This is a genomic window from Stenotrophomonas sp. YJH_SMC_123 (assembly GCF_059368215.1).
Window position 1 is genome coordinate 504,153 of the sequence record NZ_JCAFRM010000001.1, and the last position, 55,749, is coordinate 559,901.

General features: G+C 67.3%; 55 protein-coding genes (2 of these 55 running past the window's edge). 29 read left to right on the forward strand and 26 right to left on the reverse strand.

The window, feature by feature from the left end:
* Positions 1-81: the final stretch of a sulfurtransferase gene (locus AC5P5W_RS02300; protein WP_197574664.1), read on the forward strand. Its footprint begins 822 nt before the window's first position; only the last 81 of its 903 coding nucleotides appear in the window; its start codon lies off the left edge, out of view; the stop codon is at positions 79-81.
* A 301-nt stretch (positions 82-382) separates the two neighbouring features.
* On the opposite strand, the gene AC5P5W_RS02305 is transcribed toward AC5P5W_RS02300, so the two are convergent.
* Positions 383-949 carry an N-acetylmuramoyl-L-alanine amidase gene (locus AC5P5W_RS02305; protein WP_142234470.1) on the reverse strand — a complete coding sequence of 189 codons (567 nt, stop codon included), beginning with the start codon at positions 947-949 and terminating at the stop codon, positions 383-385.
* Positions 950-1,021: 72 nt separating this feature from the next.
* Between AC5P5W_RS02305 and AC5P5W_RS02310 the strand changes: the two genes are divergently transcribed.
* A complete protein-coding gene (locus AC5P5W_RS02310) occupies positions 1,022-1,549 on the forward strand; it encodes an alpha/beta hydrolase (protein ID WP_032961606.1) in 528 nt (175 codons plus the stop codon).
* Positions 1,550-1,694: 145 nt separating this feature from the next.
* Positions 1,695-3,833 carry a bifunctional 23S rRNA (guanine(2069)-N(7))-methyltransferase RlmK/23S rRNA (guanine(2445)-N(2))-methyltransferase RlmL gene (rlmKL, locus tag AC5P5W_RS02315; protein WP_495220803.1) on the forward strand — a complete coding sequence of 713 codons (2,139 nt, stop codon included), beginning with the start codon at positions 1,695-1,697 and terminating at the stop codon, positions 3,831-3,833.
* A 120-nt stretch (positions 3,834-3,953) separates the two neighbouring features.
* Here the strand turns inward: rlmKL and AC5P5W_RS02320 are convergent, their stop codons facing one another.
* From AC5P5W_RS02320 to aptA, 6 genes are all read right to left on the reverse strand, one after another.
* Positions 3,954-4,283 (reverse strand): DUF3325 domain-containing protein, encoded by a 330-nt coding sequence (locus AC5P5W_RS02320; RefSeq protein ID WP_046429772.1) that lies wholly within the window; start codon positions 4,281-4,283, stop codon positions 3,954-3,956.
* The gene (locus tag AC5P5W_RS02325; protein ID WP_142234473.1) at positions 4,280-5,917 is read right to left on the reverse strand and encodes a PepSY-associated TM helix domain-containing protein; all 1,638 of its coding nucleotides are present in this window, start codon (positions 5,915-5,917) and stop codon (positions 4,280-4,282) included. Before AC5P5W_RS02325 ends, AC5P5W_RS02320 begins: the two co-directional genes overlap by 4 nt.
* Complete coding sequence (locus tag AC5P5W_RS02330; RefSeq protein ID WP_142234474.1) at positions 5,914-6,228, reverse strand: DUF3649 domain-containing protein; 315 nt, start codon at positions 6,226-6,228, stop codon at positions 5,914-5,916. Before AC5P5W_RS02330 ends, AC5P5W_RS02325 begins: the two co-directional genes overlap by 4 nt.
* 245 nt (positions 6,229-6,473) lie before the next feature.
* Positions 6,474-7,760, reverse strand: a complete 1,287-nt coding sequence (locus tag AC5P5W_RS02335; RefSeq protein ID WP_197574666.1) for a DUF445 domain-containing protein — start codon at positions 7,758-7,760, stop codon at positions 6,474-6,476.
* A 124-nt stretch (positions 7,761-7,884) separates the two neighbouring features.
* Complete coding sequence (locus tag AC5P5W_RS02340) at positions 7,885-8,763, reverse strand: ParB N-terminal domain-containing protein (protein ID WP_014646555.1); 879 nt, start codon at positions 8,761-8,763, stop codon at positions 7,885-7,887.
* Positions 8,764-8,825: 62 nt separating this feature from the next.
* Complete coding sequence (gene aptA, locus AC5P5W_RS02345; RefSeq protein ID WP_197574667.1) at positions 8,826-10,178, reverse strand: omega-aminotransferase AptA; 1,353 nt, start codon at positions 10,176-10,178, stop codon at positions 8,826-8,828.
* 103 nt (positions 10,179-10,281) lie between these two features.
* Between aptA and AC5P5W_RS02350 the strand changes: the two genes are divergently transcribed.
* Positions 10,282-11,778 (forward strand): aldehyde dehydrogenase, encoded by a 1,497-nt coding sequence (locus AC5P5W_RS02350; RefSeq protein ID WP_032961594.1) that lies wholly within the window; start codon positions 10,282-10,284, stop codon positions 11,776-11,778.
* 200 nt (positions 11,779-11,978) lie between these two features.
* Positions 11,979-13,280 carry an MFS transporter gene (locus AC5P5W_RS02355; RefSeq protein WP_032961593.1) on the forward strand — a complete coding sequence of 434 codons (1,302 nt, stop codon included), beginning with the start codon at positions 11,979-11,981 and terminating at the stop codon, positions 13,278-13,280.
* Here AC5P5W_RS02355 and AC5P5W_RS02360 read toward each other — a convergent pair.
* The 3 genes from AC5P5W_RS02360 to AC5P5W_RS02370 form a co-directional block, all read right to left on the reverse strand.
* Positions 13,261-13,722, reverse strand: a complete 462-nt coding sequence (locus tag AC5P5W_RS02360; RefSeq protein ID WP_004151683.1) for a bacteriohemerythrin — start codon at positions 13,720-13,722, stop codon at positions 13,261-13,263. The genes AC5P5W_RS02355 and AC5P5W_RS02360 overlap by 20 nt on opposite strands.
* Before the next feature lie 85 nt (positions 13,723-13,807).
* Positions 13,808-15,151 carry a diguanylate cyclase gene (locus tag AC5P5W_RS02365; RefSeq protein ID WP_069117316.1) on the reverse strand — a complete coding sequence of 448 codons (1,344 nt, stop codon included), beginning with the start codon at positions 15,149-15,151 and terminating at the stop codon, positions 13,808-13,810.
* Positions 15,152-15,247: 96 nt separating this feature from the next.
* Entirely contained in the window at positions 15,248-16,810 is a 1,563-nt protein-coding gene (locus tag AC5P5W_RS02370) for an MASE1 domain-containing protein (RefSeq protein WP_197574668.1), read from the reverse strand.
* Between the two features lie 459 nt (positions 16,811-17,269).
* On the opposite strand from AC5P5W_RS02370, the gene AC5P5W_RS02375 reads away from it, so the two are divergent.
* Positions 17,270-17,758, forward strand: coding sequence for a hypothetical protein (locus tag AC5P5W_RS02375; protein ID WP_049405537.1), 489 nt, complete (start codon positions 17,270-17,272; stop codon positions 17,756-17,758).
* A gap of 158 nt (positions 17,759-17,916) precedes the next feature.
* Here AC5P5W_RS02375 and AC5P5W_RS02380 read toward each other — a convergent pair whose 3' ends face one another.
* Together AC5P5W_RS02380 and AC5P5W_RS02385 are read right to left on the reverse strand one after the other, a co-directional pair.
* Positions 17,917-19,509, reverse strand: a complete 1,593-nt coding sequence (locus AC5P5W_RS02380) for an MASE1 domain-containing protein (protein WP_197574669.1) — start codon at positions 19,507-19,509, stop codon at positions 17,917-17,919.
* A gap of 225 nt (positions 19,510-19,734) precedes the next feature.
* Positions 19,735-21,012: an NAD(P)/FAD-dependent oxidoreductase gene (locus tag AC5P5W_RS02385; protein ID WP_164232471.1), complete on the reverse strand. Its 1,278-nt coding sequence runs from the start codon at positions 21,010-21,012 to the stop codon at positions 19,735-19,737.
* A 161-nt stretch (positions 21,013-21,173) separates the two neighbouring features.
* On the opposite strand from AC5P5W_RS02385, the gene AC5P5W_RS02390 reads away from it, so the two are divergent.
* From AC5P5W_RS02390 to AC5P5W_RS02420, 7 genes are all read left to right on the forward strand, one after another.
* Entirely contained in the window at positions 21,174-21,935 is a 762-nt protein-coding gene (locus AC5P5W_RS02390; protein WP_197574670.1) for a gamma-glutamyl-gamma-aminobutyrate hydrolase family protein, read from the forward strand.
* Positions 21,932-23,329: a glutamine synthetase family protein gene (locus AC5P5W_RS02395; protein WP_032960938.1), complete on the forward strand. Its 1,398-nt coding sequence runs from the start codon at positions 21,932-21,934 to the stop codon at positions 23,327-23,329. Before AC5P5W_RS02390 ends, AC5P5W_RS02395 begins: the two co-directional genes overlap by 4 nt.
* A gap of 92 nt (positions 23,330-23,421) precedes the next feature.
* Entirely contained in the window at positions 23,422-24,531 is a 1,110-nt protein-coding gene (locus AC5P5W_RS02400; RefSeq protein ID WP_014646565.1) for a polyamine ABC transporter substrate-binding protein, read from the forward strand.
* A 189-nt stretch (positions 24,532-24,720) separates the two neighbouring features.
* Positions 24,721-25,857 carry an ABC transporter ATP-binding protein gene (locus AC5P5W_RS02405; protein WP_032960935.1) on the forward strand — a complete coding sequence of 379 codons (1,137 nt, stop codon included), beginning with the start codon at positions 24,721-24,723 and terminating at the stop codon, positions 25,855-25,857.
* Positions 25,854-26,786 (forward strand): ABC transporter permease subunit, encoded by a 933-nt coding sequence (locus AC5P5W_RS02410; RefSeq protein ID WP_014646567.1) that lies wholly within the window; start codon positions 25,854-25,856, stop codon positions 26,784-26,786. Before AC5P5W_RS02405 ends, AC5P5W_RS02410 begins: the two co-directional genes overlap by 4 nt.
* Positions 26,783-27,625: an ABC transporter permease subunit gene (locus AC5P5W_RS02415; protein WP_005415928.1), complete on the forward strand. Its 843-nt coding sequence runs from the start codon at positions 26,783-26,785 to the stop codon at positions 27,623-27,625. Before AC5P5W_RS02410 ends, AC5P5W_RS02415 begins: the two co-directional genes overlap by 4 nt.
* A gap of 83 nt (positions 27,626-27,708) precedes the next feature.
* Positions 27,709-29,073: an NAD-dependent succinate-semialdehyde dehydrogenase gene (locus AC5P5W_RS02420; RefSeq protein WP_414611645.1), complete on the forward strand. Its 1,365-nt coding sequence runs from the start codon at positions 27,709-27,711 to the stop codon at positions 29,071-29,073.
* Positions 29,074-29,239: 166 nt separating this feature from the next.
* Here the strand turns inward: AC5P5W_RS02420 and AC5P5W_RS02425 are convergent, their stop codons facing one another.
* From AC5P5W_RS02425 to AC5P5W_RS02455, 7 genes are all read right to left on the reverse strand, one after another.
* On the reverse strand, positions 29,240-30,262 hold the full coding sequence (locus AC5P5W_RS02425) for a magnesium and cobalt transport protein CorA (protein WP_014646569.1): 1,023 nt from the start codon (positions 30,260-30,262) through the stop codon (positions 29,240-29,242).
* Positions 30,263-30,268: 6 nt separating this feature from the next.
* Positions 30,269-31,528: a lipoprotein N-acyltransferase Lnb domain-containing protein gene (locus tag AC5P5W_RS02430; RefSeq protein ID WP_197575463.1), complete on the reverse strand. Its 1,260-nt coding sequence runs from the start codon at positions 31,526-31,528 to the stop codon at positions 30,269-30,271.
* A complete protein-coding gene (locus tag AC5P5W_RS02435) occupies positions 31,525-32,406 on the reverse strand; it encodes a CorC family transporter (RefSeq protein ID WP_014036584.1) in 882 nt (293 codons plus the stop codon). The genes AC5P5W_RS02430 and AC5P5W_RS02435 overlap by 4 nt, the downstream gene beginning before the upstream one ends.
* Positions 32,407-32,470: 64 nt before the next feature.
* Positions 32,471-33,037, reverse strand: a complete 567-nt coding sequence (locus AC5P5W_RS02440) for a hypothetical protein (protein WP_069117598.1) — start codon at positions 33,035-33,037, stop codon at positions 32,471-32,473.
* Between the two features lie 77 nt (positions 33,038-33,114).
* Positions 33,115-33,690 (reverse strand): hypothetical protein, encoded by a 576-nt coding sequence (locus AC5P5W_RS02445; RefSeq protein WP_014646572.1) that lies wholly within the window; start codon positions 33,688-33,690, stop codon positions 33,115-33,117.
* Between the two features lie 77 nt (positions 33,691-33,767).
* Positions 33,768-34,253, reverse strand: a complete 486-nt coding sequence (ybeY, locus tag AC5P5W_RS02450) for an rRNA maturation RNase YbeY (RefSeq protein WP_014036587.1) — start codon at positions 34,251-34,253, stop codon at positions 33,768-33,770.
* Positions 34,250-35,236 carry a PhoH family protein gene (locus tag AC5P5W_RS02455; protein ID WP_032960924.1) on the reverse strand — a complete coding sequence of 329 codons (987 nt, stop codon included), beginning with the start codon at positions 35,234-35,236 and terminating at the stop codon, positions 34,250-34,252. The genes ybeY and AC5P5W_RS02455 overlap by 4 nt, the downstream gene beginning before the upstream one ends.
* Before the next feature lie 525 nt (positions 35,237-35,761).
* Between AC5P5W_RS02455 and AC5P5W_RS02460 the strand changes: the two genes are divergently transcribed.
* The 3 genes from AC5P5W_RS02460 to AC5P5W_RS02470 are packed head-to-tail and all read left to right on the forward strand — an operon-like array spanning position 35,762 to position 38,771.
* The gene (locus AC5P5W_RS02460) at positions 35,762-36,718 is read left to right on the forward strand and encodes an HlyD family efflux transporter periplasmic adaptor subunit (protein WP_197575461.1); all 957 of its coding nucleotides are present in this window, start codon (positions 35,762-35,764) and stop codon (positions 36,716-36,718) included.
* Between the two features lie 20 nt (positions 36,719-36,738).
* Positions 36,739-37,662, forward strand: coding sequence for an ABC transporter ATP-binding protein (locus AC5P5W_RS02465; protein WP_197575459.1), 924 nt, complete (start codon positions 36,739-36,741; stop codon positions 37,660-37,662).
* Positions 37,659-38,771 (forward strand): ABC transporter permease, encoded by a 1,113-nt coding sequence (locus AC5P5W_RS02470; protein ID WP_495220807.1) that lies wholly within the window; start codon positions 37,659-37,661, stop codon positions 38,769-38,771. The genes AC5P5W_RS02465 and AC5P5W_RS02470 overlap by 4 nt, the downstream gene beginning before the upstream one ends.
* A gap of 88 nt (positions 38,772-38,859) precedes the next feature.
* Here AC5P5W_RS02470 and miaB read toward each other — a convergent pair whose 3' ends face one another.
* Complete coding sequence (gene miaB / locus AC5P5W_RS02475; RefSeq protein WP_142234484.1) at positions 38,860-40,278, reverse strand: tRNA (N6-isopentenyl adenosine(37)-C2)-methylthiotransferase MiaB; 1,419 nt, start codon at positions 40,276-40,278, stop codon at positions 38,860-38,862.
* Positions 40,279-40,465: 187 nt separating this feature from the next.
* Positions 40,466-41,083 carry a glutathione S-transferase N-terminal domain-containing protein gene (locus AC5P5W_RS02480; protein ID WP_197575365.1) on the reverse strand — a complete coding sequence of 206 codons (618 nt, stop codon included), beginning with the start codon at positions 41,081-41,083 and terminating at the stop codon, positions 40,466-40,468.
* A gap of 80 nt (positions 41,084-41,163) precedes the next feature.
* On the opposite strand from AC5P5W_RS02480, the gene AC5P5W_RS02485 reads away from it, so the two are divergent.
* The 7 genes from AC5P5W_RS02485 (at position 41,164) to AC5P5W_RS02515 (ending at position 47,212) form a co-directional block, all read left to right on the forward strand.
* Complete coding sequence (locus AC5P5W_RS02485) at positions 41,164-42,132, forward strand: helix-turn-helix transcriptional regulator (RefSeq protein ID WP_014646579.1); 969 nt, start codon at positions 41,164-41,166, stop codon at positions 42,130-42,132.
* Positions 42,133-42,178: 46 nt separating this feature from the next.
* On the forward strand, positions 42,179-43,084 hold the full coding sequence (locus tag AC5P5W_RS02490) for a lytic transglycosylase domain-containing protein (RefSeq protein ID WP_046429799.1): 906 nt from the start codon (positions 42,179-42,181) through the stop codon (positions 43,082-43,084).
* Positions 43,085-43,283: 199 nt separating this feature from the next.
* A complete protein-coding gene (petA, locus tag AC5P5W_RS02495; protein ID WP_004151998.1) occupies positions 43,284-43,904 on the forward strand; it encodes a ubiquinol-cytochrome c reductase iron-sulfur subunit in 621 nt (206 codons plus the stop codon).
* Positions 43,904-45,163: a cytochrome b gene (locus AC5P5W_RS02500; protein WP_495220809.1), complete on the forward strand. Its 1,260-nt coding sequence runs from the start codon at positions 43,904-43,906 to the stop codon at positions 45,161-45,163. The genes petA and AC5P5W_RS02500 overlap by 1 nt, the downstream gene beginning before the upstream one ends.
* Positions 45,156-45,905 carry a cytochrome c1 gene (locus AC5P5W_RS02505; protein ID WP_032960911.1) on the forward strand — a complete coding sequence of 250 codons (750 nt, stop codon included), beginning with the start codon at positions 45,156-45,158 and terminating at the stop codon, positions 45,903-45,905. The genes AC5P5W_RS02500 and AC5P5W_RS02505 overlap by 8 nt, the downstream gene beginning before the upstream one ends.
* Before the next feature lie 134 nt (positions 45,906-46,039).
* Complete coding sequence (locus tag AC5P5W_RS02510) at positions 46,040-46,675, forward strand: glutathione S-transferase N-terminal domain-containing protein (RefSeq protein ID WP_005408842.1); 636 nt, start codon at positions 46,040-46,042, stop codon at positions 46,673-46,675.
* An 84-nt stretch (positions 46,676-46,759) separates the two neighbouring features.
* A complete protein-coding gene (locus AC5P5W_RS02515; protein WP_014646584.1) occupies positions 46,760-47,212 on the forward strand; it encodes a ClpXP protease specificity-enhancing factor in 453 nt (150 codons plus the stop codon).
* Between the two features lie 104 nt (positions 47,213-47,316).
* On the opposite strand, the gene AC5P5W_RS02520 is transcribed toward AC5P5W_RS02515, so the two are convergent.
* The 4 genes from AC5P5W_RS02520 to AC5P5W_RS02535 all read right to left on the reverse strand — a co-directional run bounded on the left by AC5P5W_RS02520 (position 47,317) and on the right by AC5P5W_RS02535 (position 50,022).
* Positions 47,317-47,667 (reverse strand): DUF3301 domain-containing protein, encoded by a 351-nt coding sequence (locus AC5P5W_RS02520; protein WP_005415950.1) that lies wholly within the window; start codon positions 47,665-47,667, stop codon positions 47,317-47,319.
* A 67-nt stretch (positions 47,668-47,734) separates the two neighbouring features.
* Positions 47,735-48,724, reverse strand: coding sequence for a DUF2272 domain-containing protein (locus AC5P5W_RS02525; protein ID WP_142234485.1), 990 nt, complete (start codon positions 48,722-48,724; stop codon positions 47,735-47,737).
* Between the two features lie 180 nt (positions 48,725-48,904).
* On the reverse strand, positions 48,905-49,756 hold the full coding sequence (gene nadC, locus AC5P5W_RS02530; protein WP_014646586.1) for a carboxylating nicotinate-nucleotide diphosphorylase: 852 nt from the start codon (positions 49,754-49,756) through the stop codon (positions 48,905-48,907).
* Positions 49,753-50,022: a Trm112 family protein gene (locus AC5P5W_RS02535; protein WP_014036599.1), complete on the reverse strand. Its 270-nt coding sequence runs from the start codon at positions 50,020-50,022 to the stop codon at positions 49,753-49,755. Before AC5P5W_RS02535 ends, nadC begins: the two co-directional genes overlap by 4 nt.
* 58 nt (positions 50,023-50,080) lie before the next feature.
* Between AC5P5W_RS02535 and purE the strand changes: the two genes are divergently transcribed.
* The 3 genes from purE to AC5P5W_RS02550 all read left to right on the forward strand — a co-directional run bounded on the left by purE (position 50,081) and on the right by AC5P5W_RS02550 (position 52,196).
* Positions 50,081-50,584, forward strand: a complete 504-nt coding sequence (purE, locus tag AC5P5W_RS02540; protein WP_005412808.1) for a 5-(carboxyamino)imidazole ribonucleotide mutase — start codon at positions 50,081-50,083, stop codon at positions 50,582-50,584.
* A complete protein-coding gene (locus AC5P5W_RS02545) occupies positions 50,581-51,729 on the forward strand; it encodes a 5-(carboxyamino)imidazole ribonucleotide synthase (RefSeq protein ID WP_032960908.1) in 1,149 nt (382 codons plus the stop codon). The genes purE and AC5P5W_RS02545 overlap by 4 nt, the downstream gene beginning before the upstream one ends.
* 125 nt (positions 51,730-51,854) lie before the next feature.
* A complete protein-coding gene (locus AC5P5W_RS02550; RefSeq protein WP_004152082.1) occupies positions 51,855-52,196 on the forward strand; it encodes a carboxymuconolactone decarboxylase family protein in 342 nt (113 codons plus the stop codon).
* A 75-nt stretch (positions 52,197-52,271) separates the two neighbouring features.
* On the opposite strand, the gene AC5P5W_RS02555 is transcribed toward AC5P5W_RS02550, so the two are convergent.
* The gene (locus tag AC5P5W_RS02555) at positions 52,272-52,850 is read right to left on the reverse strand and encodes a superoxide dismutase (RefSeq protein ID WP_014646588.1); all 579 of its coding nucleotides are present in this window, start codon (positions 52,848-52,850) and stop codon (positions 52,272-52,274) included.
* A 120-nt stretch (positions 52,851-52,970) separates the two neighbouring features.
* On the opposite strand from AC5P5W_RS02555, the gene grxD reads away from it, so the two are divergent.
* The 3 genes from grxD to AC5P5W_RS02570 all read left to right on the forward strand — a co-directional run.
* A complete protein-coding gene (gene grxD, locus AC5P5W_RS02560; RefSeq protein WP_005415957.1) occupies positions 52,971-53,291 on the forward strand; it encodes a Grx4 family monothiol glutaredoxin in 321 nt (106 codons plus the stop codon).
* Entirely contained in the window at positions 53,288-54,064 is a 777-nt protein-coding gene (locus tag AC5P5W_RS02565) for an SDR family NAD(P)-dependent oxidoreductase (RefSeq protein ID WP_197574137.1), read from the forward strand. Before grxD ends, AC5P5W_RS02565 begins: the two co-directional genes overlap by 4 nt.
* Positions 54,065-54,297: 233 nt before the next feature.
* On the forward strand, positions 54,298-55,749 hold the beginning of the coding sequence (locus tag AC5P5W_RS02570) for a TonB-dependent receptor (protein ID WP_230548474.1). Its footprint extends 1,767 nt past the window's final position; only the first 1,452 of its 3,219 coding nucleotides appear in the window; it begins with the start codon at positions 54,298-54,300; its stop codon lies off the right edge, out of view.

Below are 55,749 nucleotides of genomic sequence, written 5' to 3' on the forward strand. Positions count from 1 at the left end.
CTGTCCGGCGCGCGCATCTACGCCGACTCCTGGAGCGGGTGGGTCAGCGACAGCAGCCGCCCGGTGGCGACCGGCGCCTGAGCCGCGCGGGGTCGGATCCGTTTTCCAACGGAGAACGGTTCTGACCCCATCAACCGAAAATCGGGTCAGAGCCCGTTGCGTAGCAACGGGATCCAACCCCGTGTCGATTCGAAGGATCGCGGAGAACTGTCGAAGGCGGGGTGGGGCCGGTTGCGGGGGCGTGAGCCGCATGGATGCGGCGACCGAGCTTACATGGACGTACTTGCAGCGGCCCCCGCAACCGGAGCCCCCCGCCATCCCTCGGAATGCCAGAACTTGACGTTGACGTTGCCTCTGCGGGTGCAGGGCGCAGCCCTGCCGCTTACCCAACCGGCTGCAACGGCACCTTCGCCAGCACCCGCGCCCACGGGAACAGCGGCCCCGGATCGCGCTTGCGCGCCACCGTCAACGTCGAATCGTCGCTGGCCGGCACCCGTTCCAGGTCCAGCTGGTCATGCCCGGCAATCCGTCGCAGCGACGGGTAGTGCGCCACCAGCGCCAGCAGCAGCTGTTCCAGCGCCTGCAGCTGTGCCTCGGTGTAGGCCTCGTCCATCGCCTGGTGGCGGCTGTCGAACCAGTCCGGATAGCGCCCGGTATTGACCAGCTCGATGCCCAGCGTATGCGCGTTCATGCCGCGCACGTGGTGGGCCACGCGTTCCGGTGCAACGTACTGCACCACGCTGCCATCGCGGTCGATGTAGAAGTGCCCGCTGTTGCCGGCGCCGCTGTCGTACAGCACGCGCTCGCCGTACTCGCGGGCCGTCGCCAGATCGGGCAGTTCGGTGCAGTGGATCACCACCATCTCCAGCGTGGCCGGGTCGCGCAGCGGCAGACGGTCTTCGTAGGGCAGGGGCTGCAGCTGCAGGCCGGGCAGGAGCGGGTTGGGCATCCGGCGATGCTAGCATTGCGGCATGAACCTGCCTTCTCTTTCCTCGTTGGCCCGCTCGCACGGAGCACGTGCATGAGCCGCGGCCACTGCATCCTGTCGCATGGCTTCGAGAGCGGCCCGGAAGCGACCAAGGTCACCGCGCTGGCCGACGTGGCGCAGCGCCTGGGCTGGACCCATGAGCGCCCGGACTACACCGACCTGGACGCGATGAGCGAGGTCAGCCGGGTAGGCGACGTGCCGACCCGCCTGCGCCGCCTGGTCGAGCGCGCCGCCATCGCGGCCCGGCAGGGGCCGGTGGTGCTGGCCGGCTCCAGCCTGGGCGCCTACATTTCCGCCATCGCCTCGTTGCAGGTACCGGTGGCCGGCCTGTTCCTGATGGTGCCGCCGACCACGATGGGCCCGATGCCGGCGCTGGACGCCGCCGCCGTGCCGACCACCGTGGTCCAGGCCTGGCATGACGACGTGGTGCCAGCAGCGGGAGTGATCGCGTGGGCGCAGGCGCGCTCGGCGCAGCTGCTGCTGGTCGACGACGGCCACCGCCTCGAGCGCCACGTGGAGGCTTCCGCGCAGGCCTTCGAACGCTTGCTGCGGCAACTGTGAAGCCCGGGCGCACGGCGCGCCCGCCCGCATTGACTACAATGGCAGCCCCGCCGCCCCCGGCGCGGGCCTGCCGGCCGTGCCTACGGCCCTCCTTTCCGAACGGCCCGGCCCCTGTGCCGCGCCCGACCACCTGCGAACCGATCCCGTGAAATTCTTCGTCTCCTGCGCCAAGGGCCTGGAATACCTGCTTGCCGATGAACTGTCGGCCCTGGGCCTTGGCAAGGCCACTGCCACCATTGCCGGCGTCAACGCCGAGGGCGAACTGGCGCAGGCGCTGCGGATCGTGATGTGGTCGCGCCTGGCCAGCCGCGTGCTGTGGCCCATCGACGAGTTCGAGTGCCCGGATGAGCAGGCCCTGTATGACGGCGTGCGTGCGCTGCCGTGGCACGAGCACATCACGCCGGAGATGACCCTGGCGGTGGACGCGCACGTGTCCGGCGACAAGATCACCCACGCCCGCTTCGCCGCGCAGCGGATCAAGGACGCCATCGTCGACCGCATGCGCGATGAAGGCCTGGAACGCCCCTCGGTCAACACCGATCTGCCCGACGTGCGCGTCAACCTGTCGCTGCGCAAGGGCCGTGCCTCGTTGTCGATCGATCTCGGCGGCGGCCCGCTGCATCGCCGTGGCTGGCGTGGTGCTGCCCACGAGGCACCGCTGAAGGAAAACCTGGCCGCCGCGCTGCTGCTGCGCGCGCAATGGCCGCGCCTGCACGCTGCCGGTGGTGGCCTGCTGGATCCGATGTGCGGCAGCGGTACCCTGCTGATCGAAGGTGCGCTGATGGCCGCCGACGTCGCTCCCGGCCTGATGCGTCATGGCAGCCTGCCGCCGAGCCGCTGGCTGGGCTTCGACAAGTCCGTCTGGAAGACCATCCAGAGCGAAGCGCGTGACCGTGAGGCCGCTGGCCTGGCCGCGCTGAAGCCGGTCATCCACGGCAGCGACATCGATCCGACCGCGATCCAGGCGGCACGCGAGAACGCCGAGGTCGCGGGCGTCGCCCACGCGATCCGCTTCACCCGCGCCGATGTGGCCGACCTGGCCGCGCCCGAAGAGGAGATCGGCGCGGTGGTCTGCAACCCGCCGTACGACGAACGCCTGGCCGCCGATCCGGCGCTGTACCGCGCGCTGGGCAACGCCCTGCAGAAGGCGGTGCCGCAGTGGCGCGCCAGCCTGCTGTGCGGCAACGACGAACTGGCCTTCGCCACCGGCCTGCGCGCCGGCAAGAAGTACCAGATGTTCAATGGTGCCTTGGAATGTGCGCTGATCGTCTGCGACCCGATCGCCGTGCCGGGCCGTGATCCGGCACAGCCGCGCGAGCTGAGCGAAGGCGCGCAGATGGTGGCCAACCGCCTGCGCAAGAACCTGAAGAAGTTCAAGAGCTGGCGTGCCCGCGAAGACATCACCTGCTTCCGCGCCTATGACGCCGACCTGCCGGAGTACGCGGCCGCCATCGACGTCTACGAGGAAGACGGCGGCAAGCGCCGTACCTTCCTGCACGTGCAGGAATACGCCGCACCGGCTGCCATTCCCGAGAACGACGTGCGCCGCCGCCGCAACGAGCTGCTGGCCGCTGCGCGCGAAGTGTTCGGCGTGCCGCCCGAGCAGGTCTCGATGAAGTCGCGCGAGCGCGGCAAGGGCGGCAGCAAGTACGGCCGCTTCGAGCAGCGTGACGAGTTCATCGTGGTGCGCGAGAACAATGCACTGCTGCAGGTGAATCTGTTCGACTACCTGGACACCGGCCTGTTCCTCGACCACCGCCCGCTGCGCCGGATGATGGCCGAGCAGGTACGTGGCAAGCGCTTCCTCAACCTGTTCTGCTACACCGGCGTGGCCAGCGTGCAGGCGGCGGTGGCCGGTGCCGCCAGCACCACCAGCGTCGATCTGTCGGCGACCTACCTGCAGTGGTGCTACGACAACCTGGCGTTGAACGGGCAGGGCGGCAACCAGCACCTGCTGGTGCAGGCCGACGCGATGGCGTGGCTGGAGGGCGACCGTGGCCAGTACGACGTGATCTTCTGTGACCCGCCGACCTTCTCCAACTCCGCGCGCGCCGATGACTTCGACGTGCAGCGCGAGCAGATCAAGCTGCTGCGTGCAGCCGTGGCGCGGCTGGCGCCGGGCGGCGTGCTGTACTTCTCCAACAATTTCCGCCGCTTCAAGCTGGAAGAGAACGCCATCGCCGAATTCGCCCAGTGCCGCGAGATCACCGCGCGCACCATCGGCCCGGACTTCGAGCGCAACGCGCGCATCCACCGCGCGTGGGAATTGAAGCGGTTGGGGTAACGCGACGCCCGGGGTCGGATCCCCTGCGCGAAGCGCAGGGGCTCTGACCCCATCCGGATCTACGCACCAGGGGTCAGAGCCCTTGCGCTTCGCGAAAGGGATCCGACCCCGGTGGCCCGGCTACAGCACCGCCACCACCAGCCCCAGCACCGGCAGCACGATCGCCAACGCCGCGATCCACTTCGGCCGGTACGGGTACAGCCCGAACGACAGCGCCAGACCGCCCAGTGTCATCGTGCCCAGCCACAGCACCGGGCCCATCGCCCAGCCGTGGTCGATCACGCACAGCGCGAACGCCACCGTCAGCAGGGCCCAGCCCAGCACGCGCCACTGGGTGCGCCGTGCGGGCGTGGCTGCGGCGCTGCCGTGCAGGTCGTGCTGGTGCTTTTCCATCGCCAGCGACAACGCGGTGAACGCGGAGAACGACAGGGCCAGTGCCAGCAGCATCATGCGCTGGCCTCCGCTTCGGCGGTTTCCGCAGCGTCCACCGGGGCCCTGGGTGCTGCTGCGGCGGCGGCGCGCTTCTTCTTCTCGGCCGCGCTCAGCGGTGGCGTCCAGCGCTGCATGCGCCAGCCGCACAGCGCCAGCATCGCACCGAACGCGATCATCGACAGATCGACGCCAGCCAGTACCCAGTCACCGCTGCGCAGTGTGATGCCAAGATGCGCGTGCGTGGTCAGCGCGTTGACCACCGGTACCAGCGTGAACGCAGCCGCACCCAGGTACAGCTGCCACGCCCACATCATCCGCTTCGGCCAGATGAAGGCGGCCAGCAGCGCGCCGCCCCAGGCGTAGAAGAACACGTTGGCCTCCGCACTCGCGCGCCCGGCGATGTCCAGCGGCAGCAGGCGGTTGCCCCAGAAGTAGGCCGCGAAAGCGATCGGCAGGCCGGCCACGGTGCCGATGTTCAGCGCATCGACCAGGCGCAGGCCGAAGCCGGTGCGCCCACTCTTGGCATGCTTCGGCCGTTCCTTCACCGCCCACAGCACCACGCCGCTGGCGACCATCAGGCAGCCGACCAGGCCGGACAGGAAGAACAGTGCACGCAGGCCCCAATCGGCGAAGCGCGCCAGGTGCAGGCCGTACAGCACGCCACGGGTGGCGGTGGCACCGCCGGACGGCGGCGTCTCTTCCAGCAACGTGCCGTTGACCATGTCGTAGCGAACGGCGGGAGTGTCGGTGGACAGGCGCTTGCCGTCGCGTTGGCGGATGTCGATCACCGCATTGGCCGCCCCCGGGTTGGACACGGTGAAGCCGGCCACTTCCACGCCGTGCCAGTGCGCACGTGCGCTGTCCAGCAGCTGCGCGATCGGCAGCGGCGTGGCGCGTCCTTCGGCCGGCGCGGTCACCTCCGGCATGCCGCCGAAGGCTTCGCTGAAGAACTTGTCTTCGTCCTGCGGGTAGGCGACTTTCACCCCCCACGGCAGGTACATGACCATCAGGGTGACGATGCCGGTGTAGGTGATCATCGCGTGGTAGGGCAGGGCCATCACCGCGCTGACGTTGTGGAAATCGAGCCAGGAACGCAGGCCCTTGTCCTTGCGGAACGTGAAGAAGTCCTTGAAGATTTTCTTGTGGGTGATGACGCCGGTGATGATCGCCACCAGCATGAACATCGCGCAGAAGCCGACCAGGTAGCGCGCCCACAGCACCGGGATGTAGTGCAGGTCGAAATGCAGGCGGTAGAAGAAATCACCGCCCCGCGTTTCGCGTGCCTTCAGTGCCTGGCCGGTATTCGGGTCCAGCGTGGCTTCGCCGAAGCCACCGCGACGGCCGCGACTGGGATCGGCCAGCTCCGGTGGCAACCGCCAGAACATCTGCATGGCCGGGTTGCGCGGCTGCGGCAGGGTGACGAACCAGTTCCCGGCCTGCGCCGCATTGGCCTGCAGGTAATCCACGGCGCGCTGCGCGGCGACATCGATGCTGACCTGGCTGGACGGAAGTTCCGGTCGCATCCAGCGGCTGATTTCCTCGCGATAGTAGCTGGCGGTGCCCGCCATGAAGATCAGCAGCAGCAACCAGCCGACCAGCAGGCCGGTCCAGGTGTGCAGCCAGGCCATCGATTGGCGGAACCCGTTCTTCATGCCCAGGCTCCCATCAGGCGCGCAATGGCCACCATCAGCAGGGTGGGAGCGAGAATGCCGACCCAGGCGCGCAGCGCGCTGCGGGTCGCGAACGCCCACAGCGCTGCGCAGGCGGCCACCAGGATGGCCAGCAGCATGCCGGTCAGCACGGCCTGGCCGCGCGCACCGGGCAGCGCCACCGCGCAGAACACGCTGGTGGCCGAAGCCAGCGCGTAGCCGCCGAAGGTCGCGGCCAGCGAGCGTGACAGCACGCCCCAGCGTGGATTGGAGAAGAAGGTGCGGGGGCTGGCGGTTGCGGGCGAGCGGTCCACGGCGTTCCTGCAGGTAGGGGAGGGGATGGAACGCGTCCGCGGCCCCCTTGCGCCCTGCGCATGTCGCCCAGCGTGTCCCATCGACGAAGCACTGCCCGCGCAGGCGGGCAATCCAGAGGTCGGGGATGTACACGGGCGATGGGCGCGTCTTCCGTGCCCGCTTGGCTAAGCGTACAACCGATCAGTAAATGATAGGCATTCGCATTTTATGAATCAAGCATGATGATCCGGGGGCGCACCGAGGCCTAGAACCTGAACACCACTGTCGCCGCATGCAGCAACAGGCCGATCAGCCCTCCCACCAGCGTGCCGTTGAAGCGGATGAACTGCAGGTCGCGGCCCACGCTCAGTTCCAGCTGTTCGACCAGATGCCGCTCGTCCCAGCCCTTCACGGTCTGCGCGATATGCGTGGTCACACCCTCGCGCAGGCGGCCGGTCAGGCGTTGCGCACCTTCCAGCAGGTGCTGGTTGAGGGCCTCGCGCAGGGCCGGGTCGGCCTGGAGGCTGGCGCCCAGCGAGGCGAGGCTGTGCTGCAGGTGTCCGACCAGCGCCGAGTCCTCGCGCTGCAGGTCGTCGCGCAGGCTGGCGTGGATGCGCGCCCACAGCCCTTGCACGTAGTCCTGCAGGGCGGGGTGGTCGATCATTTCCCGCTTGAGCTGTTCGATGCGCTCGGCCAGGGCCGGGTCCTCGCGCAGGCGCTGCACGTAGTTCTGCAGCCAGGTCTCGTAGTCCTGGCGCAGCGGATGCTGCGGCTCGGCCAATACCTGCTGCAGTTCTTCCAGCACCGCCCGCGCCAGGCGCTCGGCCAGGCTGTCGCCGATCTCATCGATCGGCTTCACCCAGTTCACCGTGCTCGACAGCGTCGGCCATTCGCGCTGGATGTAGCGCACGATCAGCTGCGAGGCGCGTTCCTTAACTTCTGGCTGTTCCAGCCAGCGGCCGAGCCGCTGCAGGCCCTCGTCCAGCACGCGCTGGTGGCGCCCGTCGGCGGTCAGCAGGGCCAGCAGCTCACCGGCGGTGGCGGCGGCATTCCACTGCCGCAGCTGCTGCACCACGAACGCATGCAGCTGCCGGCGCACCGCTGTCTCGTCGAAGAAGTCCAGTGCCTGCAGGGCCCAGCCGCGTGCCATGTCGGCCAGCATCCGCGAGCGCGCCGGGTCGGCCAGCCAACTGCCGAGGCGGCTGGCCGGATCGAACACCTGCAGCTTGGCCAGCAGCACCTGCGGTTCCAGGAACTGGTCACGCACGAACAGGGCGAGGCTGTCGCCGATGCGTTCCTTGCTGCGCGGGATGATCGCAGTGTGCGGAATCGGCAGGCCCATCGGGCGCCGGAACAGCGCGACGACGGCGAACCAGTCGGCCAGTGCGCCCACGGCTGCGGCCTCGCAGAACGCCGAGACCCAGGCCCAGATGCCGCGTTCGCCCTGCCAGTGGCTGACCGCGAATCCGGCCAGCATCAACAGCAGCAGGCCCAGTGCGAGGGCTTTCAGGCGTCGCAGCTGAGCGCGGCGCGGATCGTGGGCAGGCGTCATGCCAGAAGTCTAACCGCAGCCCGGTGACGCCTGTCTGTAGAGCCGAGCCCATGCTCGGCTGCCTTGCGCGTGGCAAAGAGCAGCCGAGCATGGGCTCGGCTCCACAGAAGCGCGTCGAGAGCGCTTACAGCGCTTCCAGTTGCTTGCGCAACGCAGCCAGCTGCGCGCGCAGGGTGTCGTTCTCGCGGGTCAGCGCGACGACGCGGCGGCGCAGTGCCGGGGCATCCTCGCCCAGTTGTTCCAGCGCCGACAGCACCTCGGCGTCGCGGCTGGCGATCTGCTCCTCGTCCGGTTCCTCGAAGTCCATCTCGGCCGCTTCCGGCTTCGGTGCGCGCGGCTTGCGCTTGGACTCGCGCACGCGCTTGGCGGCCTGCTTCAGCTCGTCCTTGCCACCGGCGGCGGCGGCGCGCTGCTCTTCTTCCGGCAGGTCGGCCACGGCGGCGGCGGCGCTGATCGAGATCACGCCGGCCTTGACCGCTTCCACCACCTCGGCGGCGGCCTGGGCGTGGATGCGCTCGATCATGCCGACCTGGCTGGTGCTCAGCTTGGCTTCGCGCGCCAGCTCGGCGCGGCTGATCTTCGGTGCCGGTTCCCACGGCGGACTGTCTTCACCGGTCTCATCGGCGACGTCGGCGGTGCCATCGCTCTCGCGCTGCAGCTGCGCCTGCTCGACCTGCTTGCGGGCGGCCAGGATGTCGCGCTTGCGCAGCGCCAGCACGCCGCGCTGGAAGTCGGACACGCTGCGGCGGCCCAGATGCTGTTCGATCATCCACAGGTGCACGTCTTCCATGCTCTGGAAGCGGGTGTTCTGCACGGTATTGAAGGGCAGGCCATGCTTCTGGCAGATACCGAAACGGTTATGGCCATCGACCAGTACATTCCCCCACAGCACCAGCGCATCGCGGCAGCCTTCGGCCAGGATGCTGCGCTCCAGCGCGTCATGTTCGTCCGCGGTCAGCGGGTCGATGTAGGCCTTGAGTTCTTCTTTGACGACGATATCCATGGGCACGGCAGCGAGCAGGAGCGGAACCGCCCATTGTACCCGCTCGCCACCATCGGCCCGGCTCAGGCGGTGGCCCGGATCATCTCGCCCAGGGTGCCGGTGATCTGGTCGATCTGCGCCTTGTCCACGATCAGCGGCGGCGACAGCGCGATGATGTCGCCGGTGCAGCGCACCAGCAGTCGGCCGTCGTGGAAGCAGCGCCGGTAGACCTCGTAGCCCCGGCTGCCCGGCGCATCGCGGCGAGGCGCCAGCTCAACCGCGCCGACCAGGCCGAAGTTGCGGATGTCGATCACGTTGGGCAGGCCCTGCAGCGCATGCAGTCGTTCCTGCCAGTACTCGCCCAGCTCGATGGCGCGCTCGAACAGACGCTCCTCGGCATAGACCTCCAGCGTCGCCAGCGCCGCGGCGCAGGCCAGCGGGTGCCCCGAACAGGTATAGCCATGGAAAAGCTCGATGGCCTGTGGCGGTGCCTGCATCAGGGTTGCATGCACGGCGTCGCTGGCCAGCACGCCACCCAGCGGTACCGCGCCGTTGCTGACCGCCTTGGCGAAGGTCAGCAGGTCCGGGGTGACCCCGAAGCGCTGCGCGGCGAAGGGCATCCCAACCCGGCCGAAACCGGTGATGACCTCGTCGAACACCAGCAGGATGCCGTGCTGGTCGCACAGTTCGCGCAGGCGCTGCAGGTAACCCGGTGCGGGCAGGATCACCCCGGCTGAGCCGGCAATGGGTTCAACGAATACGGCGGCAATCGTCGAGGCATCATGCAGCGCGATCAGCCGTTCCAGGTCATCGGCCAGCTCCGTGCCCTGGCGCGGCAGGCCCCTGCTGAACGCATTGCGCGGCAGGTCCAGGGTGTGGCGCAGGTAGTCGACGCCGCCCAGCTGCAGGCCGAACGGCTTGCGGTTGTTGGGCAGCCCGCCCAGCGCCATGCCGCCGAAACCCACCCCGTGGTAGGCCTTCTCGCGGCTGATGAAGCGCGTGCGCTGGCCCTCGCCGCGCTGGCGGTGGTAGGCCAGCACGATCTTCATCGCGGTATCCACCGCCTCGGAACCGGAGCTGGTGAAGAACACATGGTTGAGCGGGGCCGGCGCCAAGGCGGCCAGCCGCTGCGCCAGCGCGAAGGCCGGCGGCGAGCCCATCTGGAAGGCCGGCGAATAGTCGAGCGTGCGCGCCTGCTCGACGATGGCCTCGACGATGCGCGGCCTTGCATGGCCCGCGTTGCAGCACCAGAGGCCGGCGGTGCCATCGAGGATCTGGCGGCCGTCGACATCCTCGTAGTGCATGCCCTCGGCACGCACCAGCACACGCGGCGCGGCCTTGAACTGGCGGTTGGCGGTGAACGGCATCCAGTACGCCTCCAATGACTCCGGGCGTCGGGTGGCCAGATCGTGCAGGTCGCTCGCGGAACGCTTCATGCCAGCTCCATCGGGTCCGATGGGGGAAATGTAGCGCAGCCACGTCACGGTGGAGTCGCGGCCGCGCCGGTATAACCGGGGAAACTGTTCCGAGGAGCCCGACATGGCCGACTTTCCCGACCGCAGCCACTGGCAGGCGCTGGCCCAGCAGCTTTCGATACCCGGACAGGCCTTTATCGAGGGTCGTTACACCGACGCTGCCAGCGGCGCGCGCTTCGACTGCATCAGCCCGATTGATGGTCGCGTGCTGGGGGTGGTCGCCGACTGCGATGCACAGGACGTGGAGCGCGCAGTGGGCGCGGCGCGGCGTGCCTTCGATGCGGGCCACTGGTCACAGGCCAGCCCGGCCCATCGCAAGCGCGTGCTGCTGGCGTTGGCGGCGTTGGTGGAAAAACACGCGGACGAGCTGGCCCTGCTGGAAACCCTGGACATGGGCAAGCCGGTGCGTGATGCGCGTCGTATCGACCTGCCCGGCGCGGTGCGCTGCCTGCGCTGGACGGCCGAAGCGGTGGACAAGCTGTACGGTGAGGTCGCGCCCACCGGCCCGCATGAGCTGGGCCTGGTCACGCGCGAGCCCGCCGGCGTGGTGGCGGCGATCGTGCCGTGGAATTTCCCGTTGCTGATGGCGTGCTGGAAGATCGCGCCTGCATTGGCCATGGGCAACTCGGTGGTGCTCAAGCCTTCCGAGCGCTCGCCCCTGAGTGCGTTGCGGCTGGCGGCGCTGGCCGCCGAAGCGGGCCTGCCGGAGGGCGTGCTGAACGTGCTGCCGGGCCACGGTGCGCGCGTCGGTGAGCCGTTGGCCCTGCACATGGATGTGGACGTGCTGGCGTTCACCGGCTCCACGGCCACCGGCGCGCGGCTGCTGCAGTATTCGGGGCGGTCCAACCTCAAGCGGGTCTGGCTGGAGTGTGGTGGCAAGAGCCCGCACGTGGTGTTTGCCGATGCCCCCGATCTGGATGCCGCTGCGAAGGCGGTGGCACGGGGCATCTTCTTCAACCAGGGCGAGGTCTGTACTGCCGGGTCACGGCTGCTGGTGCAGCGCTCGATCCGCGAGGATTTCGTGCACCAGGTGGTTGCCTACGGCCAGCACATGCAGCCGCGCCACCCGCTTGACGCCGACGCACCGATGGGCGCGCTGGTGGATGCCGCGCATCTGGACAAGGTGATGGGGGATATCGTGCGTGCCGAAAGCGAGGGCGCCCGCCTGCTGCTGGGCGGTCATCGCGCCGATGTCGAGGCGGGCGGTTGTTATGTGCAGCCCACGGTGTTCGATCAGGTGAGCCCCGACCAGGCATTGGCGCGCGAGGAAGTATTCGGGCCGGTGCTGGCGGTGCTCGGCTTTGACGACGAAGCCGAAGCGGTGCGCCTGGCCAATGACAGCCGCTACGGCCTCGCCGCCGGCCTGTGGACGCGCGATCTGGGCCGCGCCCACCGCGTCGCACGCCAGCTGCGCGCCGGCAGCGTCTGGGTGAACGGCTGGGATGGCGGTGACATGACCGCCCCGTTCGGTGGCTACAAGCAGTCCGGCAATGGGCGCGACAAATCGCTGCATGCGTTCGACAAGTACAGCGAGATCAAGGCCACCTGGATCCAGCTGTAACGGCGTCGGGGCTTGCGCCCACATGTAGAGCCGAGCCGATGCTCGGCTGCATTTCGTGGAATGTGGTCGAGCAGGGGCGAGAACCTGCAGAACAATGGCGCCTGCCACCCTCGTTGGCATCGGTGTCGGCTGAAACCATCGTCCCGTGCGGCCACCGGCCCGTGGCAGAATCGGGCGATCCGCCGTTACCCGTGTTGCCGATGTCGACGATCACCGCTGCCGCACCGCCCGTGAACTCTCCCCGCCGCGTCCTGTTGGCCAGCCTGATCGGTACCACCATCGAATTCTTCGATTTCTACATCTACGCCACGGCCGCAGTGCTGGTGTTCCCGCACCTGTTCTTCCCGGACAGCAGCGAACAGGCGGCGCTGTTGCAGTCACTGGCGACCTTCGCGGTGGCGTTCATTGCACGGCCGGTCGGCTCGGCGGTGTTCGGCCATTTCGGCGACCGCATCGGCCGCAAGGCCACCCTGGTCGCCGCGTTGCTGACCATGGGCCTGTCCACGGTGCTGATCGGTCTGCTGCCGACCCACGCGCAGATTGGCCTGTGGGCGCCCGCGCTGCTGGCGCTGTGCCGCTTCGGCCAGGGCCTGGGGCTGGGCGGCGAGTGGGGTGGGGCGGTGCTGCTGGCCACCGAGAACGCGCCGCCGGGCAAGCGCGCCTGGTACGGCATGTTCCCGCAGCTGGGCGCGCCGATCGGTTTCCTGTTGTCGGCGGGCATTTTCCTGGCGCTCGGCCGCTGCCTGAGCCAGGACGACTTCCTGCAGTGGGGCTGGCGTATTCCGTTCGTGGCCAGCGCGCTGCTGGTCGGCCTGGGCCTGTGGGTGCGCCTGAACATCCATGAGACGCCCGACTTCAAGCAGGCACTGGAGCGCAAGGCGCCGGTGCGGCTGCCGATGTGGACGGTGCTGCGTGACCATCCGGTGGCGATGCTGCTGGGCACGCTGGGGGCGTTCGCCACCTTCGTGCTGTTCTACCTGATGACCGTGTTCAGCCTCGGCCATGGCACCGCCGTGCTGGGCTACAGCCGCGAGCAGTTCCTGCTGATGCAGATGGCCGGCATGCTGTTCTTCGCGCTGGGCATCCCGTTGTCGGCGCGCTATGGCGACCGCTGGGGCACGCGTCGCACGATGATCGTGGCCAGCGTGCTGATCATCGGCTTCGGCGTGCTGTTCGCTCCGCTGTTCCAGCCGCACAGTCCCTGGCTGGTCACGGCGTTCCTGTGCCTGGGCCTGTTCCTGATGGGGCTGACCTACGGCCCCTGCGGCACCTTCCTGGCCGAGATCTACCCGGTGGAAGTGCGCTACACCGGCGCCTCGCTGTCATTCAACCTGGCCGGCATTCTGGGTGCGGCGCCGGCGCCGTACCTGGCCACCTGGCTGGCGGAACGCTTCGGCCTGGTCGCGGTCGGCTACTACCTGTGCCTGACTGCGGCAGCGACCCTGTGCGCGCTGGTGGCCCTGCACCGGCGCGCGCTGCGGCTCAGCCAAAGAAGCGCTTGAGCGTGCGCCCCAGCCAACCGCCGCCCTGGTGTTCGCGGGCGAACTGGTTCAAGTGCGCCTTGACCTGTTCGGCGTAGGCCTGGTCATCGCCGCGGATGTGGTTGAACAACCAGCGCGAGAGCATGGTGCGCAGTTCATCGCTGATGTCCTCGCCGGCCTGGAAGCGCATGCGGTACTCCGATACCCGCTTGATGAAGACTTCATGCACGCGCTTGTGCGCGGCACAGAACGGATAGCCCGCTTCCTCCATCAGTTCTTCCTCGAACGCGAAGTGCGACATGGTGTAGTCCACCACTTCGTCGATCACCTCGCCCACTGCCGCACGCTGCATGCTGGCCTGGGCCACGTGCAAATGGTTGAGCATCTCGATGATGCGGCGGTGTTGTTGGTCGATCACATCGATGCCGATGTTCAGATCGTCCTGCCAGACCAGTAGTGCCATCCCCGGCTCCCCTTCATGCGTATGTCGGGGCTGACTGTAGAGCTGCCGCGCTGGCGCGGCGTTGATCTGGATCAAGGCTGCCCGGTCAGGTCAGCGCGGGCTCGCGCGGGCGCAGCGGGCTGGCCACCGTGGTGCAGCTGACCCGGTTGCGGCCGCCGGCCTTGGCCAGGTACAGCTGGCGGTCGGCTTCGGAGATCAGCCGATGCAGTGCATCGCGCTGCGGGCGCAGGCAGCACAGGCCGATGCTCACCGTCATGCGCAGGCTGGCGGTGCCGATGTCCACTTCCAGCGCGGCGATGCGCTGGCGCAGTTCCTCGAAGTACAGCAGGGCCTCGTCCTGCTCCATGTCCGGCACCAGCAGGCAGAACTCCTCGCCGCCGAAGCGGGCGGTCAGGTCGTGGCTGCGGGCATGCGCGGCCACCGCACCGGCCACCGCGCGCAGCGCGTCATCGCCGGCTTCGTGACCGTAGGTGTCGTTGATGTGCTTGAAGTGGTCGATGTCGATCATTGCCACCGCCACGCACTGGCCATGCAGCTGCAGTTGCGGCAGCTGGCGCTGGCTCTGTTCCAGGAAGCAGCGACGGTTGGGCAGGCCGGTGAGGAAGTCGCGGGTGGCCAGGTCCTGCAGCGTGCCGATCAGCTCCAGCTGATCCACGTTCTGCGAGACCCGGCAGAAGAACTCCTCGCGCGAGAACGGCTTGCGCAGGAAGTCGTTGGCGCCGTTCTTCAGGAAGCGCGGGATCAGCGAGGCATCGGCATTGCCGGAAATGCCGATCACCGCCACCTTGTCGCGCGAGCGCAGGGTGCGCAGGCGGCGGGTGAACTCCACGCCCTGCATGCCCGGCATTTCCTGGTCGACCACGGCAAGGCGGATCGCAGGATGCGCGTCGATCGCGGCCAGGCCCTCGTTGCCGTCAGCGGCCTCGTGCACCTCGTGGCCATACATGCGCAGCAGGGCGGCGGCATAGCCGCGCGCGGACGGCGAGTCGTCCACCACCAGTGCCGCAATGCGCCGGTTGCGCTCCAGGCGCTGCACCAGCCACACCAGGTAGTCGATGCTGCCCGGCGTGTTCTTCAGCACGTAGTCGATGATCTGCTGCTGCAGTACGCGCTTGCGCAGATCCTCGTCGTAGACGCTGCTGACCACCACGGTGGGCAGGCCGCGCCTGAGGAAGAACTCGACCACCGCGTCGCGGTCGCCGTCGGCTAGCACCAGCCCGGTCAGTACCAGGAACCAGCCCCCATCCTCGCTCAGCAGGCGATCGGCCTCGGCCAGGGTGGAAGCGATCACCACCGGCAGTTCCAGGCGCTGCTCGATGGCCTCGCGCAGCATGCCGGTGAACGCACGGGAGTTTTCGACCAGCAGGATCCGCTGCGGCAGCGGATCGGCCAGGTCGCCATCGACGGCGGCCTGCGGCAGGACGGGCATGATGCGGTGGCTCACGAGGGAAGGACTCGGCACGGATAGCGGCGGTTTCGGGTGCAACTTTAGCCGGAGCAGCGTGCCCTGCGCGTCGTTCACCGATCAGGCAGGCGATGCGAATGCCGCCGCTGTACCCGCAAGCGATTCGTGCAGGACGAGCCGGAGCCGGTTGCCACGGCAATGCACCGTGCCGCCGTAGGCCATTATCCGGCCGGCCAGACGCTCGATGGCCTGCTGAACGGTCCGGTTCGACAGCGTGCGACCGCGGTCAAGCAGGCCAACGACCACCACGATGCCGCGCCGGTCGCCCGCCTGGCCGCTCCGGGCGCGCACGCTGACCTGTCCCGACTCCAGTTCCAGCAGCAGCGACACCGCCTCGATCAGCGAGCGATAGATGGCGAGCTGCAGGTCGACAGTCAGCAGGCAGGGGTTGCCCTCCAGCCGGGGCGGAATCACGCGATGGGAGTTGTCCCAGCTTTCGCATGCGCCGCCAACCCGCAGCGCGATATACAGCCCAACCTGCTCCAGCCCCGTGGGGTAGACCAGACTGGCCTGTTCACGGAACAGCCGCGAGTGCACGGATGAGGCGTGCTGCAGGCTGTTGGCCACCGCATGATGCCCCTGCGCCTTCAGCCAGCTGACCATCTCGCCGAGCGAGCTGTCCATGCCTTCGCCGAGTTGCTTGAGATGGGAGGCGCGCTCGCGAAGCTCACGCTCACGGGTCTGGTGCGAACTACGTGCCAGGCGCAACGTGGTTTCCTCTGCCAGTCCACGGCACCGTGCACGCTCATGGTGATAGCTGATGCTGGACCCCAGGGCGAGCAGTGCGACACTCATCACGGCCATGTTCTGCTGGGTGGCGAAGGTGCCCAGGTCGAACGAGGACGGTAGGCCGGTGCTGGGTGTGGCGAAATGGAGTGGAAGGTTCAACAGCGGAATCGCGATGGCAGCGCCACGCCACCCATGCATGAAGGTCAGGGCGATCGCTGGGAGGGAGGACAGCAGTACCAGGTGGGTGCGTGTGGTGTGGGCGCTGATGGCCGTAAGCTGCATGCACAGGCCCAGGACCAGCATCACCAGGATGGCCGTGACCGTAGGCGCCGCAAAGCGGCGCGTCCAATTGGGGGCCGCGTGTCGTCGCGACCAGAGGAATGCCAACGGCACGAGGGTGATGATGGCGGCGAAGTGGCCAAAGATCGTGCGATCAACTGCGCTAAGCAGGTTGCTCGGCGGTGGGTTCGACCACAGAGCAAATGAAATGCCCATATTGAGAGCCGGGACGAACAACGCCGTGCAGAAGGTCAACGACAGCAACCAGAGGCCGGTGGCGGACTCCGATGGCATTCTCATGCGATGCAGGTAGACCACCAGCATCGCTACCGGCATCAGCAGCGTCGAGGCCAGGATGACCCAGGCCAGGCCGTAGGTGTCGATCATGGGAATGCGCAAGGTTGCGAAGTACGCGTACTCGCCAAGCAGCAGGTAGGGCCACAGGCGGGTCGGGACGATCAGTAGTGCCGCTGCCCGGATGCCCGCGGGCAGGAAGAACTGATCCAGCGAGAACTGACGCGAGGCAAGGCAGCCCAGGGCGTAGACGGCCGCGAGTGCGATTCCGACGGGTCGGATCCGGAAGCTCAGTTCAATTGCTTCTTTGAATCGGTCCAAGCCCGCGCCTCTCGTCTCCCGGCCAATGATGACTGACCACTTCCGCAGACACTATCGACAGTTGGAGATGGGTGCAATCGAGGTGTCTGGCCTCCCTTTGCGCTGCAATCGGCGGCTTCCCATGCTTCGAGGCCCTACATGCCCGGCAGTGCGGCGGCATAGCCACCAGAGGACGGTGAATCATCCACAATCAGTGCGCCCATGTGTCGATCGCGTTTTAGCCGTTGCACCCGCCACATTCGGCGGTTGATGCTGTCCGCTGTGTTCGCCGTCACACAATCGACGACATCCTGCTGTTGCACGCGCCTGTCCAGGTCCTTGTCGCAGATGCCGCTGACCCGCACCGTGCGCGGGTTTCGCCGCGGGTATTGGCGATTTCGGAGGCAGATTCGGCGTGGCATGGGTTTGCATCGATCCAGTGGATTATCTCCGACAGGCACTGCGGAGTCCGCCCGGTATATGCTGATGCGATTGGCGGTAGCATCCTTCTTGATCCGTATTGCATCCAACCTGGAGGTCAGTGTGAGAAGTTTCCGAATTCATGCATTTGCTGGTGCATTGATGTTGGTGCCGGTATCCGTTTTTGCTTTTGCCCCGAGTGACGACCATGGAATCAAGTTGGCCGGCCAAGGACTCGGCCAGTCGATTCCGCAGGCACAAGACCTCAGCGTGGATCCCGGCTGGTTGGTCTATGGGTTCGAGCGCGATGGCATGGATTATTTCCAGGTAAACGATCTCGCAGGGCACGTGCACATCGTGATCGGCAATGCTGCCGGCACGTTCTGGGTGCTGCCGGCAGGTGACCCGTCTGCGAAGGTATCGTTGCCGGAGCAGCGCCTGCCTGTTCCCGCCAAGGCCACCAGAACGGTTGTCTATCGGGCCCCCGCATTCACGCTGGTCAGATATGCAAGCGGAGCTGATGTGTTGTGGGCAGTAGAGGCACCCTGATACTGACAGTTGCCGGGATATCGGCAAGCTTCAGTATCAGACTGCATGGGCACCCGGTGTTCGCCGGGTGCCCATGACGCCCTGGGCCAGGGGGACGAGCGGGACGTTATGCGATTCTGCTGTGTTGGTTCGATCCGGTCGCTTGACTGTGAAATGCACTACTGCAGCGCAGAGGGTGCGGGGCAGCCGTACCGCGATGGAGTACTGGCTACTGCCTCCAGTCTGGTTTCGCGGTCGAGGAACAGAATCCTGACCCGGTTGCGATAGCAGTCAACGGTCCCGTCATAGGGGAGGGTTCGCCCGGTCAGTCGCTCGAACGCTGCCATCGTTGTCTGCTTGGAAAGGCGTCTGCGCTGTTCCAGCAGTGACACGACCATGAGGATTCCGCGCCTGGAGCCCATTCCGCCGCACCTTGCACGAATGCGAATCTGACCACCTTCATGCTTGAGAAGAATGGAGACCGCATCAATCAGTGTCCGGTAAGCGGCCAATTGCAGTTCCACGCTCAGGTTGCAGGGGTCGCCTTTCAGATCCGGGCGGAGAACGCGCTCCGTCAGCTTCCACGACTCACGGATGCCACCCGCCTGCAGGGCCACGTAAAGCCCAAGATGCTCCAGGCCCGAGGGATAGACCATGCTTGTCTGTTCGCGAAAGAGCCGCGAATGTACATTCGAGGTATGCAGAAGGCTGTTGGCCACTGCGTGATGTCCCTGGGCCTTGAGCCATTCGGCCAGCTCAACCAGCGACGTATCAATGCCGTCGCCGAGCTTGCGAAGGTGCAGGGCACGTTCACGCAGCTCCATCTCGCTGGCCAATTGCGAGCTCCTCGCCAGATGGATGGCGTCCCTTTCCCCCATCTCGCGCAGCCTGTAACGGTGGTAGAAGTGGGTGATGCGTGATCCGAGCAGCAGCAATACGATGCCGCTGATCGCCATGATCTGCTGGGTGATGAAGGCCGCTGGATCGAATGCGGTGGGATGGGTGTTGGGCGTGGTCAGGCCGATGACCATGTTGAGCACCGGCACTGCAAGGGCAGCCCCCTTCCAGCCATACAGGCAGGTAAGCGCGGCCGCGGGGAGTGCCAACAGCAGCAGGAACGTTGCCTTCAATGCAATCCAGTCTGCGGGCAGTTGAGTCGCTGCTATCCCGATCAGCAGCATCGATGAAAGTGCTGCCAGCATCGGGGTCTTTCGTCGAGCGTTCCACTCCTGCCCCACGTCCTGCCGCGCCCACAGCATGGCGATGGGGGCCACCGTCAGAATGCCGATGAAATCACCCACGCTGAAGCGCGCGGCATTGGTCAGGAAGGGTGTGGAAGGAGGTGTTGGCCAGAGCAGATGGGAAAAGCTGAGGTTGAGCAGAGTAATAACGACGCTGGAAGCGGCGGCAATCAACAAGAGGCCGATCGTCTGCGACTCCGCCATCAGTCGCCGTTGCAGCTTCACAATCAGCATCACCGCTGGCATGAGGAATGCGGAGGCAACAATGACCCATGTCAGGCCGTACTTCTCGATCATCGGCACGCGGGACTGTGCAAAGTACGCATATTCGCCCAGCAGCAGGTAGGGCCACAGGCGCGGCGGGCACAACAGCACGGCTGCCACCCGGATGCCGGCTGGCAAATAGAACTGATCCAGCGACAGCTGTCGGGTTGCCCAATAGGCAATTGCATAAAGCAAGGCAATCATCAGGCCAGCCGGACGAATGCGCACCTTCAGCAACAATCCTTCTTTCCACCAGTCCAATCGCACGTCCCCCTCTCCTACGTGTCCCCTGTCAGCATCCATTCGCCGCGGGGCCCGGTTTCCCAGGACGGTATCGGTCTGCGAACGATTATGCAATTGCATAGCTGCGCATTTAGGAAATTGTCCAGCCATCCATCACAGATGTCGCGTGAAAATCTGTGACGTGTGCAGCACGATCAGCGCTGCGGTACGTTTGTCAGAACGTTCAATGCAGGTGGAGATGCAGAATCTTCACCACAACGCATCCCGCAGCTTGTACCAGGACATCGCCGCCACCAGCAGCGGCGTGCGCAGCAGCCGGCCGCCGGGGAAGGGCGCATGCCGAAGGCGCTGGAACACGTCCAGGCGCTCGCTCTGGCCGGCAATGGCGGCCGCGATGACCTCGCCGGCCAGCCCGGCGGCGGCCACCCCATGGCCGGAGAAGCCCTGCGCGAAGTACAGGTCGCCGTCCAGCCGGCCCCAATGCGGGGCGCGGTTGCGGGTGATGTCCACATAGCCGCCCCAGACCTGGTCCAGCGCCACGTCGGCCAGCTGTGGGAACACCTGGTGCATGCGCCGCTGCATCACCCCGCGCAGGCCGGGTGGGGGCAGCGCCGAGTAGCTGGCGCGCCCGCCAAACAGCAGCCGATGGTCATGGCTGAGGCGGAAATAGTCCAATGCCCAGGCGGTGTCGGCCACGGCCATGTCGTTGCCGATCAGGGCGCGGGCGCGCTCGGCCCCCAGCGGCGCGCTGGCGCCGATATAGGTGCCGACCGGCATGATCCGCCGTTCCAGCTCGGGCAGCAGGCCCTGCAGCCAGGCATTTCCGGCCACCACCAGATGCGCGGCGCGTACGCTGCCCTGCGCGGTGTGCAGGGTGGGCTGCGGTCCGCGCTGCACGCGGGTTACCGCCGAATCCTCGTGGATCACCACGCCGGCCGCGCGCGCCGCATCGGCCAGACCGCGCGCATAGGCCAGCGGGTGCAGGTGCGCGCTGAGCGGATCGAACATCGCGGCACGATAGCGCGGGCTGTCCAGCTGCGCGCGCAGGGCGTCACGGTCCCACCACTGCATGGGGTAGTCGTAATGGCGTTGCAGGTGCTCGCAGTTGGCCCGCAGCTCGCGCTCATGGCGTTCGCGGATGGCGACGCTGGCGTGGCCTTCCACCCAATGGCAGTCAATGCCGTGGCGATTGATGCGGGCGCGCATCGCCTGCACCGCGTCGCGCGACCAGTCGAACAGGTGGCGCGCATCATCACGACCGAGCTGACGCTCCAGCTCATCCACCTCGCAGCCGTAGCCGACCAGCGCCTGGCCACCATTGCGGCCGGACGCGCCCCAGCCGATCCGCTGCGCTTCCAGCACTACCACGCGCCGGCCACGCGCGGCCAGTTCCAGGGCTGCGGTCAGGCCGGTATAGCCGGCGCCCAGCACCGCAACGTCGGCCTGCACATTACCCTGCAGCGGGGGCAGTGCGGGCGGTTCGGGCAGGCTGGCGGCGTACCAGCTGGGCGGGAACGCGGCGCTCACTGCAGGCCTCGCGGGTGCAGGGCGGGAGGGCGGAGCGGGGCAGGTCGATCGGCGTTCACCCCGGTAGTTTCGCCGATGCGTGACGGCTGTGGTGTGACGGCACCGACTTGCCGGCTTCGCCGGGCGACGGGTAACGTGTTGGCACGCCAAGGAGTTTTCCCATGCGCCGCCTGCCCTGGGTGGGCCTGCCCACCGACAGCACCGTGCTCGGCCATCACCGTTTCGCGATGGCCGGCGAGAAGTACGTTCGCGCGCTGGCCGAGGCGGCCGAGGTGACCCCGGTGGTGTTGCCCAGCCTGCAGCCACCGCTGCCGGCCGGTAACTGGCTGCAGGGGCTGGATGGCCTGCTGCTGACCGGCGCGGTCAGCAATATCGAACCGCAGCACTACGAAGGTGGCCGCAGCTGGCCAGGCAATCCACATGACCCGGCCCGCGATGCCAATGCCTTCGCGTTGCTGCACGAGGCACTGGCGCTGGACCTGCCGGTGCTGGCGATCTGCCGCGGCTTCCAGGAGTTGAACGTCGCGCTGGGCGGCAGCCTGCATCCGCAGGTGCACGCGGTGCCTGGCCTGGCCGACCATCGCGAAGAACCGCAGGCGCCGGTGGAGGTGCAGTATGGGCCGGCGCACGCGGTCACGCTGGCCGCCGATGGCTGGCTGGCGCAGTGGCACGGCAGTGGCCGCGCGCAGGTCAATTCGGTACACGGGCAGGGTGTCGCCCGCCTGGCGCAGGGGCTGCAGGTCGAGGCCGTGGCCGACGATGGGCTGGTCGAAGCGGCACGCAGCCTGCACCATCGTTTCGTGCTCGGCGTACAGTGGCACCCGGAGTGGCGTGTCATGCAGGCGCCGTTCTATCACGCTATTTTCCGTGCGTTCGGCCAGGCTTGCCGGCAGCACCAACAGAACCGACTGGATTCCCGATGAGTTCCCGAACGCGCCCGCGCAAGACGGCCACGCCCCCCGCACCGCAGGAAAGCACGCTGCTGCGCTGGCTGAAGGAGCGGCGCATCACCGAGGTGGAATGCCTGGTGCCGGACATCACCGGCAACGCGCGCGGCAAGATCATTCCCGCCGACAAGTTCTCGCACGACTACGGCACGCGCCTGCCTGAGGGCATCTTCGCCACCACCGTCACCGGCGAGTTCCCTGACGATTATTACGAGCTGACCTCGCCGTCGGACTCGGACATGATGCTGCGCCCCGATCCGGACACGGTGCGCATGGTGCCGTGGGCGGCCGACGCCACCGCGCAGGTCATCCACGATTGCTACACCAAGAGCGGTGAGCCGCACGAACTGGCGCCGCGCAACGTGCTGCGCCGCGTGCTGGCAGCCTACGCCGAGCTGGGCCTGCGCCCGGTGGTGGCGCCGGAACTGGAGTTCTTCCTGGTGCAGAAGAACACCGACCCGGACTTCCCGCTGCTGCCACCGGCCGGCCGCTCCGGGCGCCCGGAGACCGCGCGGCAGTCGTACTCGATCGATGCGGTCAACGAGTTCGACCCGATCCTCGACTTGATGTACGACTACGCCGATGCGATGAAGCTGGACGTGGACACGCTGATCCACGAGTCCGGCGCGGCGCAGCTGGAGGTCAACTTCACCCATGCCGATGCGATGGACCTGGCCGACCAGGTGTTCCTGTTCAAGCGCACCATGCGCGAAGCGGCGATGCGCCACGGGGTGTATGCCACGTTCCTGGCCAAGCCGATGGAAAACGAGCCGGGCAGTGCCATGCACATCCACCAGAGCCTGGTGCGGGTGAGCGATGGCAGCAACGTGTTCGCTGGCGAGACCGATGCCGAGGGCGAGTTCAGCCCGGTGTTCGGCCACTACCTGGGCGGCCTGCAGAAGTACGCACCGCAGGCGATGGCGTTCTTCGCGCCGAACGTAAACTCCTACCGCCGGCTGGTGTTCGGCGAAGTCTCGCCGAGCAACGTCCACTGGGGTTTCGACAACCGCACCTGCGGCCTGCGCGTGCCGCTGGATACGCCGGAGAACATGCGCGTGGAAAGCCGTTTCGCCGGGTCCGATGCCAATCCCTACCTGGCGATGGCCGCGACCCTGGCCTGCGGCCTGTTGGGCATCCGCGAGCGGCTGGCACCGGATGCGCCGGTGACCGGCAGCGCCAAGGAACTGGGCTACAACCTGCCGCGCTCGCTGGGCGAGGCGCTGGACGGGCTGGAGCGGTGCAGCGAGCTGCAGGCCCTGCTGGGTGAGCGCTTCTGCCGGGCCTACATCTCGGTCAAGCGCAAGGAATACGAGACCTTTTTCCGCGTCATCAGCTCGTGGGAGCGCGAGTTCCTGCTGCTGAACGTCTGAGCATCCGGAATAGAAAAATCCGCCGCCGGGGGGTAGGCTGGCACCCGTCGCCGGCCCCGCCGGCCCCCCCTTCCCGCATTCTGGAGCACCCGATGAAGCTGCGTATCCTCACGCTCGGCCTGGCCTCCGCCATGCTCGCCGCCTGTGGCGGTGGCAATGGCGGCGCGCAGGACAGCCAGGTCCTGAACGTCTACAACTACAGCGATTACATCGCCGAGGACACCATTCCGACCTTCGAGAAGGAGAGCGGGATCAAGGTGACCTACGATGTGTTCGACAGTGACGAGATGGTCGAGACCAAACTGCTGGCCGGCAACAGCGGCTATGACGTGGTGGTGCCGACCCTGAACTTCTTCGGTCGCCAGATCCAGGCCGGTGTGTTCCTGCCGCTGGACAAGAGCAAGATCCCGAACCTGGCCAACCTCGATCCGGCGGTGATGAAGCGCATCGCCACCCAGGACCCGGGCAACCAGTACGGCGTGCCGTACATGATCGGCACCACCGGCATCGGCTACAACGTGGACATGCTGAAGCAGCGCTTCGGCGGCAGCGCCGACATCGCCAACAGCTGGGACCTGGTGTTCAAGCCGGAGAACATCAGCAAGATGAAGGACTGCGGCGTGACCATCCTGGACACGCCAGCGGACATGATCCCGATCGCACTGCATTACCTGGGCCTGGACCCGCACAGTGGCGACCCGGCCGAGCTGCAGAAGGCCGCCGACCTGCTGAAGTCGATCCGCCCGTACGTGCAGAACTTCCACTCCTCGCAGTACGTGGGTTCGCTGGCCAACGGCGGTACCTGCCTGGTGGTCGGCTGGTCGGGTGACATCATCCAGGCCCGCGACCGCGCCGAGGAAGCCAGCAATGGCGTGCACGTGGCCTATTCGATCCCGAAGGAAGGCGCACCGCAGTGGTTCGACATGCTGGCGATCCCGAAGGACGCCAAGCATCCGGAAGCCGCGTACGCCTTCATCAACTACCTGCTGCAGCCGAAGGTTGCCGCGGCCAACACCAACTTCATCCACTACGCCAACCCGGTGCCGACCGCGACCCCGCTGGTGGACGAGGCGATCCGTACCGACCCGACCATCTACCCGCCGGCCGACGTGGCCGAGAAGATGTTCACCTACTCGATCAACACGCCGGAGACCGACAAGCTCTACACCCGGCTGTGGACCGAGGTGAAGACCGGGCGCTAAGGGCTGGCTGGCAGGTGGGTGCCGACCGTTGGTCGGCATGCTTTTCCGGCAGGGCCGACCAACGGTCGGCCCCCACCAGATCTGCAGATCCCCCCGGCCCGGTGGGTGCCACCCGTTGCCGTCATATCCCCTGCAGCCCCCGGCCGTTAGAATGGCGGCCGCTGTCCACCGCCCGCTCCCGGAGCCCCCATGCCCGTTGAAGCCCAGCCGGTAGCCGCCGTCGTCGACACGACCGGTGCGCCCGGCTATCTCTCCATTCGTGACCTGCGCAAGGAATTCGACGGTTTCGTCGCCGTCGACGACGTCAATCTGGACGTGCGCAAGGGCGAGATCTTTGCCCTGCTCGGAGGCTCCGGCAGCGGCAAATCGACCCTGCTGCGCTGCCTGGGCGGCTTCGAGACGCCCACCAAGGGCAGCATCACCGTCGATGGCCAGCGCCTGGACGCGCTGCCGCCGTACCAGCGGCCGGTCAACATGATGTTCCAGTCCTATGCGCTGTTCCCGCACATGACGGTGGAGCAGAACATTGCCTTCGGCCTGAAGCAGGATGGCCTGGGCAAGGACGCGATCAGCAAGCGCGTCGGCGAGATGCTCGACCTGGTGCAGATGGGCCACCTGGGCAAGCGCAAGCCGCACCAGCTGTCCGGTGGCCAGCAGCAGCGCGTGGCGCTGGCGCGGTCGCTGGCCAAGGGGCCGAAGCTGCTGCTGCTGGACGAGCCGATGGGCGCACTGGACAAGAAGCTGCGCTCGCAGATGCAGCTGGAACTGGTCAGCATCATCGAGTCGTCGGGCGTGACCTGCGTGATGGTCACCCACGACCAGGAAGAAGCGATGACCATGGCTACCCGCATCGCGGTGATGGATGCCGGCTGGATCCAGCAGGTCGGCAAGCCGGACGAGGTCTACGAGCAGCCGGCCAACCGCTTCGTCGCCGAGTTCATCGGCTCGGTCAACCTGTTCGACGGGGTGATCGACGAGGACCTACCCGAATACGTGACCGTGCGCTCGCCGCTGTTCCCGGCGCCGATCTACATCGCCCATGGCATCACCTGTTACGAAGGGCAGCCGGTCGCATTCGCGCTGCGCCCGGAGAAGGTGATGATCGGCAAGGACGAGCCGGATGGGCACACCAACAAAGCGCAGGGCGTGATCGAGGACATCGCCTATTTCGGCAGCCATTCGGTCTACCACGTGCGGCTGCCCAGCGGCGCCAAGGTGCTGGCCAACTTCGCCAACTCGCAGCGCTGGGCCAGCGACGGCCTGACCTGGGGTGACAGCGTATGGGTGCACTGGCGCGACAACGACGGCGTGGTGCTGACCTCATGAGCGTCGCCGGCCTGAAGCGCTGGCTGCCGGGGCTGCGTGCCACGGTGATCGGCATTCCGTACCTGTGGCTGCTGCTGTTCTTCGCAGTGCCGTTCCTGATCGTGCTGATGATCAGCTTCTCGCTCAGCCGGGTCGGCTCGCCGCCGTATACCTGGCTGCTGCAGTACGCCGACGGCGGCTTCTCGCTGAAGCTGAACCTGGAGAACTACCTGGCGCTGTTCCGCGATTCGATCTATGCGCAGGCGTTCCTGAGCTCGATCAAGATCGCGGCGATCTCCACCTTCTTCACCCTGCTGATCGGCTATCCGATGGCCTATGCCATCGCGCGCCTGTCGCCGGCCGCACGCAACGTGGCGATGATGCTGGTGGTGCTGCCGTCGTGGACCTCGTTCCTGATCCGCGTGTATGCGTGGAAGGCAATCCTGGACCGCAATGGCCTGCTCGACCAGTTCCTGCAGTTCACCGGCCTGCAGACGCTGATGACGTCGATGGGGCTGCCGAAACTGCAGCTGATCGATACGCCGACCGCCGCCTATATCGGCATCGTCTACTGCTACCTGCCGTTCATGGTGCTGCCGCTGTACGCCAACCTGGTCAAGCATGACCACCGCCTGCTGGAAGCGGCCTACGACCTCGGCGCCAAGCCGTGGCAGGCGTTCCTGCGCATCACGTTGCCGCTGTCGAAGGCCGGCATCATTGCCGGCTGCATGCTGGTGATGATCCCGGCCGTGGGTGAATTCGTGATCCCCGAAATGCTCGGTGGTTCGGAGACGCTGATGGTCGGCCGCCAGTTGTGGAACGAGTTCTTCAACAATCGCAACTGGCCGGGCGCTTCGGCGATGGCGGTGGCGATGATCCTGTTGCTGCTGGTGCCGATCCTGCTGTTCAACCGTTCCCAGCAGCGCCTGCTGGAAGGGAAGCAGGCATGAGCCCGCGTACCGCCAAGGGCCTGGGGCTGGGCGTGCTGCTGCTCGGCTTCGCCTTCCTGTACCTGCCGATCCTGTTGTTGATGTTCTACTCGTTCAACAGCTCGCGGCTGGCGATGGTCTGGGCCGGGTTCTCCACCCGCGCCTACAGCGACCTGTTCGCCGACCGCGCGCTGATGGACGCGATGTGGACCAGCCTGGTGGTGGCGTTCTGGACCGCCTGTACCGCCACCGTGCTGGGTACGCTGGCGGCGATGGTGATGACCCGCTTCAAGCGATTCCGTGGCAAGCCACTGTTCGGCGCGCTGGTGACCGCGCCGCTGGTGATGCCGGACGTGATCCTGGGCTTCTCGCTGATGGCGCTGCTGGCATCGATGGGCGCGATTCCCGGCTTCCCGGCGCGTGGCCTGGCCACCATCTGGATCGCGCACGTGACCTTCACCCTCTGCTTCGTCACCGTGGTGGTGTCCTCGCGCCTGCAGGAAATGGACCTGTCGCTGGAAGAAGCGGCGATGGACCTGGGCGCCAGCCGGTTGACCGTGTTCACCCGCATCACCCTGCCCATCATCGCACCGGCGCTGGTGGCGGGTTGGCTGCTGGCCTTCACCCTGTCGCTGGATGACGTGGTGGTGGCCAGCTTCGTGGCCACGCCGGGCTCGACCACGCTGCCGATGAAGGTGTTCGCTTCGGTGCGCATGGGCATCAGTCCGAAGATCAACGCGTTGGCCACGCTGCTGGTGTCGGCGGTGTCGATCGCTGCGGTGATCGGCTGGTACATCAACGCCCGCGCCGAGAAGCGGCGCCAGCGCGACCTGCAGCTGGCGCGGCAGGACAACGGCTGAGTACACGGCCTGTCGACAGCGCCGGCAACATCCGGCTCACGGACAGCGGCGCACAATGGGGGTCTTCCAGATGGAGATCCCCCATGACCGTCGAGATCATCGACCCGGCCACCGGCCAGGTGACCTACCGCCATGAACTGATGGGCGCTGCTGACATCGAGCAGCGCCTGCAGGCTGCCGCCGATGCCTTCCCCGGCTGGGCCGATCGCTCGCTGCAGGATCGCGGTGCCGTCCTTCGCCAGATCGCCGCGCAGCTGCGCACGCGTCGCGACGACCTGCAGCAGGCGATGACCCATGAGATGGGCAAGCTCAAGGCCGAGGCGCTGGCCGAGGTCGACAAGTGCGCTGCCGCCTGCGAGTACTACGCCGACCACGCGGCCGACTATCTCAAGCCGCAGCTGATCGATACCGAAGCCCAGCGCAGCTACGTGCGTTACGAGCCGATCGGCTGCGTGTTCGCGGTGATGCCATGGAATTTCCCGATCTGGCAGGTGTTCCGTTTCCTGGCACCGGCGTTCATGGCCGGCAACGTGGCCCTGCTCAAGCACGCCAGCAACGTGCCGCAGTGCGCCGACCTGATCCTGGCGGTGTGTCGTGACGGAGGCCTGCCTGATGGCGTGTTCGACGTGCTGCACATCGACAACGACCAGGCTGCCGAGGTGCTGCGCGACGCACGGGTGAAGGCGGTGACGCTGACCGGCAGCGAACGGGCAGGGCGCTCGATCGCCTCCAATGCCGGCAGCCAGCTGAAGAAGTCGGTGATGGAGCTGGGTGGCAGCGATGCCTTCGTGGTACTCGACGATGCCGACCTCGACAAGGCCGTGGCGGCGGCGGTGAAGTCGCGTTTCGACAACAGCGGGCAGACCTGCATTGCGGCCAAGCGCTTCATCGTGGTCGACGCGGTGGCCGATGACTTCACCCGACGCTTCGTTGAAGCCGCGGGCCAGCGCCAGTATGGCGATCCCAGTGAGCGTGGCACCACGCTGGCGCCGATGGCCCGTGCCGATCTGCGCGACGAACTGCACAAGCAGGTGCAGGCCAGCGTCGCCAAGGGCGCGCGCGTTCTGGTCGGCGGCGAGCCCATTGCCGGCACCCATGCGGGCTATCCGGCGACCGTGCTCGATCAGGTCGGCCCAGGCATGCCTGCCTACGACGAGGAGCTGTTCGGGCCGGTGGCTGCGGTGATCCGGGTCAAGGATGAGGCCGAGGCGCTGCGCGTGGCCAACGACACCCGCTTCGGCCTGGGCGGCAGCGTGTGGACGCGCGACCCGGTGCGCGGCGAAGCCTTCGCGCAGCGCATGGAATGCGGCGCCGCGTTCGTCAACGCCATCGTCAAGAGCGACGCTCGGCTGCCGTTCGGTGGCAGCAAGCAGTCCGGATTCGGCCGGGAGCTGGCCGACCACGGCATCCACGAGTTCATGAACATCAAGACCGTCTACGTGGCTTGATGCCGAAGGGTAGTGCCGGCCGCTGGCCGGCATTGCCCTGGTTGCCGGCCAGCGGCCGGCACTACCAGAAGCGGGGCATATGCCACGACCAACGGTCGCGGCCTACCGGATTGCTGGGTATCGACGCCCCCGTGCATGGTGGGTATCGACCGTTGGTCGATTCGCGCTACAACCACTTCGCGCGCTTGAACAACCGGTACAGGCCCACGCACACACCGCCCACGCCGACAATCATCAGCGGATACGACCACGGCTGGCTCAGCTCGGGCATGTGGCTGAAGTTCATGCCGTACCAGCTGGTGATCAGCGTCGGCGCCGCCAGCAGTGCGGCCCATGCACCCAGGCGCTTGACCGTCTCGCCCTGCGCCAGCGTCACCAGCGACAGGTTCACGCTCAGTGCGGTGCCCAGCATCTCGCGCAGGGTGTCGATCACATCGCTGATGCGTACCGCGTGGTCATGCACGTCGCGCACGTAGAGCTTCACTTCATCGGGAATCAGGTCACCCTGGTAGCGGCGCAGCTGCGCCAGCACATCCTGCAGCGGTGCCACCGCCATCCGCATCTTGTTCAGTTCGCGCTTGAGCTCGTAAAGCCGTACCACCGTGCTGCGCTTGTAGCTGTCGGCAAAGATGTCCTTTTCCAGCAGGTCCAGGGTGTCGCGGAAGCGGTGCACGATCGGCAGGTAGTTGTCGACCACGAAGTCGGTCACCGCGTACAGGCAGTACGACGGGCCCATCTTCAGCAGCTGCGGTTCACGCTCGACCCGTGCACGCACCGGGGCGTAGGACAGCGAGGCGCCGTGGCGCACCGTCACCAGGAAACGCGGGCCGAGGAAGGCGTGGGTTTCGCCGTACTGGATGCGTTCGTCCACCATCTGCGCGGTGGTCACCACCACGAACAGCGAATTGCCGTAGGTCTCGACCTTGGGTCGCTGGTGCGCATTGCGCGCGTCCTCGATGGCCAGGTCGTGCAGGCAGAACTCTTCCTGCAGTTTCAGCAGCACATCGTCGTTGGGGTCGTACAGGCCGACCCAGACGAAGCCGTTGCCACTGGCAATGACATCGCTGATGGCATCCAGGCTGATGTCGTGGCGTTTGCCGTCGTCATCGTAGTGGACGCAGTTGATGACGCAGGCGGGGTTGGCCGAGGCAGGGGCGGAAGCGGAGGCGGGCAATGACATGCCCGCCATCGTGCGTCAGTGCCGTGTTTCGGACAAGTGAGGACGGCGCCCCAGTACCCACGCCAGCGCGACGTGGACGGGCAGCAGCAGCACGATCCACTGCACGTTGTACTGCGCCTGCAGGCTCAGCCAGTGCAGCACCAGCGCCGCCACGGCCTGCACCGCCAGCAGCCACAGCACGACCCTGAACATGCGGCCCGGCGCGCGCCGACGCAGCAGCGCGATCGCGCCTGGCAGCAGCAGCACGGCCAGTGGCGAAAGCAGCAGCAGGTTGCGGTTGGCCCAGGCGGCGTAGTGGGTGCTGAAGCCCCACAGGAACACCAGCAGGCTGCCGGCGATGACACACAGCAGCCAGAACGGCAGGGCCAGCCCGGCAAGCAGGCGCGGCCGGCTGCGCAGCGCCAGTATGCCGGCGGCGATCACCAGGCCACACAGCAGCCACGGCCACCAGCGGCGTGCGAATTCCTTCGGCTCCGGGTCGATGCGGTGCGGCAGCAGTTCCTGTTCGGACTGCACCAGCGGCCGGCCATCGCTGTTGCGCGCCTGGCGCAGCGCATCGGCCAGGCGCATCGGCACGAAGGCTTCCTGCCAGCGCGACAGCGGCTGGTCGGCGAACGGCCCGAGGCCGACATCGAAGCCCAGCCACATCCATGGTGCCGGCGAGGCCAGGCGCACCGATTCACTGCGGTAGGTATTGCCGCGCGAGCGCCCCGACAGCTGCGACTGCAGGCCGCCACCCAGCGCCTTGTCCACCGTGTCGCGTACCATCGTGGCGCAGTTGGCGGTGTAGTAGTCGTAGTGGTAGCGCGCGTTTTCCGGCTTGGCCCGCTCGGCCAGGTCGGCGGCCAGTGCACGTGCCTGCTCCGGGCGCAGGTCCAGCCACTGCACGCTGGCGCCACGGCCGGTCTCGTCGTAGTACGACAGGTCCTGCTGCAGCGGCAGCGCCACCAGGTAGTACATCATGTCGCCGCGCACGAAGCGGCTGATGAAATCGTCCTCGGACGGATCGAAGTAGCCGAAGTTGTACGAGGTCGCTTCGCCGCTGAGCGGATCGATCACGACGATGGCGTCGTGGCCGAAGCGCTCGAAGAACACCGTGCCCGGCTGCATGGTCACCACCCCGATGCGCGGGGCGGGAGCCTCGGCGCTGGTGGCGGGTGCAGCAGGAGCGGGTGCCGCCGGCTGCGCGAAGGCGGCCAGCGGCAGGGCCGTGGCCAGCACGCACAGTGCCAGCCACAGCCTCAGGCGCAGTGCCAGGAGGGCGCCGCGCTTCAAGCGTCGTCCTGCGCGTCCGGCGGCAGCACGGTCACGTGGAAGGCCTGGACCCGGCGCGCATCGGCGCGGGCCACGCGGAACATGAAGCGGTCCAACGCCAGCTCGTCACCGACTTCCGGCAGGTGGCCCACGGCCTCGGTGACCAGGCCACCGATGGTGTCGTAGTCCTCGTCGGAGAAGGTAGCGCCGAAGCGTTCGTTGAAGTCGCCGATCGGGGTCAGCGCGTCGACCACGTACTGGCCGTCGGACTGGATGGCGATCTGCGCCGACGGATCCTCGGCCTCGTCATGCTCGTCGTCGATCTCGCCGACGATCTGTTCCAGCACGTCCTCGATGGTGACCAGGCCGGCGACACCGCCGTACTCGTCGACCACGATGGCCATGTGGTTGCGTGACAGGCGGAATTCCTTCAGCAGCACGTTGAGCTTCTTCGCCTCCGGGATCAGCACTGCCGGGCGCAGCAGCTCGCGCACGTTGGCCGGGCCGTTGTCGGCGACCACGCCGCGCAGCAGGTCCTTGGCCAGCAGGATGCCAAGGATGTCGTCCTTGTTCTCGCCGTGCACCGGGAAGCGCGAATGGCCGGATTCGACCACCTGCTTCATCAGTTCCAGGAAGGGCGCTTCGACCGGCAGCGAAACCATCTGTGAGCGCGAGATCATCACGTCGCCCACGGTCAGCTCGGCCACCGAAATGGCGCCTTCCATCATCTTCAGGGTATCGGCGGCGATCAGGCCCTCTTCCTGCGCGGTGTGCAGGACAGCGACCAGCTCGTCGCGGGTATGGGGTTCGCCGGAGAAGGCGGAGGTCAGGCGTTCAAGCCAGCCGCGCTTCTTTTCACTGGGCTCCTGTGCGGAGCTACTACTGTCGTCTTCTGACATCTCTGGAAAAAGGGCACCCGGCAAGCCGGGCGTTGGCCCAAGTCTAGCAGGATGTGGCGGCCTGTCAGTGACCGTCGCTGCCCGGTCCGGTGATCGGCGGCGGGGCCAGTTCAGGCCGGGCGGGGGCTTCTTCCTCGGGCAGGTCCAGGCTGTAGGTGCAGCCGGCCAGGGTTTTGCCGGGATGGGAGGCCACGGTGGAGACGCTGAGGATGATCGACTCGATCCGGGCCTCGCCGGTCTTCGGATCGGTCACGTCGCGGCTGACCAGCTCGCGGCCGGCCATGAACTTGCCGTCCTGGTCGTAGCCGGTCTCCAGCCCCAGCCGCCCGGCCAGCGGCCGCGGATCGGCCTGGTCGAGGATCGCCATGACGCTGGACCCGGCCACGGCGACCCGTTCGGTGCGGGCGCCGAACACGCTGATCGGCTGGGCCAGCCGGTACTCGCTCATGAACTGGTTGCCCTGCGGCAGCGGCTGCAGGCCGTGGGCGACGGCTTTCAGCGGATCAGCCAGCAGGGGCGCCAACGCGGCCTGCTCGGCCACGCCCTGGCGGCATTCAATCAGGGCCGGCAGGTCCAGGGCAGCGGCCGGGGCGGACACGGCGAGCAGCAGGGGCAGGGCAATACGCAGCACGGGCACGGGATCCGCAACGGAAGGCAGGCCGGTGATCGTACCGGTCCCGGCCAGCCATCGCGAGCGCCCCAAGGCAATCAGGGCGGATGCCTGCGCGTGGTCGCTGGGTACCAGCGCAGCCTGACCGGGTAGCCCAGTTGCACTTGCAAGTGGTCGCGCACGGCCGCCGCCGTCGCGCGGTTGGCCGGGGTATCCCGCAGCTCAACCTCCAGTTCCCCGGTCGTGACATCCAGGCTATAGCCGAACAGGTCGGGCAGCTGGGCCAGCAGCCAGTCCCGCTGTGCGTGCAGGCGGCGCTGCATCTCCGCTTCGGTCATCGCGGCGCCGGTGATGTAGCGCACGCGTTGCGGGCCATCCGCCCCTGGATGTGTCTCATCGGCCGCGGGTGCTGGGCCAGTCAGTCGAACGACGACGTTCCAACCTGCCGCGTTGTCCACCCAGATTCCGGCGAGGCGTGCCGCGTGGCGCGCTTTCAAACGTTCCATCAATGCGTGCTGCTGCGCCTCCGCGACCGCCTGACGCGCCGTCTGTTGGCTGACGTCAAAGAACGCCTGCACCTCGGCGACCTTGGCGGCAATGTCGGCGGCGCTGTCGCTGGCCGGGAACGGCGACGGTCGTTCCCGGCCGGGGTCGATGCCCGGGGCAGTGGTCACCTGCAGAAGAGCGGCGATGAGTGCGGGCAGCAGCGCGATGGGCGCGTCCTCCGTGAAGATCCCGGTGTGCGTGGGCCTCAGCGCTCGCCGGCGTAGGGGTCGGCGATGCCGAGCTCGGCCAGGATCTCGCGCTCCAGCTGTTCCATGGCGTCGGCTTCCTTGTCGTCCTCGTGGTCCCAGCCGAGCAGGTGCAGCACGCCGTGCACGGTCAGGTGTGCGTAGTGGGCGTTGAGCGCCTTGCCCTGTTCATCGGCCTCGCGGGCCACCACCGGTGCGCAGATCACCAGGTCGCCCAGCAGCGGAAACTTCACGCCCTTGGGCAGCCCTTCGGGCACTTCGGCCGGGAAGCTGAGCACGTTGGTCGCGTAATCCTTGCCGCGATAATGGCGGTTCAGTGACTGCCCTTCCTTGGCATCGACCACGCGGATGGCCAGGTCGGCCTCGCGGATGCGGCCTTTCAGCGCAGCAGCCACCCACTTGCGGAAGCTGACCGCCGCCGGCAGGCCGGTGCGCGGCAGGGCATAACTGACGGCGACGTCCAGTCGCACGGGACCACGGGTCATGGAGTTGCTCCAGGTTGGATCTGATGCAGGTCACGGCGATCGTAGGCGCTGACGATGCGCGCCACCAGCGGGTGGCGGACTACGTCGCGCGACTCGAAGAAGGTGAAGCTGACGCCCTCGACCTCGCGTAGCACGTCGATGGCATCGCGCAGGCCGGACTTCACGTGCTTGGGGAGATCGGTCTGGGTCAGGTCGCCGGTGACCACGGCGGTGGAACCGTAGCCGAGGCGGGTCAGGAACATCTTCATCTGCTCGATGGTGGTGTTCTGTGCTTCGTCCAGGATCACGAAGGCATCGTTGAGCGTGCGGCCACGCATGTAGGCCAGCGGCGCGATTTCGATGACGTTCTTTTCCAGCAGCTTGACCACCTTCTCCACGCCCATCATCTCGTAGAGGGCGTCGTACAGCGGTCGCAGGTAGGGGTCGACCTTCTGGCTCAGGTCACCGGGCAGGAAGCCCAGCTTCTCGCCGGCCTCCACCGCCGGGCGCACCAGGATCAAGCGCTGCACCCGTGATTCGTTCAGCGCTTCGACCGCGCTGGCCACGGCAAGGAAGGTCTTGCCGGTGCCGGCCGGGCCGATGCCGAAGTTGATGTCATGCGTGGCGATCTGGTGCAGGTAGCGGCCCTGGTTGGCACCGCGACCGCGCACCGTGCCGCGCTTGACCTTGATCGCCACCTCCTGCGCTTCGTAGGAGCGTTCGGCGATCTGCTCGACGTTGGCCTGCGCCAGGCGCAGGTGGATGGCGTGGTTGTCGAAGGTGGTTTCGCCGGCTTCGGCGTACAGCGCTTCAACCAGCTTCTGCGCCTCGACGATGGCTTCGTTGGGCCCGCTGATGCGGAACACGAAACCGCGGTTGGCGATCTCCACGCCGAGCTTCAGCTCGATCTGGCGCAGGTGCCCATCGAAGGGGCCGCACAGGTTGGCCAGCCGCTCGGTGTCTTCCGGCGACAGGGTGAAGTCTCGATGTTCGATGCTTTTCATTGCCTTGGGTGGGGCGGAAGCCTTCCACCGCAGTGTATTCAGGGAGGACAAGGGTAGCGCGCGCAGCGGGCGCGCGGCCAGCGCGGGGTCGATACATGCTTTTCCACACCCGGTGTGGACGGGGGCTGCGGAAACCTGTGGATAGACCTCTACAGTGCTTGTGCCACAAGCGTCATGAGGGGGTGGTGAAAAAATCGTCACGGACCCGGGGCGTGCCGGCACCCGCAGGACGGGCGGACCGGGAGGGAGGGCACGTCGCAGCGCGTGGCCGAGAACTTCCCGGGCACGCCGGCGTTCTTCGTGATCGCAGCGCAGGTTCCGCTGCCAGGCGAGCAACAGGATGCCGTGTTGCCGGTTTTCCACACCGGTTGTGGAATGATGCCGAATCAACCTGTGGATAGGTGGCGCGGAGCCTTGCAGCCAAAGGCTCGCCAACGCGTGGTGAAAAAACCGTCAGGGCTGATCGGAATCATAGAGGGTGCACGGGGCGGATGGCACCGTGGCGCCGTCGCAGGAGGGGATGGCATGGGCATCGGCAATGGGATGCGTGGAATCGGATTGGTGGGTATCGGCCTGCTGGCCGGGTGTGGGCAGGCGCCGCCTGCAGCGCTCGGCACGCTGGAGTGGGACCGGATCACGGTGCCGGCGCCGGCGGCCGAAGTGATCGCCACGGTGGAGGTGCGCGAGGGGCAGCAGGTCAAGGCCGGAGCAGTGCTGATGCAGCTCGACCCCGCCCGCGGCGACGCGCAGTTCGCCGCGGCGCAGGCCGACACGGTGCGCGCGCAGGCCCAGTTGGAAGAACTGAAGATCGGCCCGCGCCAGGAACAGATCGCGCAGGCCAAGGCGCAGCTGGCCGCGTTGCGCGCGCAGTCCGCTGAAGCCACGGCCTACTACCGTCGGGTGCAACCGCTGGCACGCCAGCGCCTGATCGCCGCCGCCGAGCTGGACCGTGCACGGGCGGCTGCCGGCAATGCCGAGGCCAGCGTGCGGGCCGCCGAGCAGGCCTGGCTGGAACTGGTGCACGGCAGTCGCGCGCAGGACATCGCCCAGGGCCAGGCGGCCGCCGACGCCGCACAGGCGCAGCAGGTGGTGCAGGGCGTCAACCTGCAGAAGCTGCAGCTGCGCGCACCGCGCGATGGCGTGGTCGATGCCTTGCCCTACCGGCAGGGTGACCAGGCACCGATCGGGGCGCCGCTGGCGGTGATGCTGGTTGGCGAGCGCCCCTATGCACGCGTCTACCTGCCGCAGCCGCTGCGCCTGCAGGTCAAGGTCGGGCAGGCTGCGCAGGTGCAGCTGGAAGACGGCAGCACCGTGCTGAAGGGGCACGTGCGCTCAATCCGCAGCGAGCCCTCGTTCACCCCGTACTACGCACTGACCGGTGATGACGTCGAGCGCCTGAGCTATCTGGCCGAGATCGAAGTGGACACGGCCACCGACATGCAGAAGCTTCCGGCCGGACTGCCGGTGCAGGTGCGCTTCTGAACACCGGCGACGACATCGCGGTGCATGCGCAGGGCTTGACCCGCCGCTTCGGCGATCTTCTGGCCGTGGACAATGTCGACCTGACTGTGCCGCGCGGGCAGGTGTACGGCTTCCTGGGGCCGAATGGATCCGGAAAGTCGACCACCATCCGCATGCTGTGCGGCCTGCTGGAACCGAGCGCTGGGCAGATCGAGGTGCTGGGGCTGCAGGTTCCCGAGCAGGCCGAAGCACTGCGCCGGCGCATCGGCTACATGACCCAGCGCTTCTCGTTGTATGAGGACCTGTCGGTGCGCGAGAACCTGGAATTCCTCGCCGCCATCCAGGATCTGCCACGCGCGCAGGCCCGGCAGCGGGTCGACGAGCTGCTGCAGCAGTACCGTCTGCTGGACCGGCAGCCGCAGCTGGCCGGAACCCTCAGCGGTGGCCAGAAGCAGCGCCTCGCCCTGGCCGGCGCCGTCGTGCACGCGCCCGAGCTGCTGTTCCTGGACGAGCCGACCAGCGCGGTCGATCCGGAATCGCGCCGTGATTTCTGGGAAGCCCTGTTTGAACTTGCCGACGCCGGTACCACCGTGCTGGTGTCGACCCACTACATGGACGAGGCCGAGCGCTGCCACCGGCTGGCAATCCTGGACCGTGGTGCACTGGTTGCCGATGGCACGCCGTCTGAGCTGTGCGCACGGCTGGACGGCCGCACGTTGCAGGTCACGTCGTCGCAGCCGCGGCAGGCCAGCCGCGCACTGTCTGAGCTGCCCGGTGTGCTGAGCGTGGCGCAGATCGGCACCCAGCTGCGCGTGCTGTGCAATGAGGGCGCAGCGGACGTCGCAGTGCTGGCCCGTGCACTTGCCAACGCTGACCCGCAGGCCCGCATCCAGACGGTGGCGCCGAACCTGGAAGATGTGTTCGTGGCCGCCACCCGTGGCCGCGGCCGGGAGCCGGCGGCATGAACCTGCGCCGGCTGTGGGCGATCATGCTCAAGGAGCTGCGGCAGCTGCGCCGCGACCGCATCACGCTGGCGATGATCGTTGGCATTCCGGTGATGCAGCTGTTGCTGTTCGGCTATGCGATCAACCTCAACCTGCGTCATCTCGATGCGGGTGTCGCCGATCAGGCCAACAGCGCCGCTTCGCGCGCGCTGGTGCAGGACATGGTGGCCACCGGCGTGATCACGCCGCGCAGCGAAGCCTACACGCCTGCCCAGCTGATGCAGGCGCTGCGCCGTGGCGAGATCAGTGTCGGCATCGTGGTGCCGGCCGACTTCGAGCGTCGCCGCTTCGATGGACGCGAGGCGGTGCAGGTGCTGGTCGATGGCAGTGACACCGTGGTGCAGAGCGCGGCGATCCAGCTGGCGCAGGTGCCGCTGGACACGCGCCCGACCAGCAACACCCGTCCCCTGCGCGAAGGCAGCATCGCCAGTGGTCCGGTCGGCGTGACCAGCTTCTACAACCCGCAGCGGCGCTCGGCGGTGAACATCGTACCGGGCCTGATCGGGGTGATCCTGACCATGACCCTGGTGATGTTCACGGCGGTAGCGGTGGTGCGCGAACGCGAGCGCGGCAACATGGAACTGCTGATCGCCACGCCGGTGTCGCGCAGCGAGCTGATGGTCGGCAAGGTGCTGCCCTATGCGGCCATCGGCCTGCTGCAGACCACGCTGGTGCTGGTGCTGGGCACCTGGCTGTTCCAGGTACCCATTCGCGGCAGCCTGCTGGACATCTATCTGGCCGCGGTGCTGCTGGTGCTGGCCAACCTGGCGCTGGGCCTGCTGATCTCCACGCGTGCGCGCTCGCAGTTCCAGGCGATGCAGATGACGCTGTTCCTGTTCCTGCCGTCGATCCTGCTGTCGGGCTTCATGTTCCCGTTCGCAGGCATGCCGCGGCCGGTGCAGTGGCTGGCCGAGGTGCTGCCGCTGACCCACTTCCTGCGCCTGGTGCGCGGCATCATGCTGCGCGGCGCCTCATTGTGGGAGCTGTGGCACGACGCGCTGGCGCTGCTGGCCTTCATCGCGGTGATGATGACCCTGGCCATCCTGCGTTTCCGCAAGCGCCTGGATTGAAGGCAGGGGGTCGGATCCCCGCAGGGGCTCCGACCCCAATTTATCGAGCCGGCGGGTCGGAGCCCCTTTGGGGCTCCGACCCGAAGATTCATTCCGCCACCACCCGCGCGCGCAGCGAATTGGTCAGCGCTTCGGTGATCACCACATCCACGAACTGGCCGATCAGGCGCGCCGGCGCCGGGAAGTTCACCGAACGCATGTTCTCGGTCTTGCCGGTCAGCTCGTTCGGGTTCTTGCGCGAGGGCCCTTCCACCAGCACGGTCTGCACGGTGCCGACCATCTTCTCGGAAATGCCGGCGGCATGCGCATTGATGCGCTCCTGCAGGCGCGACAGGCGCGCGTGCTTCTCGGCATCGCTGATCGTGTCCTCCAGGTCCGCGGCCGGCGTGCCGGGGCGCCGCGAATAGATGAAGGAGAAGCTGTGGTCGAAGCCGATGTCCTCGATCAGCTTCATGGTCTTCTCGAAGTCGGCATCGGTCTCGCCGGGGAAGCCGACGATGAAGTCCGAGCTGATCGAGATGTCCGGGCGCACCGCCCGCAGCTTGCGGATCTTCGACTTGAACTCCAGCGCGGTGTAGCCGCGTTTCATCGCCGACAGCACGCGGTCGCTGCCGGCCTGTACCGGCAGGTGCAGGAAGTTGGCCAGCTGTGGCACGTCACGGAACGCATCGATCAGCGAATCGCTGAACTCCAGCGGATGCGAGGTGGTGAAGCGGATGCGGCCGACGCCATCGATCTCGGCGATGGTGCGGATCAGCAGGCCGAGGTCGGCGAACTCGCCGTCACCGTACGGCCCGCGATAGGCGTTGACGTTCTGCCCGAGCAGGTTGATCTCGCGCACGCCCTGTGCGGCCAGCTGCGCCACCTCCACCACCACGTCCTCGAACGGGCGGCTGACTTCGGTGCCGCGGGTGTAGGGCACCACGCAGAACGAACAGTACTTGGAACAGCCTTCCATGATCGACACGAATGCCGAGGGTCCTTCGGCGCGCGGCTCGGGCAGGCGATCGAATTTCTCGATCTCGGGGAAGCTGATGTCGACCTGCGGGCGCCTCTGTTCGCGGCGTGCGCGGATCAGCTCCGGCAGCCGGTGCAGGGTCTGCGGGCCGAACACCAGGTCGACGAACGGCGCACGCTTGATGATCGCTTCGCCTTCCTGCGAGGCGACGCAGCCGCCGACGCCGATGATGACTTCACGGCCCTTGTTCTTCAGGCCCTTCCACACGCCCAGCTGGCTGAACACCTTCTCCTGCGCCTTCTCGCGGATGGAGCAGGTGTTGACCAGGATGACGTCCGCGTCGTCCGGGCTGTCGGTCAGTTCCAGGCCATCGCTGGCGGCAAGCACGTCGGCCATCTTGGCCGAGTCGTACTCGTTCATCTGGCAACCGTGGGTCTTGATGTACAGCTTGCCTTTCACCTGGTCGGGCTTGCGCGGACCAGCGGGCAGGGCAACGAGCGGGGTACCGCCCGGTGTGGTGGGCGGAAAGACGTCTGGCGTCCCGGTCATGGCGCTTAATCCATTCGGGTGGCGGGAAAGCGGGCAATTCTACCCGCATCCCACGCCAGCCGCCGCGCCCGTGCAACCGAGCCCATGCCCAGCGTGGCCATCACCGTAGAGCCGAGCCCGTGCTCGGCTGCCTTTGCAAGGCGGAGGAGCAGCCGAGCGTGGACTCGGCTCTACAAGGGGCCGCTGCTTACGCCGCCAGCTCCGCATCGATCTGCCGCGAACGGTCGAAGGCGGTCATCGCGCTCATCCGTGCGATGTAATCGGCCGTGGCCGGCGCGGGCTGCACCAGGCCGAAGGCCGTGGTCCAGGCCAGCGCATTGCCCCACAGCACGTCGGCGGCGCTCATCGTCTCGCCGAGCAGGTAGGGGCCCTGCGCCAGCTGGGCCTCGATCACCTGCAGCACGGTCTCGGCGTCGTTGTACGGCGACATCAGGCGCGGCGGCGGCTCGCGGTGCATCGCCTTGTCGGTCATCGCCGGCTCGAAACAGGCGCCATAGAAGGCCATCCAGCGCAGGTAGGGCCCGCGCAGGGCGTCGCCGATCGGCGGTGCCAGGCCGGCCTCCGGATACAGGTCGGCCAGGTACAGATAGATCGCCACCTGCTCGGTCACCAGCGCACCGTTGTGGACGATCGCCGGCACCTTGCCCATCGGGTTGATGGCCAGGTAGGCCGGGGCCAGGTTGGCGCCCGCCTTCAGGTCCAGCACCTGCATGCGGTAGTCGGCACCCAGTGCTTCGAGCAGGGCCACGGCGCCGCTCGAGCGGGAACGGGCGGCGTGGTACAGGGTGATCTGGCGTGAATTCATGGCATTGCTCCTTGCGGTGGGTGGTGAACTGGAGGCCATCCTGGGGCACTATTGCGGACGACTTCTGTCCTCGATCCTTCATGCGCCATACCGCCCATCGATTGCTGCGCCTGATCGCCCTGCTGCAGGCCCGTCGCCAGTGGTCCGGGGCCGAGCTCGCCGAGCGCATGGGCGTGGACCGGCGCAGCATCCGCCGTGACGTCGAGCGCCTGCGCGAGCTGGGTTATCCGGTCCGGGCCTCGTCCGGGGTTGGCGGCGGCTACCAGCTGGGGGCAGGGGCGCCGGTGCTGCCGATGCTGCTGGACGAGGAGGAGGCGACTACCCTGGCCATCGCCCTGCGCGCGGCCTCTGCGACCGTCGCCGGCATCGACGACACCGCGCGCGGCCTGTTGTCCAAGCTCGATCCGCTGGTGCCGACCCGTCGCCGCCAGCAGGCCGGCGAGGTGCATGCCGCCACCGCCACCCTGTCCGACCTTCCGTCCACCGACGCACGCCTGCTTGGGCAGCTGGCCCAGCACTGCCGGCAGGCGTCACGGCTGGCCTTCGAATACCGCAGTGCCCAGGAAGCGGTGACCCAGCGCGAGGTCGAGGCGCAGCACCTGGTCAACTACGGGCGGCGCTGGTACCTGCTGGCCTGGGACCTGGGCCGGCAGGACTGGCGCACCCTGCGCGTGGACCGGATGGGCGCGGTGCGCGAATGCGCCGAGCCGGGCATGCACCGCCGTACGCCCGCACCGCCGGATGTGATGGTGCGGCAGGCGGTCAGCCAGGCCCCGTTCGCCCTGCAGGCCATCGTCCGCCTGGCCGGCAGCCGCGCCGAGCTGGAAGGCCGCATCCCGCCCTGGTGTGGCGTGCTGGAGGACGATGGGCCCGACCATTGCCTGCTGCGCATGGGCGCCGAGAGCCGCGGCATGATGCTGGCGCAGATCCTCAGCCTGGACCGGGTGCCGGTGGCGGTGTGGACCACGCCGCCGGGCCTGCGCGATGAACTGGCACAGCGCCTGGCCGGATTGGGGCAGGTGCTGGCTGTGCCGCCCGTCACAGGCTGAGCCGCGTCGCTTGGCAAGCCCCGGCGAAGCTGGGACACTCGTCGGCATGAAGGGGATACTGGGGACAACGGCGATCATCATCGCTGCGCTGACCGCTGCGCCGGCCAGCGCGGGCACCCTGTTCAAGTGCCAGGGCGCCGACGGGGTCACCAGCTATGTCAGCAAGCGCCTGGCCGGGGCCCGCTGCAGCGCCATCAGCTACAGCCGCGACCTCCGCCCGGCACCGCGCCCGGTGGTGGCCGCGCCGAAGCCGGCGCCGACCACCGTGGCCAGCATCGAGCGCAACCCGGTGGCGGTGGCGGCCAGCACTGCGGCGCCGGCGGCTGCGCCAGCCGCCGTACCCGCGCCCCCGGTCGCCTCGCGCAGCGGGCGCATGGTCAGCGGCCAGGTCTATTCCTTCATGAAGGACGGCGTGCGCCACTACACCAGTGCGCGCCCGACCCAGGTCGCCAACCTCGGCCCGGTGCGCACCATCCGCTACAGTTTCATGGAGCGCTGCTACGCCTGTGGCGTCAACCCGCGCGTGGACTTCGGTTCGGTGCGGTTGAACACCACCGCGTTCCAGACCGAGATCAGCTCGGCCGCGCGCGAGTTCGGCGTCGACGAAGCCGTGGTGCGCGCCATCATCCACGCCGAGTCGGCCTACAACCCGACCGCGCTCAGCCGCGCCGGCGCGCAGGGCCTGATGCAGCTGATGCCGCCAACCGCGGCCCGTTTCGGAGTCAGCGATTCCTACGATGCCGGGCAGAACATCCGCGGTGGCGTGCAGTATCTTGCGTGGTTGTTGAAGCGTTTCAATGGCGACCTGACCCTGGCCGCGGCTGGCTACAACGCGGGCGAAGGCGCGGTTGACCGCCACGGTGGCGTGCCGCCCTACAGCGAGACCCAGTACTACGTGCGCCGGGTCGGGCAGCTGGCCGAGCGTTACCGCACCGCATTGACGCACCAGTAGTGCCGGCCGCTGGCCGGCAATCTTGGGCAATGGCCGGTACCGACCGGCCACTGGCTGGCAGCCCCGTAATCAATGTTGTTGCAATGCGTTGTGTGGCGCTCGACGGTTCCGCTACACTCGCCCATGATTCAATGCGGCTCTGGCCCCCACCGGATCCGCTGGCAGCCTTAAAGCTACCTAATCAATATCGGAGTGCCGGATGGCCAACGATGGGGTACACGATCCAGTCAACACCGGACGTCGGCGTTTTCTTTCTGCCACCACAGCCGTGGTGGGCGCCGTCGGCGTCGGATTCACCGCTGTTCCTTTCATCAAATCCTGGAACCCCAGTGCCCGTGCCAAGCTTGCCGGCGCACCGGTGGTGGCCGACATCAGCGCCCTGCAGGAAGGCCAACGCCTGATCGTGGAATGGCGTGGCCAGCCGATCTGGATCGTCAAGCGGTCCAAGGCGATCCTCGATGCACTGCACGGGCTCGATGGCCGCCTCAAGGACCCCGAGTCCGGCGAGAAGGACCAGCAGCCGGACTACGTGCTGAAGCAGAACCCCGAGCTGCGCTCGATCAAGCCGGACATTTCCGTGCTGGTCGGCCTGTGCACGCACCTGGGCTGTTCGCCGGAAATGGTCGCCGAGATCCGGCCTGAACCCTATGACCCGCAGTGGAAGGGCGGCTACTTCTGCCCCTGCCACAAGTCGCGCTTCGACATGTCCGGCCGCGTCTTCAAGGACGTGCCGGCGCCGATCAACCTGAAGGTGCCCGCGCACCATTACCAGGACGACAACACCATCATCATCGGTGTCGATCCGCAGGGGGCAGCCTGATGGCCAATATCCTCGCTCGTACCGCCAGCGGCGTGGCCGACTGGGTCAATGCCCGCGCGCCGGGCCTGATGCCGGTCTACCGCAAGCACGTCACCGAGTACTACGCGCCGAAGAACTTCAACATCTGGTACTACTTCGGTTCGCTGGCGCTGCTGGTTCTGGTCAACCAGATCGTCACCGGCATCTTCCTGACGATGCACTACAAGACCAACGCCGCCGAGGCGTTCGGCTCCATCGAATACATCATGCGTGATGTGGAGTGGGGCTGGCTGATCCGCTACATGCACTCCACCGGGGCCTCGCTGTTCTTCATCGTGGTCTACCTGCACATGTTCCGCGGCCTGCTGTACGGCAGTTACCAGAAGCCGCGCGAGCTGGTGTGGATCCTGGGCATGCTGATCTACCTGGTGCTGATGGCCGAAGCCTTCATGGGCTACGTGCTGCCGTGGGGGCAGATGTCGTTCTGGGGCGCCAAGGTGATCATTTCGCTGTTCGGCGCGATACCGGTGATCGGCAACGGCCTGACCGAGTGGATCATGGGCGACTACCTGCCCAGTGACGCCACGCTCAACCGCTTCTTCGCGCTGCACGTCATCGCACTGCCGCTGGTGCTGCTGTTGCTGGTGGTGCTGCACCTGGGCGCGCTGCACGAGGTGGGGTCGAACAACCCCGATGGCGTGGAGATCAAGAAGGGGCCCAAGGGCAACCGCTGGTCGCCGAACGCCCCGGCCGACGGCATTCCGTTCCATCCGTACTACACGCTCAAGGATGGCGTCGGTGCCGGCTTCCTGCTGATCATCGCCGCCTTCATCATCTTCTTCGCCCCCGGTTTCGGCGGCCTGTTCCTGGAGCACGACAACTTCACCGAAGCCAACCGCCTGGTGACCCCGGAACACATCAAGCCGGTCTGGTACTACACGCCGTACTACGCGATGTTGCGCGTGGTGCCGAACAAGCTGGGCGGCGTGCTGGTGATGTTCTCGGCCATCGCGATCCTGTTCCTGGTGCCGTGGCTGGACAAGGCGAAGGTGAAATCGGTGCGCTGCCGCGGCTGGATCTCGAAGGTGATGCTGGGCGTGCTGGCGGTGTGCTTCGTGTGGCTGGGCGTGATTGGTTCCGGCCCGGGCACCGATGTGCACGAGACCTACATCGGGCGGGTGTTGACCTTCCTGTACTTCGCGTTCTTCATCACCATGCCGCTATGGACAAGGTTGGACAGGACCAAGCCGGTACCGGAGAGGGTGACCACGCATGACTGAGCGCTGGATGGTCCGGCTGGCCCTGGCGGCCACCCTGATGCTGGGCAGTTTCCTGGCCTCCGCCGCCGAAGGCGGCACCCCGCTGCTGCAGGCCGGCAACGACCTCGGTGACCGCGCCTCGCTGCAGCGCGGCGCGCAGCTGTACATGAACTACTGCTCCGGCTGCCACGCATTGAAGTACCTGCGCTATTCGCGGATGGCGCAGGACCTCGGCCTGACCGAGGAAGAGGTGATGAACAACCTCAACTTCACCGGCTCGGCGATCGGCGACCCGATCCCGGTGGCGATGCCCAAGGAGAACGCGGAGAAGTGGTTCGGCAAGATGCCGCCCGATCTCAGCCTGATCTCGCGCGTGCGGGGCAGTGACTGGGTCTACACCTATCTCAAGTCGTTCTATCTGGACAGCAGCCGCCCGCTGGGCTGGAACAACGCGCTGTTCGCCAATGCCTCCATGCCCAACCCGCTGTGGGAGATGCAGGGCCTGCAGCATGCGGTGCACGGCAAGGCGGAAGCGCCTGGCATGGACCCGCCGGTGACCGGCCTGAAAATCGAAACGCCCGGGTCGGTCGATGCCGGCCAGTACGATCAGGCCGTTCGGGACATCACCAACTTCCTCGAATACGCCGGTGAACCGGCCGCGCTCAAGCGGCAGCAGCTGGGCGTATGGGTGATCCTGTTCCTGGCCCTGCTGACTTTCCTGCTGTACCTGCTGAAGAAGGAATACTGGAAGGACGTCCACTGATTCTGCCGCCGGCCATCGCCCGGGCCTATTGGCTTTTGTGATGGTCGGTTGCACACTCGGGGGGGAGTCGACCGCTGGCACGGTGCCGGCGGCGCCGATGCGGCAGGCGGTCTCCTGTCGTGGGAGAGCCTTTGATGGCGGCGAGCGTACGCATGCGCAATACACTGACGCTGTTTTCCTCGAACGACGACGTACTGTGCCACCGGGTACGCCTGGTGCTGGCGGCCAAGGGGGTCACCTTCGACTTTGTCCCGGTCGATCCGCAGAACCCGCCTGAAGACCTGATCGATCTCAATCCGTACCACTCGGTGCCGACCCTGGTCGAGCGCGAGCTGGTGCTGTACGCCGCGTCGGTGGTCAGCGAATACTTGGACGAACGCTACCCGCATCCTCCGCTGATGCCGGTCGATCCGCTCTCGCGTGCGCGTATCCGCTTGGCCATGCTGCGCATCGAGCACGACTGGGTACCGCAGGTGCAGGCCATCCAGCTGGGCAACAAGACCCAGGCCGAGGCCGGCCGCAAGCGCCTGAAGGAACTGCTGACCGCCTCGCTGCCGCTGTTCAAGGCCAGCAAGTTCTTCCTCAATCCGGAAATGAGCCTGGCCGACTGTGCAATGGCACCGATCATCTGGCGCCTGCAGTCGCTGGACGTGCCGCTGCCGAAGGACGGCAAGGCGATCGAGGACTATGGCAACCGCATCTTCCGTCACCCGGGTTTCGTCCGCAGCCTGACCGACCAGGAAAAGAAGCTGCGCGATCTGCCGGTCTGATCCGACCTTGCGTAACCCGTCTGCACGCCGACCGGCGTGCAGGCGATCCGCCCCGGCGGGGCGCCGGGCGCGTACACTTCACGCATGACCGAAGACTTCTTCCACATGACCAGCCACCGCCCGTACCTGCTGCGGGCGCTGGTGGAATGGATCAACGACAACCAGCTGACCCCGCACATCCTGGTCGACGCCGGCGTCCCCGGCGTGCAGGTGCCGCCTTCGGCGGTCAAGGATGGCCGGGTCGTGCTCAACATCGCCGAACGCGCCGTCGTGCGGCTGATGATCGACAACGAAATGGTGAGCTTCTCGGCCCGCTTCTCCGGCACCAGCTACCCGGTGCAGGTACCGATCAGCGCCGTGCTGGCGGTCTATGCCCGCGAGACCGGGCAGGGCATGGCGCTGCCGGATGACATTCCGGGCAGCGAGACCGCGCCGACCAGTGACGAACTGCTGCACGAGGACGGCACGCCGCCGGACGATACGCCACCGGCCAGTCCACCGCCCAAGGGCCGCCCGAACCTGCGCGTGGTCAAGTAACCATTCCGACGCCGCCCCGATGGGCGGCGTCTTCCTTTGCAGGTTTTACCGGTGGGTGCCGGAATTGTGTGGGTGCCGACCGTTGGTCGGCACACCTTCAGTTCTTACACATCCTCGGCATCCTCCACATCCGGCCGGATCTGGCTGATCCGCGCGGCACCGGGGCCGGTGAACGAGATCAGCTGGTCGCCGCGCAGCACCATGCGGCCCACGTGGCGATCGATGCCATCGTAGGAATACTCGAACTTGAAGGTGCGCTCGAAACCGAGCCGTCCGTCCTCGCCACGCGACAGTCGCAGGCCGGTGGCATGTACCGCCTGATCCAGCCACTGCACGTCGGCAGCGCGGCAGGCATTGCGGCCCAGCTCGACCGCGCGCTCGGCGGCCGAACGCGCCGCATTCCAGAAGAAATAGATGATTCCGCCGGCAATCAGCAACAACAGCAGGGTGGGCATGGCGTCAGCCGTCAGAGGTGGATCCGGCAAAGATGGCGGCGAACGCGCGCTGGATCAAGCGCTGCACTCACCGCCGTGGCTGCGGTTCGCTGGACATCGGTGATGCGGGCACGTTAGACGGCACCGTCTGCATCGGCGCGGCGGAGGGCGAAGGCATCACCAATGGCGCGGTCGCCGTCAGCTGCAGCAGCGCTGCCCAGTCCTGGCGGTTGAAGCTGCATTCGTCCTCGCGGCCCGGCGTGCAGCTGGGCTCGATGCCGGTGCTGTTGCGTTCGCGCGCCGGCGGCAGCTTGATCAACCCGGTGCGGTCCAGCGGCAGCAGTCGCATCGCCACCGTGTTCATCACGTTGCCGCCCACCAGGTACAGGGTCTGGTCGCCCCCCAGGTTGGCGGCCACCACTACTTCGCAATGTGATTTCCAATGGGCCACCGAACCGTTGCCCAGTGCCTGCACCAGCCCACTGTAGCTGAGCGTGGTGCTGCGATCGCGCAGGAAGCACAGCAGGTCGCCCGGTGCGGGCTTTGCGGTCGCGGGATCGACCAGCCGGTACGGCACGCCCGAGGGTCCGCCCTGGTACGCGGCACGGATGTAGTCGATGTGGCGTGGCGACGCGTTGAAGCCGGGGACGCCGGACTGCACCATCACCCAGGAAATGAACGCGGCCGACCACGGGTTGTCGATCAGGAAGGTGCGGCAGTCGCTGTCGGTGTAGCGCGTGCCCAGTGGTGCCAGACAGCTGCTGGCGCCGGCGATGCTGCCCATCGCGTTGAGCGTGCCGCTGTTGCGCCAGTAGCCGGCCACGCGCTGCCAGGCAATCAGCCCGTTGTCGGCCAGATGTTCGTTCTCGGCCTCGGTGACACTCAGGCTCGCCGCGCGGCCATCGCGATCGATGAAAGGCCGGAACCAGAGCCGGTGTTCATTGCAGGCAGTATTGCGGATGGCCACCGCCAATGGGCTCAGGCCGAAACGCGGTGGCACATCGCAGGCTTCGGCCGCCGCTGCGGATAGGGGTGCCGCGGCCAGCAGCAGACAGGCAGGCAAGAGCATCCGGCGCATGCGCGGCTCCTGTGGGGGATGCCGGCAGCGTCGCAGAGGCGGCCGTAGCCGAGCCGTGAAGGCGTCCCGGGTCGTGTAGAGCCGAGCCCATGCTCGGCTCATCGCGCGAAGCGCGCGCAGGGCGTGCCGCAAATCGACAAGCAGCCGAGCGTAGGCTCGGCTCTACAAGTCCTGCAGGCCTCAGCCCGGCGGTGGGCCGAGCTTCAACGACAGATCGATGGCCTGCACGTGCTTGGTCAGGCCGCCGATGGAGATGCAGTCGACGCCATCCTCGGCGATCGAGCGCAGGCCACCCAGGCCGACACTGCCGGACACTTCCAGCGGAATGCGGCCGGCCGTGATGCGTACCGCCTCGCGGCGCAGGTCGGGGCTGAAGTCGTCCAGCAGGATGCGTTCGCAACCAGCGTCGAGCGCCTGGCGCAGCTGCGCCAGATCCTCGACCTCGACCACCAGCGGCAGCGCAGGCCACTGCCGGCGTGCGCCCGCCACGGCGTCGGCCAGTGAACCGGCAGCGCGGATGTGGTTCTCCTTCAGCATCACCGTGTCGTACAGGCCGAAACGATGGTTCTCGCCACCGCCGCAGCGCACCGCGTACTTCTGCGCCAGGCGCAGGCCGGGCAGGGTCTTGCGGGTGTCAAGGATGCGCGTGCCGGTACCGGCCACCGCCGCCACGTAGCGGGCGGTGGTGGTTGCCGTACCGGACAGCGTCTGCAGGAAGTTGAGCGAGGTGCGTTCGGCGCTGACCAGGCTGCGGCTGCGCCCATGCAGCAGGGCCAGCACGGTGCCTGCGGTGACCGCGTCGCCGTCGGAAACCTGCCATTCGATGCGTACGTCCGGGTCGAGCGCGCGGTGGGTGGCGTCGAACCAGGGGCGGCCGGCGATCACCCCGTCCTGCTTGCACAGCAGGTAGGCGCTGTCGGCCTGGTCGGGCAGCAGGGCGGCGGTGACATCACCGCTGCCCAGGTCCTCGGCCAGTGCACGCGCGACATCGGCGGCGACAACGGCCGCATCCGGCGTCGGCAGCGTGCTCATGCGGTCGGGAAATCGGCGATCTGGGCGGTCGGGATGGCTTCCTCGGCCAGCAGCACCGGGATGCCGTCGTCGACGCGGAAGACCTGCTTGCGGTCGCGGGTAACCAGCGCTTCGCGCAGCGGCTGCGCCAGCGGGTTGCCATCGGCCTTGTTCACCGCGCCGGCGGAAATGGCCTTGTTGAGGGCTTCCAGGCCCTTGCCATCCAGCAGGGACAGGGGCTGGCGGGTGTCCGGCGACACCAGCAGGTCGAGCAGCTTGCGATCCATGGTTCTTCGTCTTGCGTGGAAGATGGCTAGAATACGTCTTTAAGGCAGGTGACGGCCAATGACCCCCAACCCGATCGCGCCGCTTGTCGGCATCGTCATGGGTTCCCGTTCCGACTGGGAAACCATGCAGCACGCCGCCCAGAAGCTTGAAGCACTGGGTGTTCCGTTCGAAGTGAAGGTGGTGTCCGCGCATCGGACGCCGGATGTGTTGTTCAGTTACGCCGAGCAGGCGGGCCCGCGCGGCCTGCGCGCGATCATCGCCGGTGCCGGCGGGGCCGCGCACCTGCCAGGCATGATCGCCGCCAAGACCGCCGTGCCGGTGCTCGGCGTGCCGGTGCAGTCCAAGGCCCTCAACGGCATGGATTCGCTGCTGTCGATCGTGCAGATGCCGGCCGGTATCCCGGTCGCCACCTTCGCCATCGGCAATGCCGGCGCGTCCAACGCGGCGCTGTTCGCCGCCGCGATGCTGGCCAGCGACCAGCCGGCGATCGGCCAGGCGCTCGACGCCTTCCGTGCACGCCAGACCGAAGACGTGATGGCCCACGACGATCCGCGCCAATGAGCCTGACCGTCGGCATCCTGGGCGGCGGCCAGCTCGCCCGCATGATGGTCCTGGCCGGTGCGCCGCTGGGGCTGCGCTTCGAACTGTATGACCCGGCGGCCGACGCCTGCAGCGGCCCGCTGGCGCCGCTCACCGTCGGTGCCTTCGACGACCGCCAGGCGCTGGCGGACTTCGCTGCCAAGGTCGATGTGGTCACCTTCGATTTCGAGAATGTGCCCGCCGACAGTGCACAGTTCCTGGCCGACCGCGTGCCGGTCTACCCGCCGCCGGCCGCGCTGGCGGTGGCCCAGGACCGGTTGAGCGAGAAGACCCTGTTCCAGCAGCTGGGCATCCCGCTGCCGGCCTTCGCTGATATCCGCAGCCGCGACGAGCTGGCGGCGAAAGCCGTCGAATTCGGCCTGCCGTGCATCCTCAAGACCCGCCGCCTGGGCTACGACGGCAAGGGCCAGTTCCGCCTGCGCAGCGAAGCCGACATTGATGCCGCCTGGGATGCGCTGGGTGCACAGGTCGAGCGCACCGGACTGATCCTGGAGGGCTTCGTGGCCTTCCAGCGCGAGGTCAGCGTGGTGGCCGTGCGTGGCCGCGATGGCAGTTTCGAAGCCTGGCCGATCACCGGCAACTGGCATGTCGACGGTGTGCTGTCGGCCAGCGTGGCCCCGGCCGTGCTGTCCGCCGCCGAGCAGCAGGCAGCCATCGGCTATGCACGCCGTGTCGCCGAACACCTGCAGTACGTCGGCGTGTTCGCGCTGGAACTGTTCTGCCGCGATGGCGAGCTGCTGGCCAACGAGATGGCGCCACGCGTGCACAACTCCGGGCACTGGACCATCGAAGGCAGCGAGACCTCGCAGTTCGAGAACCACCTGCGCGCCGTGCTGGGCCTGCCGTTGGGCAGCACCCGCATGCTCGGCCATGCCTGCATGCTGAACTGGCTGGGCCGGATGCCCGACCCGTTGCCGGTGCTGGCCCAGGCCAGTGGCCACTGGCATGACTATGGCAAGGAGTCGCGCGAAGGCCGCAAGGTCGGCCATGCCACATTGCGCGATGACGATGCCGCAGCACTGGCCGACGCGTTGGACCAGGTGGGCCTGGAACTGGACCGCCAGGCCCAGGTGGCACCGGCGGTGCACGCGCTGCGCAACCGCTGAACGCGGGCGTGCCGGCGTGCTGCCGGCAGACCCCTGTATGGCTGCAACGGTGTGGCGCACCGGTGCAGCCATCGGCACAACATTCCCGGTGGTAGCGTGGAGCTCCTTTCACAGGAGTCACGACCATGCTCGACTGGAATGCCTACCGCAAGGAACTGAAGGGCCGCATCGGCGAGATCGGCAAGCTCTCGCCGGATACGGTCAAGGGCTACGCCACCCTGGCCAATGCCGGTGCCCAGACCAACCACCTGGATGCCAAGACCCGGGAGTTGATCGCGCTGGCGGTGGCGGTAACCACCCGCTGTGACGGCTGCATCACCGTGCACGTGGACGCGGCGCTGAAGCATGGCGCCAGCCGCGAGGAAATCGCCGAGGCGCTGGGCGTGGCGGTCTCGCTCAACGCCGGGGCCGCGCTGGTGTACTCGGCGCGGGTGATGGATGCGGTGGCCGCGCACGAGAGCGCGTGAAGCTTCATCTGTAGAGCCGAGCCCATGCTCGGCTGCTGTCCGGCCAGCCGAGCATGGGCTCGGCTCTACAGGGGGTCAGCGCAGCTGGCTCTCGGCGAATTCCCAGTTGACCATCTGCCAGAACGCGTCCAGGTAACGCGCGCGGTCATTCTGGTAGTCGGTGTAGTACGCGTGCTCCCACACGTCGCAGCACAGCAGCGGGGTGCTGTCGCCGGTCAGGGGCGTGCCGGCGTTGCGGGTGGCCTGGATGCCCAGCTGGCCCCCCGGGTGCTGCACCAGCCACACCCAGCCCGAGCCGAACAGGCCCAGTGCAGTGCGGTTGAATTCCTCGCGCAGGCGCTGCGCGTCACCGAACTGGCGCTTGACCAGCTCGCCCAGCCGGCCCTGTGGTTCGCCGCCGCCGCGCGGGCGCAGGCACTGCCAGTAGAAGCCGTGGTTCCAGGCCTGGGCGGCCGCATCGAACAGCGTGCCCTGGGCATGGCGCACGATCTCTTCCAGTGACGCCTCCTCCCACTCGGTGCCGAGGGTGCCGGCGTTGACCGCGTCGACATAGGCGCGGTGGTGGCGGCCGTGATGCAGTTCCACGGTCTGCGCGGACAGGTGGGGCTGCAGGGAGCCGGAGAGGTAGGGCAGGGCGGGCAATTCGACGGGCATGTGCAGGTTCGTGGCCAGGGGACGGCGGCAGCCTGTTCCATCCGCTTACAATGGCGGCTACCGTGGGCAGTCTAGCCGACCATCACGGTCGGGTTGTCCGGCGAAGCAAGGAGTGTGGTTGTGGCGGTGATGCAGCAAATCCAGGCCGAGGTCGATCGTTACCCGCTCGTGCTGTTCATGAAGGGCACCCCGCAGTACCCGATGTGCGGCTTTTCCAGCCGCGCCGTGCAGGCGTTGATGGCTGCCGGCGCCGTCACCCTGCGCACCGTCAACGTGCTCGAAGAACCGGAGATCCGCGCCAACCTGCCGCGCTTCTCCAACCTGCCGACCTTCCCGCAGCTGTTCATCAACGGCGAGTTGATCGGCGGCTGCGACATCGTCATGGAACTGTTTGAATCCGGCGAACTCAAGCGCATCGTCGAAGAGGCGACCCAGGGATGAGTGCCTGGCCGTCAACGTCACCGACTGACGGGGCGCTCGATGGCCGCCCGTTGCAGGACCGCGTGGTGCTGGTTGCCGGTGCCGGCGGCGGGCTGGGCAGTGCGGCGGCGATTGCCGCTGCGGCGGCCGGGGCTACGGTGGTCCTGCTGGGGCGCAAGCCGCGCCGGCTGGACCGGGTCTATGCCCAGGTCCAGGCGGTCGGCGCGGAACCCCTGCTGTACCCGATGGACCTGGAGGGTGCCGGCCCCGATGACTATGCCGAACTGGCCCAGGCCCTGCAGCGTGAGCTGGGGCGGCTGGATGGCCTGCTGGTCTGCGCCGCGCATTTCCCCGGCCTGACCCCGTTCGAGCTGGCCGACCCGGCCAGTTTCGCCCGCGCGGTCCATGTCACCCTGACCGCCCCGGCCTGGCTGGCCCAGGCCTGCCTGCCGCTGCTGCGGCAGCGCGAGGATGCTGCCCTGGTCTTCGCGGTCGATGCCCCCGAACGGGTGGGGCAGGCCTACTGGGGCGGGTATGGCGTGGCCCAGCACGGCCTGCGTGGCCTGATCGGCAGCCTGCACGATGAGCTGGGCCGCAGCCCGGTCCGGGTCAGCGGCCTGTACCCGGGGCCCCTGCGCACGGCCCTGCGTGCCCGCGCCTATTCCGTCGACCAGGACCCGGCCGCGCAAGGGCCCGAAGCGGCCGCCGCTGCGGCCGTCACCCTGTTGTCCCGGGCCGGCCATGCCTGGCGGGGGACGATTCTCGATGCCAGCGAGGCGGTTCCCCGCGAGTGAGCCCCGGGGAAAGGCGGAGTGAAGAGCCCGTCACGATTGCGTTGCGAACCGGTGCCGTTTGTCGCACAACCGTCACATTGATGGCGTAGCGTGTTAATCTAGTGTTAACCGTTATGGCTGCCTTCAGCCAAGCGGTAGGGAACCCCAGATAACTCTCCGACCAGCCACCCGCAGGGCTGTTTGGATGCGCTTTTTTTTCCGCCATCGCCAACTCGCATCGAGGCTACCGAAAAATGACCCACCCACTCCGGATGTCCAAGCTTACCCTTGGTCTCGTGGCTGCACTTGCTGCCGCTCCCGCCTTCGCCCAGACCACCACTGCCGGTGTCGGCGGCCAGGTCGTGACCAGCGGCGGCCAGCCCGTCGCCGGTGCTGAAGTCACCATCACCCACACCGAGTCGGGCACGGTTTCGCGCGCTACCACCGACGCGGCGGGTCGCTACAACGCGCGCGGCCTGCGCGTGGGTGGTCCCTATACCATCACCATCACCAAGCCGGGTGAAGGCACCAAAACCGAAGATGGTGTCTACCTGGGCGTGAACCAGACCGGCACCATCAATGCCATCCTGACCGGTGACGTGGCCAAGGCCACCAACCTGGACACCGTGCAGGTCACCGCCGTCGGCGGCGGCTCGGAAGTGTTCAGCGCCACCAAGATGGGCTCGGGCACCAACATCAGCCAGGAGCAGATCGAGATTGCGCCGTCCATCGGCGGCAACATCCAGGATCTGATGCGCCTGGATCCGCGCGTGACCTTCATCGACCGCGCCTCGGGCTCGATCTCGGCCGGTGGCCAGAACCCGCGCTACAACTCGATCAACATCGACGGCGTCTCGGCCAGCGACACCTTCGGCCTGGAAGGCAACAACATGCCGACCCGCCGCCAGCCGGTCGCGATGGAGGCCATCGAAGCGCTGGACATCAACCTGTCCAACTACGACGTCAGCATCGCTGGCGCTGCCGGTGCCACCGTCAATGCGGTGACCAAGTCCGGTACCAATGAATTCCACGGTTCGGTGTACGGCACCTACCGTGACGGTGACTGGTTCGGCAAGAACCCGGAAGGCAAGAAGTTCAACGGCTTCAACGACGAAAAGACCTACGGCATGACCCTGGGCGGCCCGATCGTCAAGGACAAGCTGTTCTTCTTCGCCAACTACGAGAAGTTCAAGCAGTCCGCGCCGGGCGCCGACCTGTCCAGCACCGCGCTGGGCAAGGCCAATGCCGACTACAGCATGGCTGACGTGACCCGTGCCCAGGAAATCGCCAAGGGTTATGGCTTCGATGCCGGCGGTATCGAAAGCAACGGCAACACGGATCTGGAAGAGTACGCGCTGAAGCTCGACTGGAACATCAACGAGAACCACCGCGCCAACATCCGTTACAGCAAGCTCGAGCAGAGCAAGCTGCGCATTAACGGCATGGGCTCGACCTCGCAGGCTTCGCTGAGCTCTTACTGGTACCAGCACGTCAAGACCAACGAGAGCTACGTCGCCCAGGTCTTCAGCGACTGGACCGACACCTTCTCGACCGAGTTGAAGGCTTCGTACCGCGAGTACTCGGCCGTCCGCGAGGTGCCGACCAATGCCCCGAGCATCCGCATCTACTTCCCGCGCGGTGGCGATGTGACCACGCCGGAAGGCGACTCGCTGTTCCTGGGTACCGAGACCAACTCGCAGAACAAC

Coding starts and splice junctions, on each gene's coding strand:
- ybeY (WP_014036587.1), bottom strand. CDS start 34,253: ATGACCCGTGGTCCCGTGCGACTGGACGTCGCCGTCAGTTATGCCCTG.
- AC5P5W_RS02505 (WP_032960911.1), top strand. CDS start 45,156: ATGACTGAGCGCTGGATGGTCCGGCTGGCCCTGGCGGCCACCCTGATG.
- purE (WP_005412808.1), top strand. CDS start 50,081: ATGACCCCCAACCCGATCGCGCCGCTTGTCGGCATCGTCATGGGTTCC.
- AC5P5W_RS02490 (WP_046429799.1), top strand. CDS start 42,179: ATGAAGGGGATACTGGGGACAACGGCGATCATCATCGCTGCGCTGACC.
- AC5P5W_RS02400 (WP_014646565.1), top strand. CDS start 23,422: ATGAAGCTGCGTATCCTCACGCTCGGCCTGGCCTCCGCCATGCTCGCC.
- AC5P5W_RS02460 (WP_197575461.1), top strand. CDS start 35,762: ATGGGCATCGGCAATGGGATGCGTGGAATCGGATTGGTGGGTATCGGC.
- AC5P5W_RS02520 (WP_005415950.1), bottom strand. CDS start 47,667: ATGCCCACCCTGCTGTTGTTGCTGATTGCCGGCGGAATCATCTATTTC.
- AC5P5W_RS02535 (WP_014036599.1), bottom strand. CDS start 50,022: ATGGATCGCAAGCTGCTCGACCTGCTGGTGTCGCCGGACACCCGCCAG.
- AC5P5W_RS02350 (WP_032961594.1), top strand. CDS start 10,282: ATGGCCGACTTTCCCGACCGCAGCCACTGGCAGGCGCTGGCCCAGCAG.
- AC5P5W_RS02360 (WP_004151683.1), bottom strand. CDS start 13,722: ATGGCACTACTGGTCTGGCAGGACGATCTGAACATCGGCATCGATGTG.
- AC5P5W_RS02425 (WP_014646569.1), bottom strand. CDS start 30,262: ATGGCGGGCATGTCATTGCCCGCCTCCGCTTCCGCCCCTGCCTCGGCC.
- AC5P5W_RS02515 (WP_014646584.1), top strand. CDS start 46,760: ATGACCGAAGACTTCTTCCACATGACCAGCCACCGCCCGTACCTGCTG.
- AC5P5W_RS02415 (WP_005415928.1), top strand. CDS start 26,783: ATGAGCCCGCGTACCGCCAAGGGCCTGGGGCTGGGCGTGCTGCTGCTC.
- AC5P5W_RS02500 (WP_495220809.1), top strand. CDS start 43,904: ATGGCCAATATCCTCGCTCGTACCGCCAGCGGCGTGGCCGACTGGGTC.
- AC5P5W_RS02525 (WP_142234485.1), bottom strand. CDS start 48,724: ATGCGCCGGATGCTCTTGCCTGCCTGTCTGCTGCTGGCCGCGGCACCC.
- AC5P5W_RS02555 (WP_014646588.1), bottom strand. CDS start 52,850: ATGCCCGTCGAATTGCCCGCCCTGCCCTACCTCTCCGGCTCCCTGCAG.
- AC5P5W_RS02405 (WP_032960935.1), top strand. CDS start 24,721: ATGCCCGTTGAAGCCCAGCCGGTAGCCGCCGTCGTCGACACGACCGGT.
- AC5P5W_RS02305 (WP_142234470.1), bottom strand. CDS start 949: ATGCCCAACCCGCTCCTGCCCGGCCTGCAGCTGCAGCCCCTGCCCTAC.
- AC5P5W_RS02480 (WP_197575365.1), bottom strand. CDS start 41,083: ATGAATTCACGCCAGATCACCCTGTACCACGCCGCCCGTTCCCGCTCG.
- AC5P5W_RS02565 (WP_197574137.1), top strand. CDS start 53,288: ATGAGTGCCTGGCCGTCAACGTCACCGACTGACGGGGCGCTCGATGGC.
- AC5P5W_RS02310 (WP_032961606.1), top strand. CDS start 1,022: ATGAGCCGCGGCCACTGCATCCTGTCGCATGGCTTCGAGAGCGGCCCG.
- petA (WP_004151998.1), top strand. CDS start 43,284: ATGGCCAACGATGGGGTACACGATCCAGTCAACACCGGACGTCGGCGT.
- miaB (WP_142234484.1), bottom strand. CDS start 40,278: ATGACCGGGACGCCAGACGTCTTTCCGCCCACCACACCGGGCGGTACC.
- AC5P5W_RS02390 (WP_197574670.1), top strand. CDS start 21,174: ATGCGCCGCCTGCCCTGGGTGGGCCTGCCCACCGACAGCACCGTGCTC.
- AC5P5W_RS02340 (WP_014646555.1), bottom strand. CDS start 8,763: ATGGATATCGTCGTCAAAGAAGAACTCAAGGCCTACATCGACCCGCTG.
- AC5P5W_RS02435 (WP_014036584.1), bottom strand. CDS start 32,406: ATGTCAGAAGACGACAGTAGTAGCTCCGCACAGGAGCCCAGTGAAAAG.
- AC5P5W_RS02410 (WP_014646567.1), top strand. CDS start 25,854: ATGAGCGTCGCCGGCCTGAAGCGCTGGCTGCCGGGGCTGCGTGCCACG.
- nadC (WP_014646586.1), bottom strand. CDS start 49,756: ATGAGCACGCTGCCGACGCCGGATGCGGCCGTTGTCGCCGCCGATGTC.
- AC5P5W_RS02365 (WP_069117316.1), bottom strand. CDS start 15,151: ATGCCCGTCCTGCCGCAGGCCGCCGTCGATGGCGACCTGGCCGATCCG.
- AC5P5W_RS02325 (WP_142234473.1), bottom strand. CDS start 5,917: ATGAAGAACGGGTTCCGCCAATCGATGGCCTGGCTGCACACCTGGACC.
- AC5P5W_RS02375 (WP_049405537.1), top strand. CDS start 17,270: ATGCTGATGCGATTGGCGGTAGCATCCTTCTTGATCCGTATTGCATCC.
- aptA (WP_197574667.1), bottom strand. CDS start 10,178: ATGAAGCGTTCCGCGAGCGACCTGCACGATCTGGCCACCCGACGCCCG.
- AC5P5W_RS02420 (WP_414611645.1), top strand. CDS start 27,709: ATGACCGTCGAGATCATCGACCCGGCCACCGGCCAGGTGACCTACCGC.
- AC5P5W_RS02320 (WP_046429772.1), bottom strand. CDS start 4,283: ATGATGCTGCTGGCACTGGCCCTGTCGTTCTCCGCGTTCACCGCGTTG.
- AC5P5W_RS02545 (WP_032960908.1), top strand. CDS start 50,581: ATGAGCCTGACCGTCGGCATCCTGGGCGGCGGCCAGCTCGCCCGCATG.
- AC5P5W_RS02510 (WP_005408842.1), top strand. CDS start 46,040: ATGGCGGCGAGCGTACGCATGCGCAATACACTGACGCTGTTTTCCTCG.
- AC5P5W_RS02395 (WP_032960938.1), top strand. CDS start 21,932: ATGAGTTCCCGAACGCGCCCGCGCAAGACGGCCACGCCCCCCGCACCG.
- AC5P5W_RS02485 (WP_014646579.1), top strand. CDS start 41,164: ATGCGCCATACCGCCCATCGATTGCTGCGCCTGATCGCCCTGCTGCAG.
- AC5P5W_RS02335 (WP_197574666.1), bottom strand. CDS start 7,760: ATGACGCCTGCCCACGATCCGCGCCGCGCTCAGCTGCGACGCCTGAAA.
- AC5P5W_RS02470 (WP_495220807.1), top strand. CDS start 37,659: ATGAACCTGCGCCGGCTGTGGGCGATCATGCTCAAGGAGCTGCGGCAG.
- AC5P5W_RS02550 (WP_004152082.1), top strand. CDS start 51,855: ATGCTCGACTGGAATGCCTACCGCAAGGAACTGAAGGGCCGCATCGGC.
- AC5P5W_RS02455 (WP_032960924.1), bottom strand. CDS start 35,236: ATGAAAAGCATCGAACATCGAGACTTCACCCTGTCGCCGGAAGACACC.
- AC5P5W_RS02355 (WP_032961593.1), top strand. CDS start 11,979: ATGTCGACGATCACCGCTGCCGCACCGCCCGTGAACTCTCCCCGCCGC.